Source organism: Streptomyces sp. NBC_01217, assembly GCF_035994185.1.
Taxonomy (GTDB): domain Bacteria; phylum Actinomycetota; class Actinomycetes; order Streptomycetales; family Streptomycetaceae; genus Streptomyces.
In genome coordinates this window covers 6752844-6809526 of sequence record NZ_CP108538.1, presented here as the reverse complement: position 1 = coordinate 6809526, position 56683 = coordinate 6752844, and the positions used below count along the sequence as shown (strand labels likewise).

At 69.9% G+C, this 56683-nt stretch carries 51 protein-coding genes, 3 pseudogenes and 1 riboswitch (2 of these 55 only partly in view); of the genes and pseudogenes, 15 read left to right on the top strand and 39 right to left on the bottom strand.

All coding sequences use genetic code 11. From position 1 onward, the window contains the following. The 4 genes from OG507_RS30445 to OG507_RS30430 form a co-directional block, all read right to left on the bottom strand. Positions 1–1163: the 5' portion of a class I SAM-dependent RNA methyltransferase gene (locus OG507_RS30445; RefSeq protein ID WP_327370322.1), read on the bottom strand. 166 nt of this gene lie to the left of the window's left edge; 1163 of the gene's 1329 nt are visible here — the first part of the coding sequence; the start codon lies at positions 1161–1163; the stop codon falls past the left edge of the window. 106 nt (positions 1164–1269) lie between these two features. Then, positions 1270–3318 (bottom strand): APC family permease, encoded by a 2049-nt coding sequence (locus tag OG507_RS30440; protein WP_327370321.1) that lies wholly within the window; start codon positions 3316–3318, stop codon positions 1270–1272. A 124-nt stretch (positions 3319–3442) separates the two neighbouring features. Continuing rightward, positions 3443–4504, bottom strand: coding sequence for a 1-aminocyclopropane-1-carboxylate deaminase (locus tag OG507_RS30435; protein ID WP_327370320.1), 1062 nt, complete (start codon positions 4502–4504; stop codon positions 3443–3445). A gap of 84 nt (positions 4505–4588) precedes the next feature. Further along, positions 4589–5323 carry a GntR family transcriptional regulator gene (locus tag OG507_RS30430; RefSeq protein WP_327370319.1) on the bottom strand — a complete coding sequence of 245 codons (735 nt, stop codon included), beginning with the start codon at positions 5321–5323 and terminating at the stop codon, positions 4589–4591. Between the two features lie 278 nt (positions 5324–5601). Here OG507_RS30430 and OG507_RS30425 point away from each other — a divergent pair, with 278 nt between their 5' ends. Both OG507_RS30425 and OG507_RS30420 read left to right on the top strand, forming a co-directional pair. After that, the gene (locus OG507_RS30425) at positions 5602–6270 is read left to right on the top strand and encodes a potassium channel family protein (protein WP_072485889.1); all 669 of its coding nucleotides are present in this window, start codon (positions 5602–5604) and stop codon (positions 6268–6270) included. Continuing rightward, entirely contained in the window at positions 6270–6947 is a 678-nt protein-coding gene (locus OG507_RS30420; protein ID WP_327370318.1) for a potassium channel family protein, read from the top strand. The genes OG507_RS30425 and OG507_RS30420 overlap by 1 nt, the downstream gene beginning before the upstream one ends. A gap of 132 nt (positions 6948–7079) precedes the next feature. Here the strand turns inward: OG507_RS30420 and OG507_RS30415 are convergent, their stop codons facing one another. From OG507_RS30415 to OG507_RS30355, 13 genes are all read right to left on the bottom strand, one after another. Then, positions 7080–7844, bottom strand: coding sequence for a DUF3159 domain-containing protein (locus tag OG507_RS30415; protein WP_327370317.1), 765 nt, complete (start codon positions 7842–7844; stop codon positions 7080–7082). A 3-nt stretch (positions 7845–7847) separates the two neighbouring features. After that, positions 7848–8264: an OB-fold nucleic acid binding domain-containing protein gene (locus tag OG507_RS30410; protein ID WP_327370316.1), complete on the bottom strand. Its 417-nt coding sequence runs from the start codon at positions 8262–8264 to the stop codon at positions 7848–7850. A gap of 165 nt (positions 8265–8429) precedes the next feature. After that, positions 8430–9122: a response regulator gene (locus OG507_RS30405; protein ID WP_327372157.1), complete on the bottom strand. Its 693-nt coding sequence runs from the start codon at positions 9120–9122 to the stop codon at positions 8430–8432. Positions 9123–9255: 133 nt separating this feature from the next. Next, positions 9256–11799: a sensor histidine kinase KdpD gene (locus tag OG507_RS30400; protein WP_327370315.1), complete on the bottom strand. Its 2544-nt coding sequence runs from the start codon at positions 11797–11799 to the stop codon at positions 9256–9258. A 173-nt stretch (positions 11800–11972) separates the two neighbouring features. Further along, positions 11973–12722, bottom strand: coding sequence for an ABC transporter ATP-binding protein (locus OG507_RS30395; RefSeq protein WP_327370314.1), 750 nt, complete (start codon positions 12720–12722; stop codon positions 11973–11975). A 169-nt stretch (positions 12723–12891) separates the two neighbouring features. Continuing rightward, entirely contained in the window at positions 12892–13560 is a 669-nt protein-coding gene (locus tag OG507_RS30390) for a potassium-transporting ATPase subunit C (protein WP_327370313.1), read from the bottom strand. A gap of 15 nt (positions 13561–13575) precedes the next feature. Beyond that, positions 13576–15708 (bottom strand): potassium-transporting ATPase subunit KdpB, encoded by a 2133-nt coding sequence (kdpB, locus tag OG507_RS30385; RefSeq protein WP_327370312.1) that lies wholly within the window; start codon positions 15706–15708, stop codon positions 13576–13578. Beyond that, positions 15705–17369, bottom strand: coding sequence for a potassium-transporting ATPase subunit KdpA (gene kdpA / locus OG507_RS30380; protein ID WP_327372156.1), 1665 nt, complete (start codon positions 17367–17369; stop codon positions 15705–15707). The genes kdpB and kdpA overlap by 4 nt, the downstream gene beginning before the upstream one ends. 7 nt (positions 17370–17376) lie before the next feature. Continuing rightward, positions 17377–17466, bottom strand: a complete 90-nt coding sequence (gene kdpF / locus OG507_RS30375; protein ID WP_037823947.1) for a K(+)-transporting ATPase subunit F — start codon at positions 17464–17466, stop codon at positions 17377–17379. Continuing rightward, complete coding sequence (locus OG507_RS30370; RefSeq protein ID WP_327370311.1) at positions 17463–17585, bottom strand: hypothetical protein; 123 nt, start codon at positions 17583–17585, stop codon at positions 17463–17465. Before OG507_RS30370 ends, kdpF begins: the two co-directional genes overlap by 4 nt. Positions 17586–17833: 248 nt before the next feature. Beyond that, entirely contained in the window at positions 17834–18607 is a 774-nt protein-coding gene (locus OG507_RS30365; RefSeq protein WP_327370310.1) for a DUF3710 domain-containing protein, read from the bottom strand. Position 18608: 1 nt separating this feature from the next. Beyond that, on the bottom strand, positions 18609–19142 hold the full coding sequence (dut, locus tag OG507_RS30360; protein ID WP_327370309.1) for a dUTP diphosphatase: 534 nt from the start codon (positions 19140–19142) through the stop codon (positions 18609–18611). Further along, positions 19142–19726, bottom strand: a complete 585-nt coding sequence (locus OG507_RS30355) for a PaaI family thioesterase (protein WP_327370308.1) — start codon at positions 19724–19726, stop codon at positions 19142–19144. Before OG507_RS30355 ends, dut begins: the two co-directional genes overlap by 1 nt. 58 nt (positions 19727–19784) lie before the next feature. Here OG507_RS30355 and OG507_RS30350 point away from each other — a divergent pair, with 58 nt between their 5' ends. Further along, complete coding sequence (locus OG507_RS30350; protein ID WP_327370307.1) at positions 19785–20240, top strand: DUF3093 domain-containing protein; 456 nt, start codon at positions 19785–19787, stop codon at positions 20238–20240. 66 nt (positions 20241–20306) lie between these two features. On the opposite strand, the gene OG507_RS30345 is transcribed toward OG507_RS30350, so the two are convergent. The 4 genes from OG507_RS30345 to OG507_RS30330 all read right to left on the bottom strand — a co-directional run bounded on the left by OG507_RS30345 (position 20307) and on the right by OG507_RS30330 (position 23885). Then, a complete protein-coding gene (locus OG507_RS30345) occupies positions 20307–21269 on the bottom strand; it encodes a hypothetical protein (RefSeq protein ID WP_327370306.1) in 963 nt (320 codons plus the stop codon). Positions 21270–21281: 12 nt separating this feature from the next. Then, positions 21282–21578: a DUF4193 domain-containing protein gene (locus tag OG507_RS30340; RefSeq protein ID WP_003965732.1), complete on the bottom strand. Its 297-nt coding sequence runs from the start codon at positions 21576–21578 to the stop codon at positions 21282–21284. Positions 21579–21995: 417 nt separating this feature from the next. Then, entirely contained in the window at positions 21996–23225 is a 1230-nt protein-coding gene (locus tag OG507_RS30335; RefSeq protein ID WP_327370305.1) for a sensor histidine kinase, read from the bottom strand. Positions 23226–23231: 6 nt separating this feature from the next. After that, entirely contained in the window at positions 23232–23885 is a 654-nt protein-coding gene (locus OG507_RS30330; protein ID WP_327370304.1) for a response regulator transcription factor, read from the bottom strand. A gap of 378 nt (positions 23886–24263) precedes the next feature. Here OG507_RS30330 and OG507_RS30325 point away from each other — a divergent pair, with 378 nt between their 5' ends. Beyond that, positions 24264–24437, top strand: coding sequence for a hypothetical protein (locus tag OG507_RS30325; RefSeq protein WP_327370303.1), 174 nt, complete (start codon positions 24264–24266; stop codon positions 24435–24437). A gap of 93 nt (positions 24438–24530) precedes the next feature. Here OG507_RS30325 and OG507_RS30320 read toward each other — a convergent pair whose 3' ends face one another. After that, complete coding sequence (locus OG507_RS30320; RefSeq protein WP_327370302.1) at positions 24531–25349, bottom strand: inositol monophosphatase family protein; 819 nt, start codon at positions 25347–25349, stop codon at positions 24531–24533. Positions 25350–25407: 58 nt separating this feature from the next. After that, positions 25408–26535: a ferrochelatase gene (locus OG507_RS30315; RefSeq protein ID WP_327370301.1), complete on the bottom strand. Its 1128-nt coding sequence runs from the start codon at positions 26533–26535 to the stop codon at positions 25408–25410. A gap of 153 nt (positions 26536–26688) precedes the next feature. Here OG507_RS30315 and OG507_RS30310 point away from each other — a divergent pair, with 153 nt between their 5' ends. Together OG507_RS30310 and OG507_RS30305 are read left to right on the top strand one after the other, a co-directional pair. Then, the gene (locus tag OG507_RS30310; protein WP_327370300.1) at positions 26689–27936 is read left to right on the top strand and encodes an MFS transporter; all 1248 of its coding nucleotides are present in this window, start codon (positions 26689–26691) and stop codon (positions 27934–27936) included. After that, entirely contained in the window at positions 27893–29215 is a 1323-nt protein-coding gene (locus OG507_RS30305) for a D-arabinono-1,4-lactone oxidase (RefSeq protein ID WP_327370299.1), read from the top strand. The genes OG507_RS30310 and OG507_RS30305 overlap by 44 nt, the downstream gene beginning before the upstream one ends. A gap of 13 nt (positions 29216–29228) precedes the next feature. Here the strand turns inward: OG507_RS30305 and OG507_RS30300 are convergent, their stop codons facing one another. Further along, positions 29229–30092 carry a hypothetical protein gene (locus OG507_RS30300; RefSeq protein ID WP_327370298.1) on the bottom strand — a complete coding sequence of 288 codons (864 nt, stop codon included), beginning with the start codon at positions 30090–30092 and terminating at the stop codon, positions 29229–29231. 497 nt (positions 30093–30589) lie between these two features. Here OG507_RS30300 and sepH point away from each other — a divergent pair, with 497 nt between their 5' ends. After that, entirely contained in the window at positions 30590–31651 is a 1062-nt protein-coding gene (gene sepH / locus OG507_RS30295; protein ID WP_327370297.1) for a septation protein SepH, read from the top strand. Between the two features lie 137 nt (positions 31652–31788). Here sepH and OG507_RS30290 read toward each other — a convergent pair whose 3' ends face one another. Next, the gene (locus OG507_RS30290; RefSeq protein WP_327370296.1) at positions 31789–32616 is read right to left on the bottom strand and encodes a sulfurtransferase; all 828 of its coding nucleotides are present in this window, start codon (positions 32614–32616) and stop codon (positions 31789–31791) included. 233 nt (positions 32617–32849) lie between these two features. Between OG507_RS30290 and OG507_RS30285 the strand changes: the two genes are divergently transcribed. After that, positions 32850–33629 (top strand): VOC family protein, encoded by a 780-nt coding sequence (locus OG507_RS30285; RefSeq protein ID WP_327370295.1) that lies wholly within the window; start codon positions 32850–32852, stop codon positions 33627–33629. 25 nt (positions 33630–33654) lie between these two features. Here the strand turns inward: OG507_RS30285 and OG507_RS30280 are convergent, their stop codons facing one another. Beyond that, entirely contained in the window at positions 33655–34563 is a 909-nt protein-coding gene (locus tag OG507_RS30280) for a PaaX family transcriptional regulator (RefSeq protein WP_327370294.1), read from the bottom strand. Positions 34564–34618: 55 nt separating this feature from the next. Between OG507_RS30280 and OG507_RS30275 the strand changes: the two are divergent. The 3 genes and pseudogenes from OG507_RS30275 to OG507_RS30265 form a co-directional block, all read left to right on the top strand. After that, positions 34619–34813, top strand: a pseudogene (locus OG507_RS30275) (acetyl-/propionyl-CoA carboxylase subunit alpha); the annotation flags it as partial. A 102-nt stretch (positions 34814–34915) separates the two neighbouring features. Beyond that, positions 34916–35797 (top strand): alpha/beta hydrolase, encoded by an 882-nt coding sequence (locus tag OG507_RS30270; protein ID WP_327372155.1) that lies wholly within the window; start codon positions 34916–34918, stop codon positions 35795–35797. Continuing rightward, positions 35794–37062, top strand: a complete 1269-nt coding sequence (locus OG507_RS30265; RefSeq protein ID WP_327370293.1) for an MFS transporter — start codon at positions 35794–35796, stop codon at positions 37060–37062. The genes OG507_RS30270 and OG507_RS30265 overlap by 4 nt, the downstream gene beginning before the upstream one ends. A 62-nt stretch (positions 37063–37124) precedes the next feature. On the opposite strand, the gene OG507_RS40505 is transcribed toward OG507_RS30265, so the two are convergent. The 3 genes and pseudogenes from OG507_RS40505 to OG507_RS30255 all read right to left on the bottom strand — a co-directional run bounded on the left by OG507_RS40505 (position 37125) and on the right by OG507_RS30255 (position 39867). After that, positions 37125–37265, bottom strand: a complete 141-nt coding sequence (locus OG507_RS40505; protein WP_442811042.1) for a hypothetical protein — start codon at positions 37263–37265, stop codon at positions 37125–37127. Beyond that, positions 37252–37389: pseudogene (locus OG507_RS40500) on the bottom strand (thymidine kinase); the annotation flags it as partial. The pseudogene OG507_RS40500 and the gene OG507_RS40505, both read right to left, overlap by 14 nt. Before the next feature lie 648 nt (positions 37390–38037). After that, positions 38038–39867 (bottom strand): PhoX family protein, encoded by a 1830-nt coding sequence (locus OG507_RS30255; protein ID WP_327370292.1) that lies wholly within the window; start codon positions 39865–39867, stop codon positions 38038–38040. 478 nt (positions 39868–40345) lie between these two features. On the opposite strand from OG507_RS30255, the pseudogene OG507_RS30250 reads away from it, so the two are divergent. Both OG507_RS30250 and OG507_RS30245 read left to right on the top strand, forming a co-directional pair. Then, positions 40346–40678 (top strand): annotated as a pseudogene (locus OG507_RS30250) (transposase); the annotation flags it as partial. A gap of 116 nt (positions 40679–40794) precedes the next feature. After that, entirely contained in the window at positions 40795–41154 is a 360-nt protein-coding gene (locus tag OG507_RS30245; protein WP_327370291.1) for a hypothetical protein, read from the top strand. A 434-nt stretch (positions 41155–41588) separates the two neighbouring features. Here OG507_RS30245 and OG507_RS30240 read toward each other — a convergent pair whose 3' ends face one another. The 4 genes from OG507_RS30240 to OG507_RS30225 all read right to left on the bottom strand — a co-directional run bounded on the left by OG507_RS30240 (position 41589) and on the right by OG507_RS30225 (position 47126). After that, entirely contained in the window at positions 41589–42239 is a 651-nt protein-coding gene (locus tag OG507_RS30240; RefSeq protein ID WP_327370290.1) for a thymidine kinase, read from the bottom strand. 66 nt (positions 42240–42305) lie between these two features. Further along, positions 42306–43493, bottom strand: coding sequence for an alkaline phosphatase family protein (locus OG507_RS30235; RefSeq protein ID WP_327370289.1), 1188 nt, complete (start codon positions 43491–43493; stop codon positions 42306–42308). Further along, entirely contained in the window at positions 43493–44089 is a 597-nt protein-coding gene (locus OG507_RS30230; RefSeq protein ID WP_327370288.1) for a DUF5998 family protein, read from the bottom strand. Before OG507_RS30230 ends, OG507_RS30235 begins: the two co-directional genes overlap by 1 nt. A 130-nt stretch (positions 44090–44219) precedes the next feature. Next, the gene (locus tag OG507_RS30225; protein WP_327370287.1) at positions 44220–47126 is read right to left on the bottom strand and encodes a bifunctional acetate--CoA ligase family protein/GNAT family N-acetyltransferase; all 2907 of its coding nucleotides are present in this window, start codon (positions 47124–47126) and stop codon (positions 44220–44222) included. A gap of 173 nt (positions 47127–47299) precedes the next feature. Here OG507_RS30225 and OG507_RS30220 point away from each other — a divergent pair, with 173 nt between their 5' ends. Further along, positions 47300–47581: an HPr family phosphocarrier protein gene (locus tag OG507_RS30220; RefSeq protein WP_327370286.1), complete on the top strand. Its 282-nt coding sequence runs from the start codon at positions 47300–47302 to the stop codon at positions 47579–47581. 143 nt (positions 47582–47724) lie between these two features. On the opposite strand, the gene OG507_RS30215 is transcribed toward OG507_RS30220, so the two are convergent. The 4 genes from OG507_RS30215 to OG507_RS30200 all read right to left on the bottom strand — a co-directional run bounded on the left by OG507_RS30215 (position 47725) and on the right by OG507_RS30200 (position 52776). Then, positions 47725–48438, bottom strand: coding sequence for a GntR family transcriptional regulator (locus tag OG507_RS30215; protein WP_327370285.1), 714 nt, complete (start codon positions 48436–48438; stop codon positions 47725–47727). A 227-nt stretch (positions 48439–48665) separates the two neighbouring features. Continuing rightward, on the bottom strand, positions 48666–49478 hold the full coding sequence (locus OG507_RS30210) for a M23 family metallopeptidase (protein WP_327370284.1): 813 nt from the start codon (positions 49476–49478) through the stop codon (positions 48666–48668). A 13-nt stretch (positions 49479–49491) separates the two neighbouring features. Next, a riboswitch (cyclic di-AMP (ydaO/yuaA leader) is annotated at positions 49492–49658 on the bottom strand. A 326-nt stretch (positions 49659–49984) separates the two neighbouring features. Beyond that, positions 49985–51367, bottom strand: a complete 1383-nt coding sequence (locus OG507_RS30205) for a M16 family metallopeptidase (protein WP_327372154.1) — start codon at positions 51365–51367, stop codon at positions 49985–49987. A 26-nt stretch (positions 51368–51393) separates the two neighbouring features. Then, positions 51394–52776 carry a M16 family metallopeptidase gene (locus OG507_RS30200; protein WP_327370283.1) on the bottom strand — a complete coding sequence of 461 codons (1383 nt, stop codon included), beginning with the start codon at positions 52774–52776 and terminating at the stop codon, positions 51394–51396. A gap of 270 nt (positions 52777–53046) precedes the next feature. Between OG507_RS30200 and OG507_RS30195 the strand changes: the two genes are divergently transcribed. Beyond that, on the top strand, positions 53047–55497 hold the full coding sequence (locus OG507_RS30195; protein WP_327370282.1) for a DNA gyrase/topoisomerase IV subunit A: 2451 nt from the start codon (positions 53047–53049) through the stop codon (positions 55495–55497). Positions 55498–55526: 29 nt separating this feature from the next. On the opposite strand, the gene OG507_RS30190 is transcribed toward OG507_RS30195, so the two are convergent. Both OG507_RS30190 and OG507_RS30185 read right to left on the bottom strand, forming a co-directional pair. Continuing rightward, positions 55527–56648, bottom strand: a complete 1122-nt coding sequence (locus OG507_RS30190) for a CobW family GTP-binding protein (RefSeq protein WP_327370281.1) — start codon at positions 56646–56648, stop codon at positions 55527–55529. Between the two features lie 21 nt (positions 56649–56669). Continuing rightward, a protein-coding gene (locus OG507_RS30185) for a citrate synthase/methylcitrate synthase (RefSeq protein WP_442811041.1) crosses the window boundary here: on the bottom strand, positions 56670–56683 show its final stretch. 1147 nt of this gene lie beyond the right edge of the window; only the last 14 of its 1161 coding nucleotides appear in the window; its start codon lies beyond the right edge, outside the window — the gene reads right to left on this strand; the stop codon is at positions 56670–56672.

Sequence of the window (56683 nt, the reverse complement as noted above, 5' to 3'; positions counted from 1 at the left end):
CGGGCGCCGAGGCCGGCGAGGTGCTTCACCGTCTGCTTTCCCGCGCCCGCGCGCGGCGGGTCGAGGACGATCAGGTCGGTCTCGGTGATGCCGGTGCGGGGCAGGATCTGGTCGACCTTGCCGTGTTCGATGCGGACCCGCTCCAGGTCCTTGAGGTTGTGCCGGGCATCCTCGACGGCGCGCTTGCCGGACTCGATGCCAAGGACGGCGCCCTTCTCGCCGATGCGCTGGCCGATGGCGCCCGCGAACAGGCCGACGCCGCAGTAGAGGTCGAGGGCGGTGTCGCCCTTGCGGGGCAGCAGGCCCTGCATGACGGCGCGGACGAGGGTGTTGGCGGCCTGCGGGTGGACCTGCCAGAAGCCGCCGGAGCCGACGCGGTAGGTGCGGTCGTCGGCGCGCTCGCGGACGAAGGCGCGGCCGTGCACCCGGTGGACGCCGCCGTCGCGCTCGTCGACGCGCATCACCGAGACGGGCTTGTCGAGCTCGACGAGGGGCAGCCGGCCGCCGGGCCTCGGGGTGAGGATGACCTGGCGGTCGTGGGAACCGGTGGCGGCGATGGCCTCCACCGAGGCCATGCCGGGCCATTCCCGCTTCTCGATGCCGAGCTCCGTGACGCCGGGGGCGGCGATCAGGCAGCGCTCGATGGGCTCCACGTCGTGCGAGCGGTGCTTGCGCAGTCCGACATGGCCGTCCTCGTCGATGGCGTACTGGACCCGGGTGCGCCAGGCCGGAACCTCGCCCGCCGGGAGCTTGTCGCCCTCGGCCGGCATCACGGTGCCGTCCCAGCCCGCCTCCTCGGGGGTGAGGCCCGCGAGGCGCTGGAGCTGTTCGGCGATCACTTCACCCTTGAGCCTGCGCTGGGCTCCGGGCTTGGCGTGCTGCCAGTCGCAACCGCCGCACTTGCCGGGGCCGGCGTACGGGCAGGGCGCCTCGACGCGGTCCTTGGACGCATCGATGATCCGTACCGCGTCGGCGCGCAGGAAGCGGGAGTCGCTCTCGCCCTCGGTGATCCGGGCGACGATCTTCTCGCCGGGAAGCGTGTGCCGTACGAAGAGGACCCGGCCCTCCGACGTACGGGCGATGCAGTGGCCGCCGTGTGCGACGGGCCCGACCTCGACCTCGTACTCCTCCCCGACCAGCGACGACGTGGGTTCGTTCTGCATGAGGGGGTGGCTCCAGAGATCAAGGGAAAAACGGCCGGACAACAACCCACGAGTCTACGTGGGTGTCGTCCGGCCGTTTACCACGAGCGCGCGGGCACGGGCACGGTCAGCCCTTGTTGGCGGGCTCCTTGGGCCTGCGCTCCACAGGTCCACGGCGCACCGAACCCGGCGCGTTCCACTCGGCGCGCTTCCTGGCGCGCTTCTTCGCGGCCTCGGAGGACTCCAGCTGGTACGGCACGGAGGTCACCATCACGCCCGGGGTGAACAGCAGCCGCCCCTTGAGGCGCAGGGCGCTCTGGTTGTGGAGGAGGTGCTCGTACCAGTGGCCGACCACGTACTCCGGGATGTACACGCTCACCACGTCGCGCGGGCTCTCCCGGCGCAGGCTCTTCACGTAGTCGATGACCGGGCGGGTCACCTCGCGGTACGGGGAGTCGAGGATCTTCAGCGGGATGTCGATGCCGCGCCGCTCCCAGTCCTCCTTGAGCGCCTTCGTCTCGGCCGGGTCGACGCTGATGGAGAGCGCCTCCAGACGGTCGGAGCGGATCAGCTTGGCGTAGGCCAGCGCCCTCAGCGTGGGCCGGTGGAGCTTGGAGACCAGGACGATCGAATGGACCCTGGAGGGCCGCATCCTCTCGTCGGCCGGGGTCTCCTCCGCGGCGATCTCCTCGGCGACCCGGTCGTAGTGCTTACGGATCGCGGTCATCGTCCCGTAGAAGATCACCATGCCGAGCAGCGCGACCCAGGCGCCGTGGGTGAACTTGGTCGCGAGCACCACGACGAGCACCAGGCCCGTGAAGAAGGCGCCGAAGGTGTTGATCGCGCGGGAGCGGATCATGTGACGGCGCTTGGCCGGGTCCTTCTCCGTCGCCAGGTGGCGGTTCCAGTGCCTGACCATGCCGGTCTGGCTGAGGGTGAAGGAGACGAAGACACCGACGATGTAGAGCTGGATGAGCCGGGTCGAGTCGGCTCCGTAGATCCAGGTCAGCAGGATCGCCGCGCCCGCCAGCAGCACGATGCCGTTCGAGAAGGCGAGCCGGTCACCGCGGGTGTGGAGCTGGCGGGGCAGGTAGCGGTCCTGGGCGAGGATCGAGCCGAGCAGCGGGAAGCCGTTGTACGCGGTGTTCGCGGCCAGGAAGAGGACGAGCGCGGTGGCCGCGGCGAGCACGATGAAGAAGAACGTACCGTCACCGAAGACGGCGGCCGCGACCTGCGAGATCACCGGGTCCTGGACGAAGCCGGAGCCGACCGGGGCACCCTCGCTGATCAGGTCCTTGGCCGGGTTCTCCGCCATCTTCACATCGGTGGCCATGGCCAGGCCGATGATGCCGCAGAACATGGTGACAGCCAGCAGGCCCATCATCGCAAGCGTCGTCGCGGCGTTCTTGCTCTTCGGCTTGCGGAAGGCCGGGACGCCGTTGCTGATCGCCTCGACGCCCGTCAGGGCCGCACATCCGGAGGAGAAGGCACGCAGCAGGAGGAAGACGAGGGCGAAGCCGGCCAGGCCCTGGTGCTCGGCCTTGATCTCGAAGTCCGCGGTCGGGGCGTGCATGGAGTCGTCGAGGACCAGCCCGCGGAACGCACCCCAGATGATCATGATGAAGACGCCGGCCACGAAGAGGTACGTGGGGATGGCGAAGAGCTTGCCGGACTCCTTGACGCCGCGCAGATTCATCAGCGTCAGAAGCACGATGGCCACGATCGCGCAGGTCGTCTTGTGCTCGACGACGAACGGGATCGCCGATCCGAGGTTCTCCACCCCTGAGGAGATGGACACGGCGACGGTCAGCACGTAGTCGACCAGCAGTGCGCTGGCCACGGTCAGCCCGGCCTTGGGCCCGAGGTTGGTGGTGGCGACCTCGTAGTCACCACCACCGCTCGGGTAGGCGTGCACGTTCTGCCGGTACGAAGCGACGACCGTGAACATCAGGACCACGACGGCGAGCGCGATCCAGGGGCTGAAGTGATAGGCCGACACGCCCGCGATGGAGAGCACCAGGAGGACTTCTCCAGGCGCGTATGCCACAGAGGACAGCGGGTCGGATGCGAAGACGGGAAGAGCGATGCGCTTGGGGAGGAGCGTTTCTCCCAGCTTGTCGCTGCGCAGCGCCCGTCCGATCAGAATCCGTTTGGGCAGGTCGGTCAGTTTGGACACGCAGAGGATCGTATGCGTTCCGTATGGAAGCCGCAGACGCACCACCCCTGTGGCCTCGCAATCTTCTGCGCTCGGCCGCGAACGCCACGAAATTCTTAACGAAATCCTTGCACTTTCCTTGCGCTCAGGCGTCCGCGAACAGGGCGCTGTAGCCGTTGAGCGCGGGCTGACCGCCGAGATGGGCGTACAGGACGGTGGAGTCGCGGGCGATCTCGCCGCGCGCCACGAGGTCGACCGTCCCGGCCATCGACTTCCCCTCGTACACGGGGTCGGTGATCATGCCCTCGGTACGGGCGGCGAGCCGCATCGCGTCGAGCGTCGTGCCGTCGGGAATGCCGTACGTACCCGCGTGGTAGCGCTCGTCCAGTTCGATGTCGTCCACGGCGAGCTCGCGGCGCACCCCGATGAGCCGTGCCGTGCCGGCCGCGATCCGGGCGATCTGCTCGCGGGTACGGGCGGGCTCGGCGGAGGCGTCGATGCCCAGCACGCGCCGCGGGCGGCTGCCTGCCTCTTCGAGCGCGGCGAAGCCCGCGACCATCCCGGCCTGGGTCGAGCCGGTCACCGAGCAGACCACCACGGTGTCGAAGAAGACACCGAGTGCGCGTTCCTGCTCGGCGACCTCGTACGCCCAGTTGGCGAAACCGAGCCCGCCGAGAGGATGGTCGGACGCACCGGCCGGGATGGCGTACGGACGGCCGCCGCCCTCCTCGACCTCGCGCAGCGCCTGCTCCCAGCTCTCCTTGACACCGATGCCGAACCCGGCGCGCACCAGGCGGACGTCGGCACCGGCCAGGCGGCTGATCAGGATGTTGCCGACCTTGTCGTAGACGGCGTCGGGCCACTCGACCCAGCTCTCCTGGATGAGTACGCACTTGAGGCCGGCGCGGGCGGCGACCGCCGCGACCTGGCGGGTGTGGTTGGACTGGACGCCGCCGATGGAGACGAGCGTGTCGCAGCCCTTCGCCAGGGCGTCGGCCACGAGGTATTCGAGTTTGCGGGTCTTGTTGCCGCCGTAGGCGATGCCGGAGTTGCAGTCCTCCCGCTTGGCCCAGATCGCGGCGCCGCCGAGGTGGTCGGTGAGCCGGTCGAGCCGGTGGACGGGAGAGGGGCCGAAGAGGAGGGGGTAGCGGGCGTAGGAGAAGAGGGAGGGGGTGGGGACCGGAGAGGACGGGGTTGCGGGTGTCACAGGGGCTCCCTTGGTCGGAGGGCGGTGCGGTGATCGTGGCCGGGTGCAGGGCGGCCGGTGCCGTCGACCCGGCCTGATACGGAGTCAGCCGGAATCGGGGTCGGACACGGCTTCGGTGTCGGAGTCGGATTCAGTGGCGGAGTCGGCTTCGGTGTCGGCTTCGGTGTCGAACGGTTCGTCGGCGAGTTCTTCCAGCGCCCGCCAGATCTCCGCCGTCACCCGCGCCGCCGCATCCGCATCGCGCCCCGCGCACGCCTCGATCAGCCGGTCGTGCAGCTCCGCCGAGCCGTGCGCCGTGCTCGCCGTGCCGAACTGCCGCCACTCCAGACGCCGGATCAAGGGGGTGTAGCGCTCGACGGTGGCCGTCACCGCACGGTTGCCGCAGGCGGTGACGAGGACGTCGTGGAGCCGGTCGTCGGCGCGCAGCGCGTCCGCCACGTCGCCGCGGCGGGTCGCCTCCCGGAAGCGGTCGTTCGCCTCGCGCATCGCGGTCACGTCCGCGTCCGTGAGGCGGGGTACGGCGGATCTGGCGGCCAGTTCCTGCATCGCCCGTACGACCGCCGCCGCGTCCCGGACGTCGCGCGGCACCAGCCGGGTCACGCGGGTGTAGCTCTGCGGCTTGGACTCGACGAGGCCCTCGCCGCAGAGCCGGGACAGTGCGTCGCGGACCGGGGCCCGGGACAGTCCGAGGCGTTCGGCGAGATCGGCGTCGCGGACGGGAGCACCGGGCGGGATGGCGCCGCGGACGATGGCGTCGCGGATCGCCTCGTACGCCATGTCCCGCAGCAGGGTCCGCCGGACGGGGCGAAGGGTTTCCATGAACTGACATGTTAGATGTCTGTTCTCCCCGCGATCAAGGGTCCGTCCCGCAATGGCTGCGGCCGGCCGGAAAAGGTCCGGATCCCGGGAGAGGCCCGCATCGCCGGACGCGGCGAAAGCGCACTCGGATGAGGCTTCGCACTCGTGGCCGCATAAGCTCATCCTGGGCAACGGGACAGACCGTTGCCCCGTTGTTTGCCCGGCAAGCTGAGGAAGAAGTGTGAGCAGGGTGTTTTCGCAGGTCAGCCGGACGACCAGGAGTGCGAGGTAGGCGCAAGGTGCACATCGTCATCATGGGCTGCGGGCGAGTAGGAGCCGCTCTCGCGCAGACCCTGGAGCAGCAGGGGCACACGGTCGCCGTCATCGATCAGGACCCCACGGCGTTCCGGCGCCTCGGGTCGGGATTCGGTGGGCGGCGCGTCACCGGTGTCGGCTTCGACCAGGACACCCTCCGTGAGGCGGGGATCGAGGAGGCCGGTGCGTTCGCCGCGGTGAGCAGCGGCGACAATTCGAACATCATCGCCGCCCGGGTCGCCCGCGAGATGTTCGGCATCGAGAATGTCGCGGCGCGGATCTACGACCCCCGGCGCGCCGAGGTCTACCAGCGTCTCGGCATCCCCACGGTCGCCACCGTGCGCTGGACCGCGGATCAGATGCTGCGGCGGCTGCTGCCCTCGGGCGCCGAGCCGCTGTGGCGGGATCCGAGCGGTGGTGTGCAGCTCGCGGAGGTGCACACCACACCGTCCTGGATCGGCCACAAGATCAGCACGCTGCAGGAGGAGACGGGCGTCCGCGTGGCGTTCCTCACCCGGCTGGGCGAAGCCATACTGCCCACCTCGCAGACGGTGCTGCAGGAGGGCGACCTGGTCCACGTGATGATGCGTACGGACGAGATCGCAAAGGTCGAGGCGGCCTTCGCCGAGGGTCCTGAGGAGGGCGGTCACTGATGCGTGTCGCGATTGCCGGGGCCGGTGCGGTGGGCCGTTCCATCGCGGGCGAGCTGCTGGAGAACGGGCATGAGGTGCTGCTCGTCGACAAGGCACCGACGGCGATCTCGGTGGAGCGGGTGCCGATGGCCGAATGGCTGCTGGCGGACGCCTGCGAGATCACCTCGCTCGACGAGGCGGCGCTCCAGCGCTGCAACGTCGTGATCGCCGCGACCGGCGACGACAAGGTGAACCTGGTCGTCTCACTGCTCGCCAAGACCGAGTACGGCGTGCCGAGGGTCGTCGCCCGGGTGAACAACCCGAAGAACGAGTGGCTGTTCAACGAGGCCTGGGGCGTCGATGTGGCGGTCTCCACGCCGCGTCTGATGTCGGCCCTGGTCGAGGAGGCGGTGAGCGTCGGCGATCTGGTCCGGCTGCTGCGTTTCAGCCATGGCGACGCCAACCTGGTCGAGCTGACGCTGCCCCCGGAGTCGGCGCTGGCCGGCACCCAGGTCGGCGAAGTGGCCTGGCCCGAGGACACCTCTCTGGTCACCATCATCCGTGGGCAGCGTGTTCTGACGCCGGGCACCGACGAGACGTTGGAGGCCGGTGACGAGCTGCTGTTCGTGGCCGCACAGGCCCGCGAGGAACAGCTGGAGGATCTGCTGTCCGAGCGCCGGGGCGTCTCGGAGGACTGACAACACTGCCCGACGCGGCGCAGACAGTCGCAGAGGCGCGGACAGTCGCAGGACAGGACAGCCGGAAGGGGCCCGGAACCGTTTCTCACACGGTTCCGGGCCCCTTCCATCTGTGCCATCTGCTCCGGCTGTTCAGTACTCCTGGTGCCGTGTCGCCGCGGCGGCCGCTTCCGCCTTGCGGGCCTTCTCGGCCTGTTCCTCGGCCTCCATCTCGGCGAAGACATCGATGGGCGGCGGCGCCTTGGCGAGGAAGACCCAGGTCAGATAGACCGCGAGGAGGAACGGGGGGATCTTCAGGGCGACCAGGACCCAGCCGAACTGGGTGGTGTCGGCCCACCAGTACAGCGGGAAGAGGATCGCGCACTTGGCGAGCAGGATCAGCCCCCAGGCGTAACTCGCCTTGGCGTAAGCCTTCTTGCGGCCGGGGTTCCTGGTGCGCCAGGAGAGGTTCTCCTTGAACACCGGCCCCAGGATCAGACCGATCAGCGGCACCCCCGCGAGGGTGGTGATCAGGTAGGCGAGCGCCAGGCCGAGCGTGTAGAGCATGCCCGGCAGATAGAAGTCCTTGGCATTGCCCGTCATCATCGCGAAGACCACGCCGAAGGCCACACCGAAGACACCGCTGAAGGCGTGCTTGACGGTGTCCCTGCGGATCAGCCGTACGGCGACGAGAACCAGGGAGACCACCAGCGCCGCGATGGCCGAGCTGTGCAGATTCTTGTTGATCGTGAAGATCGTGACGAAGAGCAGCCCGGGAAGGACTGTCTCCACCATCCCCCGCACACCGCCGAACGCCTCGAAGAGCGCGGCCTCGGTGACCGCCTTCGCGTCGGCCTCCTGCTGGTCGGTGCGGGTGGTGCGGTCCTTGTCGGACGTCGGCTTGTCGAGAGACGTCACCGGCTACTCCTTGCCGAGCGGTCGGAGTTCGTATTTGGGGTTGAACAGCACCCGGCGCCCGTGACTCATGGCGATCCGGCCCGAGGCGATGAGCTTGCGGCCCGGTTCTATGCCCACGATGGAGCGCCGGCCCAGCCAGACCACGTCCAGCGGCGCGGTGCCGTCGAAGAGCTCCGCCTCCAGGGCGGGGACTCCGGCGCGCGGCCGCAGGGTGACGGTCCGCAACGTACCAGTCACCTTGACGATCTGCCGGTCGGTGCATTCGGAGATCCGCGTGCACCCCGAGGCCTGCGAATCCTCCTGCAGTTCCTCGGACTCCAGGTCCTCCTGGGAGCTGGACAGCCGGTCGAGCATCCGCCGGAAGCGCCCGGACGGCTTCGCCGCCCCGCCGGGCTTCTCGAATCGAGGAACAGCACTCATACCCGAAGGGTACCGGTCTCCTGTACTGCGAGCGGGTGTCCCGGGTCTCACTCGAACGGGTTCCTCATCGGGGTGCCAGGGCTATGTGCCGGAGCCCTGCGACGCACGGGTTGCGTGACAGGGCCGAACGGCGGACGGATGAGGCAGCAGGGTCCGGCGCCCCGCTCAGCCGCGCTCGAAGCGGTAGCCCATCCCCGGCTCGGTGACGAAGTGCCGGGGGTGCGAGGGGTCGGCCTCCAGCTTGCGCCTGAGCTGCGCCATGTAGACCCGCAGATAGTTGGTCTCGGTGCCGTACGAGGGCCCCCAGACCTCCTGGAGCAGCTGCTTCTGGCTGACCAGCCGGCCACTGTTGCGGACCAGCACCTCCAGCAGATGCCACTCGGTGGGGGTGAGCCGTACGTCGCGTCCCTCGCGGTGGACCTTCTTCGCCGCCAGGTCGACGGTGAACCCCTCGGTCTCGACGATCACGACGTCGTCGGATCCGCTCTGGCCGACGGGTTCGGCGCGGCGGACGGAGGCGCGCAGCCGGGCCAGCAGCTCGTCCATGCCGAACGGCTTGGTGACGTAGTCGTCGGCACCGGCGTCCAGTGCCTCGACCTTCTCGTCGGAGGTGTGCCGGGCGGAGAGCACCAGGATCGGCACCCGGGTCCAGCCGCGTAGCCCCCTGATCACCTCGACGCCGTCCATGTCGGGCAGTCCGAGGTCGAGGACGACGACATCGGGGTGGCGGGCGGCGGCGAGCTGAAGGGCGGTCGCGCCGTCGGGCGCGGCGTCCACCTCGTACTTGCGCGCCTTCAGGTTGATCACGAGGGCACGTACGATCTGCGGCTCGTCGTCGACCACAAGCACCCGGGTCATGGGGGCCCTGCCTTTCTGCTGTGCGGTGATCTCCTGGGACTGAGTGGAGATCATGAGGTGACCTGCGCGGTCGTGAGGTTCATAGGTTCCGTGAGGTTCACGAGGTTCACGAGGTTCACGAGGTTCATGACATTCATGAGGTGACCCGTGCGGGAAGGTCGGGGCTGACGGGAACGTATCCCGACGACGCCTTGAGGGTCAGCACCATGGTGAGACCGCCGCCGGGAGTGTCCTCGGCGCCCAGCGTGCCGCCCATGGACTCCACGAAGCCGCGGGCGACGGCGAGCCCCAGTCCGACACCCGCGCCGCGCGGGGCGTCGCCGTAGCGCTGGAAGGGCTCGAAGATCCGTTCCTTGGCGTCCTCGGGGACGCCGGGGCCGCGGTCGGCCACCCGTAGCTCGACACGTTCTCCGAGCGCGCTGGCGGCCACGGTGACGCGTTCTTCGTAGGGGCTGTACTTGACGGCGTTCTCGACGATGTTGGCGACGGCCCGCTCCAGCAGCCCGGGGTCGACGGCGACCATCGGCAGGGACTCGGGGATGTCCAGGTCCACGCTGCCCTCCGGGACGCCTCCGAGGGCCATGGGGACCACCTCGTCGAGGTCGATCTCGCGGATCAGCGGGGTGACGGTGCCGGTCTGCAGCCTGGACATGTCCAGGAGGTTGCCCACGAGGTGGTCGAGGCGGTCGGCGCCGTTCTCGATGCCCTCCAGGAGCTCCGCCTCGTCCTCGTCGGACCAGGCGACGTCGTCGGAGCGCAGGGAGCTGACGGCGGCCTTGATGGCGGCGAGCGGGGTACGCAGATCGTGGCTGACGGCGGCGAGGAGCGCCGTCCTGATCCGGTTGCCCTCGGCGAGCCGCCGGGCCTCCTCCGCCTCGTCGACCAGCCGCTGGCGGTCCAGTACGACGGCGGCCTGGGCGGCGAACGCACCGAGCACCCTGCGGTCCTCGGCGGGCAGCACCCGGCCGGAGAGCGCGAGCGCCATGTGGTCGCCGACGGGCATGTCCACATCCGCGTCCTCCGGCCGGGCCACCGGCGCCGGCCCGACGCTCCCCGCGCAGGTCCACGGGTCGACGTCGCTCTGCCGCTCCAGCAGGGCGACGGACTCCATGCCGAAGGTCTCGCGGACCCGTTCCAGGAGCGCGTCCAGGGTCGTCTCGCCGCGCAGCACACTGCCGGCCAGGAAGGAGAGGATCTCCGACTCGGCGCGCAGCCTGGCCGCCTGATGGGTACGGCGGGCCGCCAGATCGACGACGGAGGCGACCGAGACCGCCACCGCGAAGAAGATCACGATGGCTACGAAGTTCTCCGGGTCCTGAACGGTCAGGGTGTGGGTGGGCGGGGTGAACCAGTAGTTCAGCAGCAGCGAGCCGACCGCGGCCGACGCGAGGGCGGGCAGCAGCCCGCCGAGCAGTGCGGCGGCGACGGTCAGGAAGAGGAAGAGCAGGACGTCGTTGGCGAGCCCGGGGCCGTTGTCCAGCCGGGTCAGGAGCAGCGTGAGAAGGGCCGGGCCGCCCACGCCGACCAGCCAGCCCCAGATGATCCGGACCCGGCCCAGCCGGGCGCCGCGGGCGATGGGCAGCCCGCGGCCCTTGGCGACCTCTTCGTGGGTGACGATGTGGACGTCGAGGTCGGGGCCGGACTCGCGTGCGACGGTGGCGCCCACGCCGGGTCCGTAGATGTACTGCCAGGCCTTGCGGCGGCTGGAGCCGAGGACGATCTGCGTGGCGTTCACCCCACGGGCGAATTCGAGGAGCGCCGACGGTATGTCGTCGCCGATGACATGGTGGAACGTGCCGCCGAGGTCCTCCACGAGAGTGCGCTGGACGGCGAGTTCCTTGGGTGATGCGGAGGTCAGTCCGTCGCTGCGGGCGATGTAGACGGCGAGGATCTCGCTGCCGGAGCCCTTGGCCGCCATCCGGGACGCGCGGCGGATGAGCGTACGGCCCTCGGGGCCGCCGGTGAGTCCGACGACTATGCGTTCGCGGGCCTGCCAGGTGGTGCGGATGTTGTGCTCGCCGCGGTACTGCTGAAGGTATTCGTCGACCCGGTCGGCGACCCAGAGGAGGGCCAGTTCGCGCAGGGCGGTCAGGTTGCCGGGGCGGAAGTAGTTGGACAGGGACGCGTCGATGCGGTCCGGCTTGTATATGTTGCCGTGGGCCATCCGGCGGCGCAGTGCCTGGGGCGACATGTCGACGAGTTCGAGCTGGTCGGCCCTGCGGACGACCTCGTCGGGGACGGTCTCGCGCTGCCGAACGCCGGTTATCGCCTCGACGACGTCGCCGAGCGATTCCAGGTGCTGGATGTTGACGGTGGAGACCACGTCTATGCCGGCCTGGAGGAGCTCTTCGACGTCCTGCCAGCGCTTGGCGTTGCGGGAGCCCGGCACATTGGTGTGCGCCAGTTCGTCCACCAGGGCGACGGCAGGGGCGCGCTCCAGGACCGCGTCGACGTCCATCTCGGTGAAAACGGCCGAGCGGTAATCGATCTCACGACGCCGGATCTGCTCCAGGCCGTGCAGCATGACCTCGGTGCGTGGGCGGTCGTGGTGCTCCACGAAGGCGACGACGCAGTCGGCCCCCCGTTCCACACGACGGTGGGCCTCGGAGAGCATCGCGTACGTCTTGCCGACGCCGGGTGCTGCACCCAGGTAGATCCGAAGCTTGCCGCGTGCCATGGCCCCATTGTCTTCTCTGAAACCGGCTGCGTCCGATGCGGCAGCCGGTTCGAAGTTACCCCGAAGATTGTCGACAAATGGGACGAGGGGTGGGACGAGGGACCGAATTGACAGGATTCTGACGCCTCAGCCGGACGGCCGAGCCCGTGCTACTCAAGCCCGTCCTGTCCGTGCTACCCGTGCTCGACGATGTGCCCGTCGCTCAGCTCCAGCACCCGGTCCGCCAGCCCCAGCAGCTGCGCGTCGTGCGTCGCCACCAGCGCGGTGACCCGTTCGCTCCGTACCACCGCGCGCAGCAGCTCCATCACCGCGAGCCCGGTCTCCGCGTCGAGCTGGCCCGTCGGCTCGTCCGCGATCAGCAGCGCGGGCCGGTTGGCGAGCGCGCGGGCGATGGCCACGCGCTGCTGCTGGCCGCCCGAGAGCTCCCCGGGCCGCTGCGCGGCATGGTCGCCGAGGCCTACCAGGGAGAGCAGCAGCGCCACCCGCTCCTCGCGCTCGCGCGGGTCCGCCTTGCGCAGCCGCATGGGTACGCCGACGTTCTCCGCGGCAGTCAGGATCGGGATCAGGCCGAACGACTGGAAGATGAAGCCGATCCGGTCCCTGCGCAGCTCCAGGAGCCCGTCCTCGCCGAGTGCGGCGAGGTCCGTGCCGTCGACGGTGATCCGGCCGCCGTCGGGGCTGTCGAGGCCGCCGACCAGGTTGAGGAGCGTCGTCTTGCCGGAGCCCGAGCGTCCCTTGAGCGCGACGAGCTCGCCGCGCGGCACCTCAAAGGACACCCCGCGCAGGGCGTGCACGGCCGCGGCGCCGGTGCCGTACGAACGGTGCAGGTCCTCGACCCGGACCATGGGCGCGCGGGCCGGGTCCTCGGCGACGGCAGCGCCGCTCTGCCCGCCGGTGCTCGTGCGGCTGATGCTGTCGGTCATGTTTCTCCCCCATGGGTGATCGGTCCCGTCGGCCGCCAGTATGTGCATCCGGCACGTGGCTGGGCAATGGCCGGAGGGCGGCGGCGGAGGACCGGCGCGGCACCGAGGCCCTGGACGCCACTGAGGCCGGCCATTGCGGCCGGCCTCAGTGGCGTCAGGACCCCGGACCTCAGCTCCCGCTCACCAGCTGCTTGAGCGCGATGTTGAGTTCGAGGACGTTGACCGTCGGCTGGCCGATGAAGCCGAGGGTGCGGCCGTCGGTGTGCTCGTCGACCAGCTTCTGCACCTGGGCGACGGACAGGTTGTTCTTCTCGGCGATGCGGTGCACCTGGATGTCGGCGTACTCGGGAGAGATGGCCGGGTCCAGGCCGGAGCCGGAGGAGGTCACCGCGTCGGCGGGGACGTCGGACGGCCTGACCGTGTAGCCGTTCACCGAGTTGTCCTTGATGACGGCCTTCTTCGCCGCGGTCACCCAGTCGATCAGGTCCTTGTTGTCGCCGGAGCGGTTGGTCGCGCCGGACAGGATCAGCTTGTACTGGGTGTTGACGCTGTTGGCGCCGAGCCCGTTGGAGGGGCGCGGCTGGAACCACTTGAGGTCCGGGGCCGCGGTCTCCTCGCCCTTCTTCAGCGGCAGGTCGTAGCGCTGGCCGATGAGGGTGGAGCCGACGACCTTGCCGTTCGCGGTGATCTCGGAGCCGTTGGCCTTGTCGGGGAAGATGCCCTGGGCGACGCCGGTGACGGCGAGCGGGTAGAGCACCCCGCAGACCACGGTCAGGACGAGCAGGGCGCGCAGACCGGCCCAGAGCAGCCGGGCGGTGTTTCCTGCGGAGTTGTTCATGGAGGTCATGGCAGGTCAGCCGATTCCGGGGATGAGGGAGATGATCAGGTCGATGATCTTGATGCCGATGAACGGGGCGATCAGCCCGCCGAGACCGTAGATCCCGAGGTTGCGCCGGAGCATCGAGTCGGCGCTGCTGGGCCGGTAGCGCACGCCCTTCAGGGCGAGCGGGACCAGCGCGATGATGATCAGCGCGTTGAAGATGACCGCGGACAGGATCGCGGACTCGGGTGAGGACAGCTGCATGATGTTCAGCTTGTCCAGGCCCGGGTAGACCACCGCGAACATCGCGGGGATGATCGCGAAGTACTTCGCGACGTCGTTGGCGATCGAGAACGTCGTCAACGCACCGCGCGTGATCAGGAGCTGCTTGCCGATCTCGACGATCTCGATCAGCTTGGTCGGGTTGGAGTCCAGGTCCACCATGTTCCCGGCCTCCTTGGCGGCCGAGGTACCGGTGTTCATCGCCACACCGACATCCGCCTGCGCCAGCGCGGGTGCGTCGTTGGTGCCGTCGCCGGTCATCGCGACGAGCTTGCCGCCCGCCTGCTCACGCTTGATGAGGGCCATCTTGTCCTCGGGCGTCGCCTCGGCCAGGAAGTCGTCGACCCCGGCCTCCTGCGCGATCGCCTTGGCCGTCAACGGGTTGTCACCCGTGATCATGACGGTCTTGATGCCCATGCGGCGCAGCTCGTCGAACCGCTCCCGCATGCCCTCCTTGACGACGTCCTTGAGGTGAATGACACCCAGGACCCGGGCGCCCTTCGCGTCCTCGACGGCGACGAGCAGCGGGGTTCCCCCGGCTTCGGAGATCCGGTTGGCAAGGGTATCGGCGTCCTCGGACACCTCTCCGCCCTGCTCCTGGACCCAGGCGATGACCGAACCGGCAGCACCCTTGCGGATCTTGCGCCCGTCGACGTCCACACCGGACATACGGGTCTGGGCGGTGAAGGAGATCCACTCTGCGCCGGACAGCTCGCCCTGGTGGCGTTCGCGCAGCCCGTACCTCTCCTTGGCCAGCACGACGATGGAGCGGCCCTCGGGCGTCTCGTCGGCCAACGAGGACAGTTGAGCGGCGTCGGCCACCTCGGCCTCGGTGGTGCCGGTGACCGGCACGAACTCGGAGGCCTGGCGGTTGCCGAGGGTGATGGTTCCGGTCTTGTCGAGGAGCAGGGTCGACACATCGCCTGCGGCCTCGACGGCACGCCCCGACATGGCGAGGACGTTGCGCTGGACGAGGCGGTCCATGCCCGCGATGCCGATCGCGGAGAGCAGCGCACCGATCGTCGTCGGAATCAGACAGACCAGCAGTGCGGTCAGCACGATCATCGACTGCCGCTGGCCCGCGTAGATCGCGAACGGCTGCAGAGTGACCACGGCGAGGAGGAAGACGATGGTGAGGGACGCGAGAAGGATGTTCAGCGCGATCTCGTTGGGCGTCTTCTGCCGGGCCGCGCCCTCGACCAGGGCGATCATCCGGTCGATGAAGGTCTCACCCGGCTTCGTCGTGATCTTGATGACGACCCGGTCGGAGAGCACCTTCGTACCTCCGGTGACCGCACTGCGGTCACCGCCCGACTCCCGGATGACCGGCGCCGACTCACCCGTGATGGCCGACTCGTCGACGGAGGCGACACCCTCGACGACGTCACCGTCTCCGGGGATGATGTCGCCCGCCTCACAGACGACCAGGTCACCGATGCGCAGCTCGGTGCCGGGCACCTGTTCCTCGGTCCTGCCGTCCTTGGACAGCCGGCGCGCGACCGTGTGGGTCTTGGCCTTGCGCAGTGTGTCGGCCTGCGCCTTGCCGCGGCCTTCGGCGACCGCCTCCGCCAGGTTCGCGAAGATCGTGGTCAGCCACAGCCAGAGCGCGATCGCCCAGCCGAACCAGTCGCCCGGGTTCAGACACGCCAGTACGGTCGTGAAGACCGAACCGATCAGCACCACGAACATCACGGGCGACTTGACCATCATCCGCGGATCGAGCTTGCGGACTGCGTCGGGGAAGGACTTGATCAGCTGCTTGGGGTCGAACAGGCCCCCGCCGACACGTCCTTCGCTCTGGTGACCCGTGGGCGCGTCCTGGTGCGGTGCCCGGGTGGGGGTGACAGTGGACATCGAGTCCTCTTGCTTCGTACGAGTGGTCATGACGCCAGCCCTTCGGCCAGCGGCCCCAGCGCCAGGGCCGGGAAGTAGGTCAGACCGGTGATGATCAGGATCGTGCCGACCAGCAGCCCGCTGAACAGCGGCTTGTGCGTGCCCAGGGTCCCCGCGGTCGCCGGGACGGGCTTCTGCCCGGCCAGCGAGCCGGCCAGCGCCAGGACGAACACGATCGGCAGGAACCGGCCCAGCAGCATCGCAAGACCGATCGTCGTGTTGAACCACTGCGTGTCCGCGTTCAGCCCCGCGAACGCCGAACCGTTGTTGTTCGCACCCGACGTATACGCATACAGAATCTCGGAGAAACCATGCGCACCGGAGTTGGTCATCGAGTTGGCCGGGGTGGGCAGGGCCATCGCCGCAGCGGTGAAGCACAGCACCAGCGCCGGGGTGACCAGGATGTAACAGGCCGCGAGCTTGATCTCCCGCGTGCCGATCTTCTTCCCCAGATACTCCGGCGTACGCCCGACCATCAGACCCGCCAGGAACACCGCGATCACCGCCATGATCAGCATGCCGTACAGACCCGAACCGACACCACCGGGCGCGATCTCGCCCAGCTGCATGCCCAGCATCGTGATCCCGCCGCCAAGACCCGTGAACGAGGAATGGAACGAGTTCACCGCACCGGTCGACGTCAGCGTCGTCGCCACCGCGAAGATCGACGAACCACCGACCCCGAACCGCGTCTCCTTCCCCTCCATCGCCCCGCCCGCGATATCGAACGCCGGACCGTGATGCGCGAACTCCGTCCACATCATCAACGCCGTGAAACCCAGCCAGATGACACCCATCGCCGCCAGGATCGCGTAACCCTGCTTCAGCGAACCGACCATCCGGCCGAAAGTCCGCGTCAACGCGAACGGAATGACCAGAATCAGGAAAATCTCCAGAAGATTGGAGAGCCCCCCGGGATTCTCGAACGGATGAGCCGAGTTGGCGTTGAAGTAACCGCCACCGTTCGTGCCCAGCTCCTTGATCGCCTCCTGCGAGGCGACCGCCCCGCCGTTCCACTCCTGCGAACCACCCAAGAACTGCCCGACACCATGAATACCGGAGAAGTTCTGGATCGCACCGCACGCGACCAGGACCACCGCCGCGACCACCGAGACCGGCAACAGGATCCGCACGGTGCCACGCACCAGATCGGACCAGAAATTGCCCAGCTCACCCGTACGGGAACGGGCGAAACCACGCACCAGCGCCACCGCGACCGCGATACCGACCGACGCCGAGACGAAGTTCTGCACCGCCAGACCACCGGTCTGCACGACATGGCCCATCGCCTGCTCGCCGTAATACGACTGCCAGTTCGTGTTGGCCACGAACGACGCCGCCGTGTTGAACGCCTGATCCGGATCGATCGACGCAAAACCCAGCGACCCGGGCAGACCGCCCTGCAGACGCTGCAGCAGATAAAGGAAAAGGACACTCACCGCGGAGAACGCGAGCACCCCACGCAGATACGCGGGCCAGCGCATCTCCGTATTCGGATCGGCACCGATGGCCTTGTATATCCACTTCTCGACCCGCAGATGCTTCTTCGAGGAGTAGACGGCGGCCATGTAGTCACCAAGCGGACGGTATGCCAGACCCAACGCCACAACGAGCGCGAGCAACTGGAGCACACCAGCGAGGACAGGGCTCATATCGGGCTCAGAACCTCTCCGGATACAGAAGGGCGAGGACGAGATAGCCCAGCAGGGCAACGGCCACGATCAGACCGACAACGTTCTCGGCAGTCACAGCTTCGCCACCCCCTTGGCAACGACAGCCACCAACGCGAACACCGCGATCGTGATGACGACGAAGGCCACATCGGCCATCGTGAGCTCCTGAATGAGGTACGGATTCTCGGACCTCATGAGCAAACCCCGCACCACAGCAGTCCTGGCCTGCGTTGATGACTTCCTTACGGGGATGGGCGAGCCCTTGACGGCGCACATACGTGCCCCATACGCGCCCCATACGCGCTCCCGCCGTACGCCCGGGGCCTGCCCGTCGCACGCCCATGACCTGCTCCGGGACGCGGAAAGGCCGGTGGGCCGTACCCCGTTTCCGGGTGGTACGGCCCACCGGCCTTCAGCTGTGCCGGGCGGCTGCCCGTATCCGCTCAGCGCACCTCGGTGATCTCGGGTCCGCGCTGGAGCTGGCCCATGCCACCGGAGAACTTCGAGCCCTCCTGGTTCTCCTGCTGGACGCCCTCGGGCACCATCTGGGCGTCGTTGGGGAGCTTGAGGACGAGCGGGTCACGCGGGGCCATCGGGCCCTCGCCGCGGACGACCACGGTGTCCCGGAAGATCGTCTCCAGCAGCCCGGCGGCCTCCGGCTGCACGGCACCCTGGCCGGAGATCACTCCGCGCAGGAACCAGCGCGGTCCGTCGACGCCGACGAAGCGCACCAGCTGCACGCCGTTCGTCCCGTCCGGGAGCTGTACGGGGACCTGGGCACGCAGCTCCCAGCCCAGCGGGCCCTCGACCTCGTCGATGATCCCACCCTGCTGGGTGATGCCGGCGGCGATCTCCTCGCGGACCTCCCCCCAGATGCCCTCCTTCTTGGGGGCGGCGAAGGCCTGCAGCTGGATGGCGCTGTCGCGCAGCACGACGGTCGCGGCGACGATCGCGTCACCGGCCACCTCGACGCGCAGTTCCATGCCCTCGACGCCGGGCACGAAGACGCCACCCAGGTCGACCCGGCCCTCGCCGGGCTTGGAGACCTCGGAGATGTCCCACGGTCCGTCCGGCCGCGGCGCCGGCGGGAGATTCACCCGACGCGAGCCGCTGCCGGCCCCATCGGCGTCATCGAGCTCGTCGACGACCTGCTCGGCCTCGCGCGCTTCGTCCGCCACGTCCTCGGCGGAACCACTCTTCTTGCGACGTCCGAACACGTCACTGTCCTTCCCGGTCGGGTACGACCGAAGCGTAGCTGTTCCCGCCCTGGGTGATCCCGCCCCTGACGTCATCAACATCACCGGAGGCATGACCTCCGGTGGATCCGAATCCTCCCTCGCCGCGGGCCGAGCCGGGCAGCTCCGCCACCTCGTGGAAGCGCACCTTCTCGACCTGCTGGACGACCAGTTGGGCAATCCGGTCGAACCGCTCGAACCGCACGGGCTCTCGCGGGTCGAGATTGATGACGATCACCTTGATCTCTCCACGGTACCCGGCATCAACCGTCCCCGGGGCATTCACCAGGGCGACTCCGCAGCGCGCGGCGAGGCCGGACCGCGGGTGCACGAACGCGGCGTATCCGTCGGGCAGCGCGATCGACACCCCGGTGGGCAGCACGGCGCGCTCGCCCGGGGCCAGCTCCACGGCCTCGGTGGTCATCAGATCGGCTCCGGCGTCGCCCGGGTGCCCGTAGGCCGGAATCGGCACGTCCGGGTCGACACGGCGGATCAGTACGTCCACGGGGTGGCGCATCAGGGGTTCACCTCGAAGGCACGGACGCGCTTGGTCTGGTCCGGGTCGGCCATCGCCGCCTCGATCTCGGCCGGGCGGCCGTTCTCGATGAAGTGGTCGACCTTGACCTCGATGAAGAGGGCCTCGGCGCGGACCGCCACGGGCCCGTCCGAGCCGCCGATCCGGCCGGTGGCCCGGGAGTAGATCTTCCGGCCGTGCACCGCGGTGACCTCGGCGTCGAGGTGGAGCACGGTGTCCACGGCCACCGGACGCACGAAGTCGGTCTCCAGCCGCCCGGTCACCGCGATCACCCGCAGCAGCCAGTTCAGCGAGCCGAGCGTCTCGTCCAGCGCGGTGGCCAGAATGCCGCCGTGGGCCAGGCCCGGGGCGCCCTGGTGGGCGGTCTTCACGGTGAACTCGGCGGTGACCCTGGCACCCTCGCCTGCCCGCGCCTGGAGGTGCAGCCCGTGCGGCTGTCCTTCGCCGCACCCGAAACAGTGTTCGTAGTGCGCGCCCAGGAGTTCGCCGGGGGCCGGGGCTTCGGGGTGCCGGATCGGTTTCACCGCGTCGGCCGGGGGCTTCAGAGCCGCAGATGTTCCACTCACAGGCGCAGACCTTACCCGCGCGGCCACCCGCAGGTCGCGCCGTGCCAAGCTTGGCTTCATGCAGCCTTCCACCCCGCCTTTCGACGAACGACTGACCGCCCCCCGTTCGTGGTGGCTGATCGCCTTCCTGATCGGCATCGCCTGCGCCCTGATGCTGCTGCCGCTCGGCACGCTGCCCCTGCTGGCCGGTCTGGCCGGCGGCACGGCCCTGTCGGCGGTGGCGGTGAGTTCGTACGGCTCGGCCAGGATCCGGGTGGTCGCGGGCGCCCTGGTGGCGGGCGACGCGCGGATTCCGGTGACGGCGCTCGGCGAGGCCGAGGTGCTGGACGCCGAGGAGGCGCGCGCCTGGCGCTCGTACAAGGCGGACACCCGTGCGTTCATGCTGCTGCGCAGCTACATTCCGACGGCGGTCCGGGTCGAGGTCACCGACCCGCAGGACCCGACGCCGTATGTCTATCTGTCGACCCGCGAGCCGCAGGCCCTGGTAGCGGCGCTCAGCGCGGTGCGGGCCTAGCTCCGGGTCTCTTCGGCGAGGCGCGGTGCCGGGGCACGCGAGCCCGGCAGGATCCAAACGAAAGGCCTAGCTCTCCAGTTCGCCCGGGAGACCCTTGCGCAGGCGCCTGGGCCGTTCCAGCGGAGGCAGCTGGGGCAGCTGGTCCCAGGGGATCTGGCGCTTGCGCAGATCCTTTCTGACCCGCTCGGCGAGCTTTCGGGTGTCGCGCCGGTTCATCGTCGCGCCGACGGCGGCGCCGACCATGAACGGAATGAGATTCGGCAGATTGCGCGCCATGCGCTTCATGATCTGCTGGCGCAGCTCACGTTTCATCTGGCCGCCCAGCGCCGCATTGACCGTCGTGGGGTGGCTGACGTCGATACCGCGCTCCTCCGTCCAGGACGTGAGGTAGGCGGTGGAGCGCTGGGTGAGCCCGCCCGGCGGGCGCAGCCCGTAGACCTCGTGCAGCTCGGCGACGAGCTTCATCTCGATCGTGGCCACACCGGTGATCTCCGCCGCCAGCTCGGCGAGCATGGCGGGCGGTACGGGCATCATGGCCGCCGCGCCGATACCGGCGCCGACGGTGGCGGTGGCCTTGCTCGCGCCTGCGATGAGCTTGTCGGCGAGTTCCTCGGGCCCGAGGCCGGGGAACTGCTTGCGCAGGGTCGCGAGATCGCGCACAGGGATGCGGGGAGCGTTCTCGATGATCAGGTCGGCGATATGACCGATCGCAGCCTTGGCACTCTCCCCGCCCTTGCGTACTCCCCGTTTCACTGAACTCAGACGGCCTGCCCCGGTCACGGGCTCCGTCCTGTCGACCTGTCCGGCCCCATAGGCCGTGTCGACTCCTTCGGCTCCTCCGACTGCCGTGACTGCTCCGAGCGAGGCCGCCCGGCCCCGCTCGTCGTCCCGCTCACCCGGGGAGGGTGGCAGGGCGGACCGCTCGGCAGGCGCTGCTACGCCTTCTGCCGGGCCTGTGCCGCCCTGATTCGCCTCCGACGAACTCTTGCGCCGCAAGCGTCGCTTCCGGAACGGTGTGTCGCCTGCCACGGTCGGCCCGACCTAGTCGCAGTCGCGGCAGATCGGCTGGCCGTTCTTCTCGCGCGCCAACTGGCTCCTGTGGTGCACGAGGAAGCAGCTCATGCACGTGAACTCGTCGGCTTGCTTGGGCAGGACCCTTACGGCCAGCTCTTCATTGGACAGGTCTGCGCCGGGCAGCTCCAGTCCTTCGGCCGCGTCGAACTCGTCGACGTCGACGGCGGACGCCGTCTTGTCGCTCCGGCGAGCCTTGAGCTCTTCAAGGCTGTCCTGGTCCACGTCGTCATCGGTCTTGCGTGGGGTGTCGTAATCCGTTGCCATGTCGCTCTCCCCCTCTGGGTGTCTGCGGTGTCTCAGCGCACGTAACGCGTGAGAGGCCGGACTTGTGCCCGACCTGAGGCGGAGATTTTGCCTCACATCAAGGTCTGTTACTCAATCGACACCCAAAAGGGCCGCTCGGGAGTGGCCGGCTTGGGTGGCGATGGGGACCGTACACGGTCCCGATACTGCGCTTCACGGGCGCCACCCCGTGTACTTCCCGTGATATCGGACCCCGAAAACCCCGACTTTGACGGGTTTTCCGGCGATGGCCCTGATCACGGAGCGTGGACATAAAGAAATTCGCTCCTGTGATCGATCACACACGGTCGCTCCGGGTGCAGGTCCCGAAAATTCCGCTCAAAGCGAACAAAATAATTCGTGCCCGGATCGCTCCGCCCGGACCTTCGGACCGGCTCCTCAGACCGGCAGTGAGACGCGCATCACAAGACCACCGCCCTCGCGGGGTTCCGCGACGATACGGCCGCCGTGAGCGCGCGCCACAGAGCGTGCGATCGACAGGCCGAGCCCCACCCCCTTGTCGCTGCCCGTTCGCTCCGTACGCAGCCGCCTGAAGGGCTCGAAGAGGTTGTCGATCTCGTACGCGGGCACCACGGGCCCCGTGTTCGAGACCAGGAGCACGGCCTGGCCGGGCTGCAGCCCGGTGGTGACCTCCACCCAGCCCTGCTCCGGGACGTTGTAGCGCACGGCGTTCTGTACGAGGTTCAGCGCGATCCGCTCCAGCAGGACACCATTGCCCTGGACGACGGCCGGGGCACGTTCGCCGCGGATCTCCACGCCCCGCTCCTCGGCCTCGGCGCGCGTCTGGTCGATCGCGCGCGAGGCCACCTCGGCGAGGTCGACCGGTTTGCGCTCGACGATCTGGTTGTCGCTGCGGGCGAGCAGCAGCAGGCCCTCGACCAGCTGCTCACTGCGCTCGTTGGTGGCCAGCAGGGTCTTGCCGAGCTGTTTCAGCTCCGGTGGTGCCTGCGGGTCGGAGAGATGGACCTCCAGCAGCGTGCGGTTGATCGCGAGCGGGGTGCGCAGCTCGTGCGACGCGTTCCCGACGAACCGCTGCTGGGCGGTGAAGGCCCGTTCCAGGCGGTCGAGCATCTCGTCGAAGGTGTCGGCGAGCTCCTTCAGCTCGTCGTCCGGGCCGTCCAGCTCGATCCGGCGGGACAGGTCGGTTCCGGCCACCCGGCGTGCGGTGCGGGTGATCCGGCCCAGCGGGGAGAGCACCCGGCCCGCCATGGCGTAGCCGAAGGCGAAGGCGATGACGCTGAGGCCGACGAGTGCCAGCAGCGACCGGTTCAGCAGCGTGTCCAGGGCCCGCTGGCGCTGATGGTTGACGCAGGTGTTCATGGCCGAGTTGAAGGCGTCCGGCGTGGACTTCTCGTTGAAATTGCACACGTCACTGGTGACCTGGCCGCTCACGACCTTGAACGGCAGCTCACTGCCCACGTGCAGGGCCTGGGCGGCCAGCATGTAGATGATCGAGAGCAGCAGAATGCCCGCGATCAGGAACATGCCGCCGTACAGCAGCGTGAGCCGTATCCGGATGGTCGGGCGCAGCCAGTAGGGCGGCTCCTGCTGTTTGGGCTCCCAGGTGGGCTTCGGGGGCGCTGTCGGCGGCGCCGGGACGGTGGGCATCGGCGGTCAGATCCGGTAGCCGGAGCCGGGCACGGTGACGATCACCGGCGGCTCGCCGAGTTTGCGGCGCAGCGTCATGACGGTGACCCGGACGACATTGGTGAACGGGTCGGTGTTCTCGTCCCAGGCCTTCTCCAGCAGCTGCTCGGCCGAGACGACCGCGCCCTCGCTGCGCATCAGGACCTCCAGCACGGCGAACTCCTTCGGCGCGAGCTGGATCTCGGCATCGCCCCGGAAGACCTCGCGGCGGTTGGGGTCGAGCTTGATCCCGGCGCGCTCCAGGACGGGCGGCAGGGCCACGGTCGTACGCCGCCCCAGCGCCCGGACCCGTGCGGTGAGCTCGGTGAAGGCGAAGGGCTTGGGCAGGTAGTCGTCCGCGCCCAGCTCCAGGCCCTCGACCCGGTCGCTGACGTCCCCGGACGCGGTGAGCATGAGGACCCGGGTGGGCATCCCCAGCTCGACGATCCGCCGGCAGACGTCGTCGCCGTGCACCAGAGGCAGGTCCCGGTCCAGCACCACGACGTCGTAGTCGTTGACCTCGATGCGCTCCACGGCCGCAGCACCGTCGTACACGACATCGACGGCCATGGCCTCGCGGCGCAATCCGGTGGCCACCGCATCGGCGAGCAGCTGCTCGTCCTCCACGACGAGTACGCGCACGGCGCTGTCCTTCCTTAGAAACTTCAGTACGTCGGAAAACTCCAGAACGTCCCGATGGGCCCACGGCCGGTGACCCGGGCCGCTCATCAGTACTGGTCTGTGCGGCTCCATCCTGCCCGCAACGCGTATAAACCGGCGGTAAGACGACGCTGGCCGGCCGGGCCCTCCGGGGAATTCACCGGATTTCCGGGCCAGTTGAGGTTTCTCTGAGCTTTGGGGTGGGGAGGACGCATTCACACCCGCGATCACGCCTTGAATGTGGCGTGCCACAGGCCACTCCGTCCCCGGAGAGCGCGTGATCACCCGCCCTACCGTCTCCGTGCGGAGGGAAACCCGGGCACACCCCCGTGCCACCGACCCACGATGAGGGGGCGCATTATGGACGCTTTCACCGCAGGTCTGCTGCAACGAATCAAGACCACCGAGTCCGACCTCACGAAAGCTCTGGAGACGGGCGACGACTTCCTCGCGGATGTCGAGCAGGGCGAGCTGGACGACCTGCACCGCCTCGCAGCCGAGCACGGCGTCGAAATCGGCGCCACCAGCGTCTGAGCCGCGCGAGAGGGGCCCCCGATGCCGTCACCGGCGCCAGGGGCCCTTCTCGTATGCCGGAAGCACCCGGTCTCTGCCTGCTACCGGGCCCGCTCAGTCGTGCCAGGCGCCGAGCTCGTCCAGGATGCCCTGCAGCGGCTCGAAGACGCCGGGAGACGCGGCGACCGTCAGGTCACCGTCTGCGGGCAGCCCGGGACGGCCTCCGGTGCACGCCCCCGCCTCACGGGCGATGAGATCACCGGCCGCCAGGTCCCACGGGTGCAGGCCGCGCTCGTAGTAGCCGTCGAGACGGCCGGAGGCCACATCGCACAGGTCCACTGCGGCGGAGCCGCCGCGCCGGATGTCGCGCAGCCCCGGGATCAGCTTCTGGGCCACGTCCGCCTGGTGCGTACGGACGTGGGCGACGTAGTTGAAACCGGTCGAGACGAGCGCCTGGTCGAGCGGCGGCGCGGGCCGGCAGCGCAGCGCGGCGCCCTCGCCGTACGCCCCGCCCTTCGCATATGCACCGCCTCCGAGCACCGCCCGGTACGTCTCGCCGCGCATCGGGGCCTCCACCACGCCCACGACCCGCTCGCCGTCCCGTTCGGCGGCGATGGACACGGCCCAGGTCGGCAGCCCGTACAGGTAGTTCACGGTGCCGTCGAGCGGGTCGATGACCCATCGGATGCCGCTGCTGCCCTCCGCGCTGGCCCCTTCCTCACCCAGGAAGCCGTCCTGGGGACGGCGCTCGGTGAGGAAACCGGTGATCAGCTTCTCGGCGGCGATGTCCATCTCGGTGACGACGTCGATCGGGCTGGACTTGGTCGCGGCCACCCCTAGGTCGGCCGGGCGGCCGTCGCGCAGCAGCGCACCGGCGCGGCGGGCGGCCTCCAGAGCGAGGTCGAGCAGTTCGGACAGGTTCGGGTCGGTCACGGCGCTCCAGAGGTCGCAGAACGTAGGACAGGGGCTCTTACGCGTACGGGCTGTCGGTCTACGCGTACGGGCTGTCGGCGCCCGCCGCGGCGGGCTTGAGGGCCCGGGCCGGGCAGCAGCCGACCGGGCAGAGGTCATGGCTCGGGCCGAGCGCGCCCAGCGCGCACCGCTGCGCACCACGCCCCTGCTCGGTGGCCGCGCGCTCCAGCACCAGTTCGCGCACGGCCGCGGCGAACCGCGGGTCGGCGCCCACGGTCGCGGACCTGCGCACCGGAAGCCCGAGTTCGGCGGCCTTCGCGGTGGCCTCCGTGTCGAGGTCGTACAGCACCTCCATGTGGTCCGAGACGAAACCGATGGGGACCATCACCACGGCCGGGACTCCCTCCCCGTGCAGCGCCTCCAGGTGGTCGCAGATGTCGGGTTCCAGCCACGGGATGTGCGGGGCGCCGCTGCGCGACTGGTAGACGAGCTGCCAGGGGTGCTCGACGCCGGTCTCCTCGCGCACCGCGTCGACGATCAGCCGGGCGACGTCGAGGTGCTCGGCGACATAGGCGCCGCCGTCGCCGTGCGCCTCCGCGGGGCCGGAGGTGTCGGCGGCGAAGGTGGGGATGGAGTGCGTGGTGAAGGCGAGGTGCGCCCCGGCCCGTACGTCCTCGGGGAGGTCGGCCAGGGAGGCGAGGACGCCGTCGACCATGGGCCGTACGAACCCGGGGTGGTTGAAGTAGTGCCTGAGCTTGTCGACACGGGGCACCGGCAGTCCTTCGGCCTCCAGGGCGGCCAGCGACTCGGCGAGGTTCTCGCGGTACTGCCGGCAGCCGGAGTACGAGGCGTAGGCGCTGGTGGCGAGGACGGCGATGCGACGGCGTCCGTCCATGACCATCTCGCGCAGGGTGTCGGTGAGGTACGGCGCCCAGTTGCGGTTGCCCCAGTACACCGGAAGATCGAGACCGTGCTCCGCGAAATCCTTGCGCAGGGCGTCCAGCAGGGCCCTGTTATGGGCGTTGATCGGGCTGACGCCGCCGAACAGGAAGTAGTGCTTGCCGACTTCCTTCAGCCGCTCCTCGGGGATGCCGCGGCCACGGGTCACGTTCGCCAGGAACGGGACGACGTCGCCCGGGCCTTCGGGGCCGCCGAAGGAGAGCAGCAGCAGGGCGTCATAGGGAGCGGGATCGCGCAGATCGGACATGGCATCGATCCTGCCACTCGCCTCGGACGGTGCTCCCACCGACATCGTCTCCCCGGCCCACCCCGGTGTCGGGCCGGCCATCGCGACCGTAAGCTGTGTCAGCCAACTTCACGCATTACAGGCGCGTGTGATCACGCTGTTCCGGAGCCCTCCTTGCCCAGTCCCTACCGCGCGATCTTCGCCGCCCCCGGCACCAAGGGGTTCTCGGCGGCCGGATTCATCGGCCGGATGCCGCTGTCCATGATGGGCATCGGCGTGGTGACCATGGTTTCCCAGCTCACCGGCCGTTACGGGCTCGCCGGGGCGCTCACCGCGACGCTGGCGATGTCGGCGGCGGCGATCGGGCCGCAGATATCCCGGCTCGTCGACCGGCACGGACAGCGGCGCGTCCTGCGCCCCGCCACGCTCGTCGCGCTGGCGGCGGTGACCGGGCTCCTGATCTGCGCCCAGCAGCGGCTGCCGGACTGGACGCTCTTCGTCTTCGCGGCGGGCGCGGGCTGCGTGCCCAGCGTGGGGGCGATGACCCGGGCCCGCTGGGCGGAGATCTACCACGGTTCGCCGCAGCGGCTGCACACCGCGTACTCGTGGGAGTCGATCGTCGACGAGGTGTGCTTCATCTTCGGGCCGATCGTCTCGATCGGCCTGTCCACCGCCTGGTTCCCCGAGGCCGGACCGCTGCTGGCCGCCGGGTTCCTGCTGGTCGGTGTCTTCTGGCTGACCGCGCAGCGCGCCACCGAGCCGGTGCCGCATCCGCGCGAGAAGCACACCGGCGGCACCGCGCTGCGCTCCGGTGGCCTCCAGGTCCTCGTCGTCACGTTCGTGGCGACCGGTGCGATCTTCGGGGCGGTCGACGTGGTGACGGTGGCCTTCGCCGAGGAGCAGGGGCACAAGGCGGCGGCGAGCCTCGTACTGGCCGTGTACGCGCTGGGGTCCTGCCTGGCCGGGGCGGTCTTCGGCCTGCTGCGCCTCAAGCGGAAGCCGTCCACCCGGTGGGTGATGGGCGTGTGTGCGATGGCCGTGAGTATGATCCCCCTCCAACTGGCCGGGAACCTCACGTTTCTGGCCGTGGCGCTCTTTGTCGCGGGCCTCGCCATCGCACCGACGATGGTCACCACGATGGCCCTCATCGAACAGCACGTACCGCGCACCGAACTGACCGAGGGCATGACCTGGACCGGCACCGGTCTCGCCGTCGGTGTGGCGCTCGGCTCCTCGGCCGCCGGCTGGGTGGTCGACGCGTCGGGCGCCGAGGCGGGGTACGCGGTGCCCGCCGTGGCGGGAGCGCTCGCGGCCGCGGTGGCGTTCCTGGGGTATCGCCGGCTCAGCGGGCCGGCGCCTACGGAGGGGCGCGGGGAAGATGACCGAAACCGACGCACGGACGACGACGAGCGCGTGGCGTAACTGGGCGGGGAACGTCAGCGCCCGTCCGGTACGGTCCGTCTCCCCCGCCTCCGTGGCGGAGCTCGCCGAGGTGCTGCGCCGGGCGTCCGAGGACGGTCTGCGGGTGAAGCCGGTCGGCACCGGACACTCCTTCACCGCGACGGCGGCCACCGACGGCGTACTGATCCGCCCCGATCTGCTCACCGGCATACGGGAGATCGACCGCACGGCGATGACGGTGACCGTCGAGGCCGGCACCCCGCTGAAGCGGCTGAACACCGCCCTGGCGCGGGAGGGCCTGTCGCTCACCAACATGGGCGACATCATGGAGCAGACGGTCGCGGGCGCCACCTCGACCGGCACCCATGGCACCGGCCGCGACTCGGCGTCCATATCCGCGCAGATCCGCGCCCTCGAACTGGTCACGGCCGACGGCACGGTGCTGACCTGTTCGGAGAAGGAGAACGCCGATGTCTTCGCCGTCGCCCGGATCGGGCTCGGCGCCCTGGGTGTCGTCACGGCGATCACCTTCGCCGTGGAGCCGGTCTTCCTGCTGACGGCCCGCGAGGAGCCGATGAGCTTCGACGAGGTCACGAACGGCTTCGGCGAACTGGTCGCCGAGAACGAGCACTTCGAGTTCTACTGGTTCCCGCACACCGGCAACTGCAACACCAAGCGCAACAACCGCAGCGCGGGCCCCGCCGCCCCGCCCGGAAGGGTCAGTGGCTGGGTCGAGGACGAGCTCCTCTCCAACGGGATCTTCCAGGTGGCCTGTTCGCTCGGCCGGGCGGTCCCCGCCGCCATTCCGTCGATCGCCAAGGTCTCCAGCCGCGCCCTGTCGGCCCGTACGTACACCGACATCCCCTACAAGGTCTTCACCAGCCCGCGCCGGGTCCGCTTCGTGGAGATGGAGTACGCCCTTCCGCGCGAGGCCGCCGTGGAAGCGCTGCGTGAGGTGAAGGCGATGGTCGAGCGGTCGCCGCTGCGGGTCAGCTTCCCGGTCGAGGTCCGTACCGCCCCCGCGGACGACATCGCGCTCTCCACGGCCTCGGGCCGGGAGAGCGCGTACATCGCCGTCCATCTGTACAAGGGCACGCCCTACCAGGCGTACTTCACCGCGGTCGAGCGGATCATGACCGCCCACGCGGGCCGCCCGCACTGGGGCAAGGTCAACACTCGCGACGCCGAGTACCTCGCCGGGGTGTATCCGCGGTTCGGCGAGTTCACCGCCGTACGTCACCGGCTGGACCCGGACCGCCTCTTCGGCAACGACTATCTGCGCCGGGTGCTGGGCGACTGATCGTCGTGGCCGGTCACTGGTCGGTGTCCGCGGTGGCGGGGTCGCCCTGCGCCGGGGCGTCGCCGGTGTCCATGGGATTCGGGTCGGTGGTGCTGCCGTCGCCGGGCACCGCCGGGGAGGGCGTGACCGCCGGGGACGGGTCCGTCCGGCCAGGGGTGCTGCCGGACGGCGTAGGGCTCGGCGTCGCACCGGACGGGGAACCGTCGCCCTGACCGGAGTCCGGGTTCGGGCTCTGTCCGCCCTGCGGGTCCGTACTCGGCGTCGCTCCGCCCTCCTGACCCGGCGTCTGTCCCTGAGTGCCGGTCTCCGGAGCCGGGTCGTTCGATCCGGAGCCCCGCTCCCCGCCGCGTACGACGGAGCCGACGGTCGTTCCCCCGCCGCCGCTCAGGTCGTTGCCCGAGACCAGCTCGAAGGTGGTGATCCCGCCCATCGTCACGGCGAAGACCACGGCCGCCCCGAGTGCCGGCCGCTTCCAGCCGCGGACGCGGGTGCCGTGCGTGGTGGCTTCGGAGAACTCCGCGCCCTGATCCGGGCGCGCCGCGGTGAGCAGCCGGGTCTCGTCGAGCGGCGTCAGCAGCCGCGTATCACCCGTCTCATGCGTATCCGACGCGCTCGCCTCGTGGCCCGGGTTCTTCGCCTGGACCGTGACCTCGCAGATCTGCTCCCCGGTGCGGCGGAAGAAGTGCTGGAAGACCGAGCCGCCGCACGTGGCGACGACGCTCATCACTCCGGCGCCGAGGATCGTTCCGTACACACCCAGTTGGGAGGCCGCCACCGCCGCCGCGACCGCTGCCACGGCGCTGCCCGCCACCTGCGGCAGGCTCAGATCTATACGCCTTTCCTTGGGTTCCGTGTCATTTTCCGGCTTCTGTACCATTTCCAGCCCTTGATTGACATCTCACCCACCATGCAACAGGAAGGGACATTTGAGCGAAGTGAATGGTTCCGATTCAGGATGTTCTGTGAAGCAGGACACTCCTGAAGGTCATTCAGCACCGGACTGGGTAGCTCAACTCCCGCACCTCACGAGAACTTCGGCGGCGCGGCGGTCCACCCACATGGCCCGAATGGAGTACTGTGGCGAGCCCTGGGGCCGGACTCCCGCGCGGGTGTCCGGGATCTTCGGGAGGGGGCCGAAGGAGGCACTCGATCCGGCGGCGCCACGGCATCGCACGGGGACTGATTACAGAAAGCGACCACCAGTCACTTTCTGTTGCAGAATAGGTCACCGTGTCATACCGGCGATCAAGGGCTCACACCCGACACGCCGGGCAACACGGCAATGTTGTGGCAGGCTGCACCCGGGCAGGCCACACTCGACTAGCGGAAGCAGCGACGCACGTGACGTCGGCAGGCACCACCCGGGAGGTCCCCATGCCCGAACTGCGTGTCGTGGCCGTCTCCAACGACGGCACACGACTGGTGCTCAAGGCTGCCGACAATACGGAGTACACGCTTCCGATCGACGAGCGGCTGCGAGCCGCCGTGCGCAACGACCGCGCGCGGCTCGGCCAGATCGAGATCGAGGTGGAGAGCCACCTCCGCCCCCGCGACATCCAGGCCCGGATACGAGCCGGCGCCTCCGCGGAGGAGGTCGCCCAGTTCGCCGGGATTCCGGTGGACCGTGTCCGCCGCTTCGAGGGCCCCGTCCTCGCCGAGCGCGCCTTCATGGCCGAGCGGGCCCGGAAGACTCCCGTGCGCCGTCCCGGCGAGAACACCGGCCCCCAGCTCGGTGACGCGGTGCAGGAGCGGCTGCTGCTGCGCGGCGCCGACAAGGAGACCGTCCAGTGGGACTCCTGGCGTCGAGACGACGGCACCTGGGAGGTCCTGCTGGTCTACCGGGTCGCGGGCGAACCGCACTCGGCCAGCTGGACGTACGACCCGCCGCGCCGGCTGGTCCAGGCCGTGGACGACGAGGCGCGTTCGCTGATCGGCGAGACCGATGACGTCGCGGCGCCCGAGCCGAGCTTCCCGTTCGTGCCCCGGATCGCCCGGCTGCCCCGCGACCGGCCGCTGGACCGTGCCCTGGACCGTCAGATGGAGCGCCCGACGGCCCCCGTGCCGGAGCCGGAGGAGCACATCGGCGGCATCTCGGCGAGCGAACGCGATTCGCTGACCAGCCTGCTGGAGGCGGTGCCGAGCTTCCGCGGCGACATGGTGGTGCCGGAGCGCCCCGTGCAACCCGAGCCTCCGGCGATCGAGCCCGCCATGCAGGAGCCCGGGGCCGATGAGCCGCCGGCCGCGGCGGCCTCCGCCGGTGCCGGTTCCGCCTATGCGGATGTGCTGATGCCGCGGGCGGTGGCCGGACACCGCGACCGGCTGACCGGGACGACGGACCGCCAGGCCGAGGCGGACGGCGTCCGGCCGGGCCGCCGTGCCGCCGTGCCGAGCTGGGACGAGATCGTCTTCGGTACGCGCCGCAAGAAGCAGGACTGAGGCAGGGTGACCGCAGCATGACGAGGGCCCGTACGCAGTGGCGTACGGGCCCTCGTGCGGCATACGGGCCCGGCAGTGCCGCGTGTGCGCGGAGCGCGGTACGGCCATGGCGTGGCGACGGACCGGTGCGCGCCCCGTTACTGGGGGTCGGGGCCCTTGGCCACCGGGCGGGACTCGTCGCCGGACCACTCGGACCAGGAGCCCGCATACAGCGCCGCGGGGATCCCGGCGACGGCCAGGGCCAGCACCTCGTGGGCGCCGGAGACACCGGAGCCGCAGTAGACGCCCACCTGCGGCGCCCGGTCAGCGCCGAGCCCCTCGAAGCGGGAGGCCAGCGAGTGCGCGGGCAGGAATCGGCCGTCGTCCACCACGTTCTCGGAGGTCGGGGCCGAGACAGCGCCCGGGATATGGCCGCCCACCCGGTCGATCGGCTCCACATCGCCCCGGTAGCGCTCGGCGGCCCGCGCGTCCAGCAGCAGACCCGAGCGGGCCAGCGCCGCGGCCCCGTCCGCGTCCAGCAGCGGCAGGGCGCCGGGGACGGGCCGGAAATCGCCCTCTGCCGGGGTCGGGATCTCCGTCTGCAGCTCCCCCGTCCAGGCCGCGAGACCGCCGTCCAGGACCCGGACATCCTCGTGCCCCGTCCAGCGCAGCAACCACCAGGCGCGCGCCGCGGCCCAGCCCTGGCCGCCGTCGTACACGACCACCGGAGTGTCCCGGGAGACACCGGCCCGGCGCATCACCGCGCCGAATTCCTCCGGGTCGGGCAACGGATGACGGCCGCCGCTGCCTGGCGGACCGGCGAGTTCCGCGTCCAGGTCGACAAAGACCGCACCGGGAATGTGCCCGGCCTCGTAGTCGGGCCGGCCGTGCGGGCCGCCCAGCTGCCAACGTACGTCCAGGAGCACCGGCGGATGTGGCCCCGCCGACTCGCTCATGCATTCGGATGCGGTGATGATGGGCTTCATGGGTGCCATCCTCGCGCAGGAGCCGCCCCACCAGTAACACCTTCGAAACGGACGTATCGCATAAAAACGGTCTCTCTCTGTCGAGATCCCGGAAAGTGCGGCGCGGCCGGGGCACATCGTGCGCCGGGTGGTGCAAACATCTGCACGGGGCGCACACATCCTGTACCGCATGGCGGCGCACCGGCCCCGTTCCCCCCGTACGGCCACCACGATGGTCCGAGGAGAGAGTGACGATGACCGAGGCTGCCGCCCGACGCACGCCCGGAGCGCCTTGCTGGGTGAGTCTGATCGTGCACGGCCTGAGCACGACCGAGGATTTCTACGCCGATCTGTTCGGCTGGGAGTTCGTGCCGGGCCCGGACCAGCTCGGTCCGTACGTCCGCGCGCTGATCGACGGGAAGGTGGTCGCGGGCATCGGACAGCTGCCGCCCGACCGCCATCTGCCGGTCGCCTGGACCACCTATCTGGCCACCGACGACGCCGATGTCACGGCGGAGGTGATCCGCTCCTGCGGCGGCACGGTCGCCGTCGGGCCGCTCGATGCGGGCGAGGCGGGCCGGATGGCCATCGCCTCCGACCCCAGTGGCGCGGTCTTCGGGATCTGGCAGGCCGCCGCGCACGTCGGCACGGCACTCGCCGGAGCCCACGGCACCCCGGTCTGGAACGAGCTGGTGACCCGCGAGACCTCGACGGTCTGCAAGTTCTACCAGACGGTCTTCGGCTATGAGGCGGAGGCGGTCGTCTCGGCGGACTTCGACTATCAGACCCTGCATCTGAACGGCCGTCCGGTGGCCTCGCTGCACGGCGTCGGTCACGCCCTGCCCCGCGACCGCGGCCCGCACTGGATGACGTACTTCGAGGTCGACGACACCGACGCTGCCGCGCAGCGCGTGGTGGAGCTCGGCGGATACATCCTGCAGCCGCCCCGGGAGGGGTCGAGCGGCCGGGTGGCGACCGTGGCGGATCCGGAGGGCGCGGTGTTCACGATCGTACGGTCGGCCGCCCGCTACTGAGCAGCCCGGGCGCGGGGCGGGCCGGTCAGCCGGCCCTGACCCGATCGACATGCCGGCGGGCGGGGCCGGCCAGCCGGGCGTGCAGCTCGTCGAAGAGTTCGGACGCCTCGGTTCCGCTCCACTCGGCGGGCAGCAGTTCACGCGCCACACCCGGGTCGAGATAGACGAGCCTGCGCCAGTCGGTGAGGACCCTGATGTACGTCGCGAACGCCTCGCGGTCCGTCACCGGGCCGCCGCTCGCGATCCGCTCGGCCACCGGGCGGTGCACGGCGAGGAACTCGACGTACAGCTGCTGCAGCCGCACGGTGTCCCACCAGGAGCGCACCTTCGCGGGAAGGTCCCCGCTCCCGTCGTCCTTCTTGTCCTTGTCCCCCGCCTTGTCCTTGTCCCCCGCCACCGAGAGGTAGTCGGCCCGGAAGAGGTCGGCGTACGAGCGCAGCCCGTGCCTGGCCAGCATGTCCTCCGCCTCCTCGTGCACATGGCCCGGTGCGATCCACACCCCGGCGGACACGGAACCGAAGCCGAGCCGGGTGAGCTGGGTGCGCAGGGTGTGCCGCTTGGCGCGCTCGGACTCGGGCACGGAGAAGACGACCAGCACCCAGCCCTCGTCCACGGTGGCCCTCCGGGCCGCGAAGATGCGCGGGTCGCCGTCGCGCAGGATCCGCTCGGTCTCGGATGAGATCCGGTATCCGGCCGCTCCGGAGACCGATTCGGCTTCGAGAAGTCCGGCGCGCTTCAGCCGGGAGACCGAGGACCGTACGGTCGGCCCCTCGACGCCGAGGTCAGCGAGCAGCTGGATCAGCGAGGCCACGGACATCCAGCCGTCGGTGTCGCGCGCGTACAGCCCGTAGACCGTCACGATCAGCTGCCTCGGCTGCACCTTGCCCAGCGGGCCCGGTTCGGACTCGGCCTCTGTTCCGCTCACCGTGTTCACGGCGTCATCCTAAGCATCCGCACCGGACGCCCGAGGGCTCGGTCGACCACCGCCCGGCCTTCGCCCGGAGGGCTCCCTGCCCTCGTCGGCGGGCATGAGCCCGGCCCGCACCCGACTCGCGGCCGACGCCGGGCCCGAACACCGCGCGACGAAGAAGACCGGTCCAAACGCCTCCGGTTACACGCTCACGTCGCCGATGCAAGGCACGATCGTCAGGGTCGCCGTCGAGGGCGGCGAGGAGGTCAAGGAGTGACGCATGGCAGACATCTCGGCGGCCACCACGCCACCGGCCACCGCTCGAAGGGCGGTGCGGCGCCACGTGGCGCTGCGTCCGGCCCCGGTCTCTCCGGGCGTGCACCGCATCACGCTGAAGGCAGCCGCCGTGAGACTCTCGGGTCTGCTGAGTGAACCACCGCAGGGTTCTCCGCGAGCCGTCGTCATCGCTCTGCACGGCGGTGGCATGAGCGCGGGCTACTTCGACGGGCAGGCCCACCCGGATGTGTCCTTGCTGACCCTCGGAGCGTCCCTCGGTTACACCGTGCTTGCCCTGGACCGCCCCGGCTACGGCACATCCGCGGCCAGACTGCCCGACGGGCAGACACTCGTCGAACAGGCGGCCGAACTGTCCGCCGCCATCGAGCGCTTCACCTCACGCGGTGCGACGGGCGGCGGCGTGCTGGTGCTGGGCCACTCCTTCGGCGGCAAACTCGCGCTCACGCTCGCCGCCGACAAGGCTCCGGAAGGGCTGCTGGGGCTGGACATCTCCGGGTGCGGCCACCGGCTCGCCGTGGCACCCACAGAGGTGCACCAAAGCCTCGGCTCCGCGAACCGGAGGCTCAACTGGGGACCGCTGAGCCTCTATCCGCCCGACACCTTCAGTGCCATCCAGCCGGTCGTGGCCCCGGTGCCGCCGCGCGAGGTGGACGCGGTCGGCGGCTGGGCACGGCTGTCCGCCGAGATCCTGCCGCGGATCCGGGTGCCCGTCCGGCTGACCTTCGCCGAGCACGAGGCATGGTGGCGGCACGCGGACGAGGACCTCGCCGATCTCACCGCCCGGCTGTCCGCGGCGCCCCGCGCGGTCATGGACCGGATGTCCGGCGCCGGGCACAACATCAGCCTCGGCAGGGCCGCCCGTCCCTACCATCTGAGGGCCTTCGCGTTCCTGGAGGAGTGCTTGGCGGCACCGGGCCGAGCGGCGGACGCCGAAGACCGGAATGTGGATGTCCGCCGGTGACGGCTCTGCTCCCGGAGACCTTCCGTGCCCTGCGCGTGCGCAACTTCCGGCTCTTCGCGGGCGGACAGATCGTGTCGGTGGCGGGCACCTGGATGATGGTCGTCGCCCAGGACTGGCTGGTCCTCGGACTGACCGGTGACTCCGGTACGGCCCTGGGCACCGTGACGGCCCTGCAGTTCACGCCTCTGCTGCTGTTCACGCTCTACGGCGGGCGGCTCGCCGACCGCTACGACAAGCGCATGCTCCTGACGATCACGAATCTGGCCTCGGGAGCGCTCGCGCTGCTGTTGTCGCTGCTGGTGTTCGCCGGCGCGGCCGGACTGTGGCACATCTACGCGTTCGCGCTCGGCCTCGGTCTGGTGAACTCCGTCGAGGTCCCCACCAGGATGGCCTTCGTCAGCGAGCTGGTCGGGGCGGAGCTGCTGCCGAACGCGTCGGCGCTCAGCGCCGCGTACTTCAACGCCGCCCGAGTCGTCGGACCGGCCGTGTCCGGGCTGCTCATCACGGCCGTCGGCACCGGCTGGGTGATGCTCGTCAACGCCGCCAGCTACGGCGCCACCGTGGTGGGGCTGCGTCTGATGCGCTCGGCCGAACTGCACCGGGTGGCGGGCGGGCGCACGCGCTCGCGTGTCGTAGACGGGCTGCGCTACACGGTGAGCCGCGCCGATCTGAGAGTGCCGATGGTTCTCGTCGCGGCGATCGGCCTGTTCGGGCTGAACTTCCAGCTGACGCTGCCGTTGCTGGCGAAGTCGGTGTTCCACTCCGACGCGTCCTCCTTCGGCCTGCTGACGGCCGCGTTCGCCGCGGGATCGCTCATGGCGGCGTTCGCCACGACCGCGCGCCGCGGTCGGCCGCCCGCCCGCCTGGTGACCGGGTCCGCGGTCGTCTTCGGCGTCCTGGAGACGAGTGTCGGCTTGGCACCCTCGTACGCGGCCGCGGTGGTGCTGCTCTTCCTCACGGGGTTCGCGGCGATCTACTTCGCGCAGGCCGCCAACCACCGCATCCAGCTCGGCAGCGACCCGCGCTACCGCGGCCGTGTCCTGGCCCTGTACACCCTGATCCTCCAGGGCTCCACCCCGCTCGGCGCCCTGCTCGTCGGCTGGCTCACCGAACGCTGGGGAGCACGGTCCGGATTCGTGGTCGGCGGGCTGGCCTCGCTCACCGCCGCGATGGTGACCGTGGCCGCGGGCCGTCGCCATCCCCGGCACACGGTGCGGACCGGGGTACCCCACGGCACCGTACAGAAGACACGGGAGCCGATATGACGGCGCTTCGGTCCTGCGGCGCAGCCGTGCTCCCGCTCGTGGGGTGAGACCGGGCCGCGAGATCAGGCGGGGGTGACCGGCAGGGCGTCCGGAGAAAAGGCGCCGGCGTGGGCCACGGTGCTGGTCACGCGCCGACGGTGGTGACGACGGCACAGCACCTCGTAGCCGACCTCCGCCGCCGAACGGTTGATCCATGTCCTCATCGGCCTCGACGGCCTCGGTGACCAGCCCGAGGCGCGAGGAGAGCTTCCCCTCCCCCGCCCGGTCGTCACGGGTGAAGATCACGCCTTGCAGGCCGCGCGCCGAACGGTTGTGGCCGATCTGCAGCGCCGGCGTCCTTGTACTTGACTATCCACCATCTCCCATTGCGCACCTGCCATGACGCCAAGCGCTCTGCGCCCCTCGGTCGACACAGAGAGAGTGCTCACGTACACGTGCCCGTCGTCGCAGGTGCCGTCACAGACGATGCAGATCAGCTTCGGCGCACTTCAAAGCCCACCTTCGAGACGCTCAGTCAGCCGCCCCATCGTCGATGGTCTCGCTGATCCGGGCGGTGTGCCGTCCACAGATGTCAGATCAAGGCAGCGGCGCGGGCCGCGTAAATCTCGGCGGGATTCCGGTCCTCTTCGGAACCTTGGACGGCCAGGAGGAGATAGTCCCAGTTCTCACCCCAACTGCCCCACGGCTCGCCCCGCAAGAAGCGCACCACGATTTCACACGGACAGGGGCGCCCCATACGTGAGCCGGACCTTCGCCGACACCAGCCGACAGCATGGCATCCGCCCTAGCATGGGACGCGTCGGATCGAGCTACGGCATTGCCTGCACCCTCATTCGCTACCGCCGACCAGCCAATTGAGATGACCTGTAATGCCCGGCCCGGCATCGATGTGGTGATCCGGCAGACCTGAACGCCGACGCCGGTACCGCAACCGCTGCGGACCGGCGCCGGCGTCGAGGTCTGCGTGGAGTGCGCTCAGCGGGCGCCGACCACACCACCGTCTTCCCTGGTGATGACGATCGTGGCCGACCGGGGACGACCGGTGGGGCTGAAGTCCGGCCAGTTCGAACTCGACCTGGGGTTCTCGGGCGTACCGGAGTCACCGGGGTGCTGGATGTTCACGAACAGCGACCGGCCGTCCGGCGTGGACGTGATGCCGGTGATCTCGCAGCGCGGCGGACCGACCAGGAACCGCCGGATGTCGCCGGTGTCGGGGTCGGCCGCCAGCATCTGGTTGTTCTGCGCGACGCCGTTGACCGTCGGCTGGGTTCCGTCGGTCTGGATCCACAGCCGGCCCTGCGCATCGAACCAGAGGCCGTCGGGCGAGCCGAAGGCCTGGTCCGGGGGAACGGTGGCGCCGCTGGCCTCGTCCCCGGCGAGCAGGAAGATGTCCCACTCGAACTTCGCCGAGCCGGGGTTGCGGTTCTCGTCGATCTTCATGATGTGCCCGAAACGGTTGTTGAGCCGCGGGTTGGGCGCGTTCACCGACTCGGTTCGGGCCGTGTTGTTGGTACAGGTGAAGAACACCGCGCCGGTGCCGGGCTGCACCGAGCACCACTCCGGGCGGTCCATAGGGGTGGCTCCCACGGCATCCGCGGCAAGACGCGCATGGATCAGCACCTCGGCCTGGTCGGCGAACCCGTCGGCCTTGGTCAGGCCCGGCTTGCCGTGCACCAGCGGCAGCCACCTGCCGGAGCCGTCCTCCTCGAACCGGGCGACGTACAGGGTGCCCTTGTCGAGAGGGCTGCGCCGATGCTTGAGCGCGTCCTTGATCGGCTCGGCGCCCACGAACTTGTAGAAGTAGTCGAACTGCGTGTCATCGCCCATGTAGACGACGGCCTCACCGCGCTTGCCGCGCACGACGACGGCGTTCTCGTGCTCCATGCGACCCAGGGCGGTCCGCTTCTTCGGCTTCGACGAAGGGTCGAAGGGGTCGATCTCGACCACCCAGCCGAACCGGTTGTACTCGTTGGGCTCCACCCGCATGTCAAACCGCGGTTCCGTGGTGTACCACGGGTACGGGCTCTCCGATCCGATGCCGTAGCGCTCCTCGACCGAGCCGGCCGGCGGCGGTTCCTCGTCGTAGAAGAAGTACTTGTTGATCGTCTCTTCGCACGTCAGGTAGGTGTCCCAAGGGGTCGGCCCGCTGGCGCAGTTGTTCAGGGTGCCCAGCACCCGGACGCCGTAGGGGTCCGCGCTGGTGCGCAGCAGCGGGTGTCCCGCCGCCGGACCCGTGATCTCGGCAGGCGTGGTCATGGTCACCCGGCGGGCGTACTTGGATTCGTTGAGGTGCCACTGGCCGTTGCGGCGCCGTTCGATCTCGATGATCGACACACCGTGCGCGGCCATCGACTTGGCGGTCTTCTCCGACGTCCAGTCGGCACGGCCGTCGGTGTGCAGCAACTGCTCGGCCGTGGACTCGTGGTTCACGCAGAGCAGACCGGAGCGATCGCCCTTGAGTGGGAAGAACCACATGCCGTCGTGCTGGTCACCTGCCTGCTTGGCCTGCTCGGCAGCGGTGTTGCCGGCGTCCTCGGCGAAGGCGGGCCCGGACGGCACGATCGGGTGACCCCAGGGGTAGAGCACCTGGTATCTGTAGCCCGGCGGCAGCACGACCTTGTCGGCGGTACTCGGTGAGACCGCAGGGAACCCGAGCAGCGGCTTGCGACCACCATGAGTCGCAACACCCGCCTGTTCGGTAGCGGCTGCCGCGGGCGGGGCCGCGAAGAACGACGCGGCGGCGGTGACGAGCCCTCCGGCCACCACCGTCCTGCGGGACAGGCGACGCTGGGCCAGTTCGGACATCGAAGGTGAAGCAGGTGTGTCGGGGCGCACGTACGGCCTCCAGCCGAGATCAACAACGGGGTGCCCCTGTCAGGGGTTCGCCACACTAGGAAGCCGAGGTGGCCCGCTCTCCACTCGAAGGTAAATGGAAGGTCAAGAGGGGAGGCGTCGAGATGGAACTCCCGGGGCCACTGGGGCGATTGGAATCATGGCGCGGTCGTCGGCCGTGTCCGGCACACCGTCGATGCGCGCCGTGTGGCCCCGGCCCGTCCGCGCCCTGTTCACGGGTGGCAGGATGCGGGACCTGAGGAGAGAGGCCGGATGCGATGGGGCGGCGCGAACGGGAGGCGGTTGTCCGCGGCGGGTGGCCGCCGGTAATCATGTTCTTGTGATGGGCGTCAACTCCCTTGTGGGGACGGCGCTTTACGGGCTGTCGTCGAGGACGTGGCGGACAGTGGTGGCGCGGTGGTGGTCACGGGCCCGCACCCGGGATGATGCGGTGCCGTGTCCGGTGCTCACCGCGTAGAAGGCCGCGCATCCCTCGGTCAGCGGCCATCAGGGTCGGTGCGCGATGCGGGAGATCGTCAACGCGCTGCTCCACCAAGGGCGAACGGGCTGTCAGTGGGAACTGCTCCCACATGACCTTCCCCCGCCGGGTGCGGTGAAGTACTACTTCTACCTCTGGCGCGACGAAGGCATCGACCAGACCATTCACGACCTGCTGCGCTGGCAGGTGAGAGAGATGGGCCGCCGGAAGGCTGACCCGAGCCTGGCGGTGCTCGACACCCAGAGCGTGCACGCGGCGGCCGAGGTGCCTGCGGAGTCGACGGGGTGCGAACTGGTCGGCAAGTGCAGCCGGGCTGACAGTGGTTCACGCATGCCGCTGGCCTCCCTGCCATGTCATCCCAAGGGCGCAGTGCCGGAACCGTCTTTTGTATCGTCTTGGCGATGTTCAGCATGATCACGGCGGTGATCTTGTCGGCGGTCGCACTCAGTGCGACCTCTCAGGTGTCCGATGAGCCGCTGGACAAATACGGCAGCAAGATAGATCTCTTCCAGGACGCCGAGTGCGAGGCCAAGGCAGATACCCCTCCCGATCAGCTCTTCTCGAAGTGCTTCTTTGAGCACCAGTCGACCATGCAGAAGGATGCGGCGTTCTGGGAGAGGGAGGTTGCGGTGCGGCAGGCGGACATCCAAGCGAAAGGAAACTTGGCAATCATCTTCGGCCTGCTCGGAGTGACCTTCGCGGTCTGCGCCGTGGCGTCCAACAGGAGTAGCCGGACCGAGCCACAAACCACCGACGCCTGAGTAGCCCGTCCCGGCCCAGTCCGGGCACCCACGCTTACCCAACGATCCTCGCAGCCATAGGCCCGGCCGCCAAGGCAACTGGCGGCCGTCGACCCCATCCGCAGCCATGGGCCGCGGCGACGACACTTCAGCAACGCGACATCACCCGGCTGGAAGTACTCACCCGGAGCGGGAACCACGCATATTACGCCGAAATCGCCCACTTCACGGCCGGACGTCCGCTCCACGACCAGCCATCAGCACGGGCGCGGTGTCTCGATGGAGCACCAACCACCCGCGACCGGTTGCCCACCGCGCTGCGCTCACTGGGCAACCGCCGTCGGGCATCCAGGCGGCGGGTCCGCCAGTGCACGGGACAGGCTATCGGGTAGAGAAGAGGCCAAGAGGCTCTGCGGACCACCGCAGTGTGAACCACGGCCGTGTCGCCGACACCCTCAGTCGGAGGCCACCGGCAGGACGTCCGGTGACAGCACGCCAGCACGGGCAGAACCGCTCGTCATGCGGCGCCGATGGTGACGCCTGCACAACACCTCGTAGCCGACCTCAGCAGCCGGGCTGCTCACATCACCGACAACGACCTGCTCACCTTCCACCACCATCTCGCCGCCCACCGTGCGGGCATTGTGCGTGGCACGCGCCCCGCACCAGCACATCGCCTGCACCTGAAGCGTCTCGACCCGGTCCGCCAGCTCGATCAGCCGCCGCGAACCGGGGAAGAGCTTCGTACGGAAGTCGGTAGTGATCCCGAAGGAAAAGACGTCCAGGCGCAAGTCATCCACGACTCGCGCCAGTTGGTCGATCTGCACCGGCTCCAGGAACTGCGCCTCGTCCACGATCACGTAGTCGACCCTGCCGCCCTGCGACACCCGGTCGACGACATAGCCGTACAAATCCATGCCCTGTACCGCCTCGACAGCCTCGGTCACCAGCCCGAGCCGTGAAGAGAGCTTCCCCTCCCCCGCGCGGTCGTCCCGAGTGAAGTTGAGACCCTGCAGCCCTCTGGCCGACCGGTTGTGCGCAATTTGAAGCGCCAGAGTGCTCTTTCCGCAGTCCATCGTTCCGGAGAAGAACACGAGCTCGGGCATGAGGGGCTGGGCACCTTTCGGGCGGGGTGAAGCGCGGCGGCGGGGAACGTCGGCAGGAAAACGCGGTTACGAGCGTACTTCGAGCAGGGGGACGAGCTGCTCGACGGGGGTCATCGAGCCGTGCATGCCGACCATCGCGGACTCGTGCGGCTCATGGACCGAGGCGGTGATCACCACGTCGTCGCGGGCAGCCGCGACGACGTCGCCGATCCTGCCGTGGACCCGTTCGTCGACCTTCGGGCCGAACCAGCCGGCCGATATGGCCTCGTCCCGGCTCGCCACCCAGAACTGCTCGCCGAGCACTTCCCGCCAGACGGTCAGCACGTCGTTCGCCGCCCCCGGGACGGCGTACACATGACGGGCCCGGCCCTCGCCGCCGAGCAGGGCGACGCCCGCGCGCAGCTCCCAGTCCTCGTCGAAGTCGATCCGGGACTGCTCGTCGAAGGGGATGTCGATCATGCCGTGGTCGGCGGTGATGTACAGAGCCGAGCGGGGCGGGAGCTGTTCCGCCAGGCGCCGGGCCAGGCCGTCGACGTACATGAGCTGTCCGCGCCAGGCGTCGGAGTCGACGCCGAAGCGGTGGCCCTTGCCGTCGACCTCGCTGTAGTACGTGTAGACGAGCGACCGGTCACCCGCGGCGAGCCGCTCGGCGGCGACGTCCATCCGCTCCTCGCCGGACAGCCGGCCGAGGAACGAGCCGCCGCTGAGTGCGACCTTGGTGAGCGGGGTCTGCTCGAAGGCGGGGGCGGAGACCTGGGCGGTGCGCACACCCGCGGCGTCGGCGAGCTTGAAGACGGTGGGGTACGGCTGCCAGACCTTCGGCGGGGTCCAGGGCTGCCAGCGGAGCTGGTTCATCAGCTCGCCGGTCTCCGGATTGCGCGCGGTGTAGCCGGGCAGGCCGTGCTCCCCCGGCGGAAGTCCGGTGCCGACCGAGGCCAGTGAGGTCGCGGTGGTGGACGGGAAGCCCGCCGTGATCGGGCGGCCCGTGCCGCCGCGCGAGGTGGGCAGCAGGGAGTGCAGAAACGGTGCCTCGTCCGGGTGGGCCTTGATCTGCTCCCAGCCGAGGCCGTCTATCAGGAACACGCAGTTCCGGTCGGCGGGGGTGAGCTCGGGGATCGCCGCGGCGAAGCCGGGTACGCCCTGTCCCGCGACGAGCGTGGGCAGCAGATCCGCGAGGGAGCCGCTGCCGTACTCCGGAACGGGGGCGGTGTCGATGGGGAGCAGAACGGGGTCCTGCCAGGCCGGCTGGGCCATCAGCGGCCGGTCGCCGCGGTCGCGGCCGTGGCCTCGGAGAGCGCCTGGGCGAAGGCAAGGGTCTGGCGCACGGTGTCCGGGCCGTCACCGGCCTCGCTGACCCGCAGGCTCAGATCGTCGGCGGTGGAGCTGCCGGTGTAGCCGTGGTCGGCCTCGCAGTTGGGGTCGCCGCAGGCGGCGGGCTCCAGGTCGATCCGGGAGACCGCGCCCCAGCCGATGGTGAGGACGACCTCGCGGGGCAGTGTGCCCGGTACGTACTTCTCGGGGTTGGCCACGACCCGGCTGACCACGACCGACGAGATCCGGTCGAGCTTGACCGACTCGGTGGAGGTGGTGGCGTACGGCGTCGGGGAGCTGGTGTCCGCGTTCTGCTCGTCGGTGTGGCTGACGACGAAGCGGGTGTCCGTCAGGACCAGAACCGTGACGTGGCGGCGCACCTCGTTGGAGTCGAAGGTGGTCTCCTGGTGCACCAGGTACGAAGCGACCGGCTCACCGCCCACGGCGGCCTCCACCGCCTCGGCCACGAGGGCCGGGTAGTAGCCGCTGCGCTCGATCGCCGCGCGCAGCCCCTGGGTCGTCGTACCGGTCTTTGCCATGAGGACCATCCTACGGGGGCCGGATGACTGCCGGGGACGTTGTGAGGCAGGGCGGACCGGGCCTCGCGCGGTGATGGGGGCCCGCTTTCGCGCCTGCCCGGCGGCCTGGGACGGAACCGTGCCGCTGCGGTCAGTAGTTGGGGAGGCGGCGGGGGCCGAGGTCGGTGCGGGCCGGGGGCGGTGAGAGCCGGAGGCTCGCGCCGAGGACGGTCAGGCCGTGAGTGGCGACCACGACCGGTTCCAGGGCGATGGAGACCACCTCGGGATGGTCGTCGACCAGCCGGGACACCCGTAGCAGCAGCTCTTCGAGCGCCGCGGTGTCCACGGGCGCGGCCCCGCGCCAGCCGAACAGCACCGGGGCCGCGCGGATGGACCGGATCAGCTCGGCGGCGTCGCGGTCGGTGGCCGGAACCAGGCGGTGGGCGGTGTCACCGAGGAGTTCGGAGGGCGCGCCCGCGAGCCCGAAGGAGAGGACGGCGCCCGCCGCCGGGTCGATCGTGGCGCGTACGACGGTGTCGACGCCGCGCGGCGCCATGGCCTGAACGACGGGCTGGAGCTCGGCGGGCTTGCCGAGCAGGTCGGTCAGTTCGCCGTACGCCCGGCGCAGCGCGCTCTCGTTGGCCAGGTCCAGCCGGACACCGCCGAGATCGGCGCGATGGCGCAGATGGGGTGCGGTGGTCTTGAGCGCCACGGGATAGCCGAGCCGTGCCGCCGCGGCGACAGCGGCTTCCGGGTCGGGGGCGGGAAGTGTGGGTCGTACGGTGACGCCGTAGCGGCCCAGGAGTTCGCGCGCCTCGTCGTGGGTGAGCGCTCTGCCCCGCGGGTCGGGGTCGGGGCCGAGGAGGGCGTCGATCAGTCCGGCGGCCCCCGGCTCGTCGATGGTGTCGTCGAGGAACTCGGGCACCTTGCCGGGCACGGCGGCCTGCCTTCGCCACTGCGCGTACCGCACCGCTTCGGCCAGGGCGCGCACGGCCCGCTCGGCGGCGGGATAGGCGGGGATCCGGCCGGAACGGGTGCCGGTGGCTGTGGCTGTGGTGGGTGGGGCGTCGTCGCCGGTGGCTGCGGTGGGTGTGCTGTTCCCGGGTGTCGGGGCGGTGTGCGCGGGGCCGGGGCCGGTCGTGGGGGCGTCCGCGGAGGGCCGCGCCGGGGGGCGCGGCACGGCGACCGTGCTGGTGGCCACTGCGAGGGCCTCCGCCAGGCCGCCGATCTCCACATGGACGACGGCCACCGGCTTGGCGGGACCGGCGGCCGCGGCAGCGTGCAGCGCGGTCGCCAGCACCTCTCCGTCGCCCGATTCCGCCTCGCCGTTCTCGCCCACCCACGGAATCGCCGTCACGACCACCGCGTCGCAGCCCTCGTCGGCGAGCGCCTCGGTCAGGGCGTCCCGGAAGTCCTGCGGGGTGGCGGCGGTGGTGAGGTCGCGGGGCGGGCGCGGGCGCAGCCCCTCGGTCAGGCAGGCGTCGTACGTGAGCAGGCCGAGCGATTCGGAGTTGCCGAGGATCGCGACCCGCGGGCCCGCCGGGAGGGGCTGATCGGCGAGGAGGAGGCCCGCGTCGACCATCTCCGTCACGGTGTCGACACGGATCACGCCCGCCTGCCGCATGAGCGCGGAGACCGTCGCGTCCGGGATCCGGCTGACCGGCACCGCGTGGCCGGGCGGGGTGGAGCCGCTGTGCCGGGCGCCCTTCACCACGACCACCGGCTTCACGGCCGCGGTGCGCCGCGCGAGGCGGGTGAACTTACGAGGGTTGCCGAGCGATTCGAGGTACAGCAGGGCGACGTCGGTGTCCGGGTCCTCGTACCAGTACTGCAGGAAGTCGTTGCCCGAGATGTCGGCGCGGTTGCCGGCGGAGATGAAGGTGGACAGGCCCGCGCCGCGCCGGTAGAGCCCGGAGAGCAGTGCGATGCCGATCGCTCCGGACTGGGTGAACAGGCCGATGCGTCCGCGGGCCGGCGGTTCGGGGGCGAGGGAGGCGTTCAGCCGGACGGCCTCGGCGTTGTTGATGAGGCCGAAGGCGTTGGGACCGATGATCCGCATCCCGTACGAGCGGGCCTGACGGACCAGTTCACGCTGCCGTTCCCTGCCTTCGGCGCCCCATTCGGCGTATCCGGCGGAGAGGACGACCAGCCCCTGGACGCCGTGCTCGCCGCAGTCGGCGACGGCTTCCGGAACCCGTTCGGCGGGGACGGCGACGACGGCGAGGTCGACCGGTTCGCCGATCTCACCGACGCAGCGGTGGGCGGGAACACCGTCGATGGTGCCCTGGTCGGCGGCGAAGGCGCTGTTCACGGCGTACGCACGGCCGGTGAAGCCTGCGCCGAGGAGGTTGCGCAGGACCGTGCGGCCGACCCCGCCGGGGGTGCGGCCCGTGCCGATGACGGCGACGGACCGGGGGGCGAGCAGGCGTTGCACGGAGCGCGCCTCTGCCCGCTGCTCACGGGCGCGCTGGACGGCGAGGGACTCCGCGGTCGGTTCGAGGTCCAGGGTGAGATGGACCGAACCTTCCTCGAAGCTGCGCTGCTGGGTGTACCCGGCATCCCGGAACACCTTGATCATCTTGGTGTTGGCGGGCAGCACCTCGGCCGCGAAGCGGCGGATGCCGCGCTCACGGGCGACGGCGGCGATGTGCTCGAGGAGCGTCGAGGCCACACCCCGGCCCTGATGCGCGTCCTGGACGAGGAAGGCGACCTCGGCCTCGTCGGCGGGCGTGGAAGCGGGCATTCCCCGGTCGTCGATCCGGTCGTAACGGACGGTTGCGATGAACTCGCCACCGACCGTGGCCGCGAGCCCCACCCGGTCGACGTAGTCGTGATGGGTGAAGCGGTGCACGTCCCGGTCGGACAGACGGGGGTACGGGGCGAAGAAGCGGTAGTACTTCGACTCGTCGGAGACCTGCTCGTAGAAGCTGACCAGCCGTTCGGCGTCGTCCGTGGTGATGGGCCTGATCCGGGCGGTTCCTCCGTCACGGAGGACCACGTCAGCTTCCCAGTGGTCGGGGTACGCGTGATGCGGACTCTGCTCCGGCGAGGGCTGCATGGGCAAAGAGTACGGCTCCGTCAGCGGTCGCGTGGGCCTTGGGGCCGGGGCAGTCTGAGGGTGCCGATCGGGCGGCGCGGCACGGGTTGTGGGCGTGCCGAGGGTCGGCCGGAGCATCGCGCACCACATGAGAGACTGGTCTAGACAACCATTGATCCGTGAAGGGCAGAACCATGGCTGAGCGCCGCGTCAATGTCGGTTGGGCCGAGGGCCTGCACGCCCGCCCCGCTTCCATCTTCGTCCGTGCCGCCACGGCCTCCGGCGTCCCCGTGACGATCTCCAAGGCCGAGGGCAACCCGGTGAACGCCGCCTCCATGCTCGCGGTGCTCGGTCTGGGCGCGCACGGCGGCGAGGAGATCGTGCTCGCGTCCGAGGCCGATGACGCCGAAGCCGCTCTGGACCGTCTGGCGAAGCTCGTCGCCGAAGGGCTCGACGAGCTTCCGGAGACCGTCTGAACCAGTTTCTGCGAGAGAGCCGCAGCACCCTTAATTCGGAGCTGCGGCTTTTTCGCATTTTCGGCCTGCGATCAGCGGAGCGAATTCGGGCAGCCCGAAGAAAGCCCTCCCCGAATTACGACTCTTTGTATACGGCGTAATTGTTAATGCCGGACGCCCGTGGTGTTTACGGAATGTTGCGAAGTTCTCACCCGGTCGGCGGCGGGGGCGGCGGGCCGGTGGCCCGGCCGGTCGGTGCGGCGCAGCCGGTGCGCGGACGCGGCCCGTTCGGCGTGCTGAGTGGCCAGCGCCCTGGCCCGTTCCGCGTCGCCCCGCGCCACCGCGTCCACGATGGCTCCGTGCTCCGCCCAGGAATCCACCGGGCGGGCCGGCTGATCGACCGTGTACATCCAGGCGATCTTGTGCCTGAGCTGAGTGAGCAGCGCGATCAGGCTGGGGCTGCCGGAGGCCTGCGCCAAGGTCTCGTGGAACCAGCCGCCCAACGAGCGCAGATCCTCCCCCTCACCCCGCCGGGCCCGCTCCTGGCCGAGCCTGACCAGACCTCGCAGCACCTTGAGGTGCGCCTCGGTGCGGCGCTGCGCGGCGCGGGCGGCGCCCAGCGGCTCCAGCAGCATCCGGACCTCCAGGAGGTCGGCGGCCTCCTGCTCGGTGGGCTCGGCGACGCAGGCGCCCGCGTGTCTGCGGGTGACCACGAAACCCTCGGACTCCAGGGTGCGCAGCGCTTCCCGTACCGGGACACGGGAGACCCCGTAGCGGCGCGCCAGCAACTCCTCGGTGAGCCGGCTGCCGCGTTCGAAGACACCGGAGACGATGTCGTCACGGATAGCCGTGCATACCGAATGCGCCGGAATGCGCATGTCCGAACCTCCGCCTTAATCCCCGCGAAACGCGGCCGACCGACGCCTGTTCTGCGACTCTATTGCAATGCGGCCGCATTTCCGATGCCGGGTCGAAATCCATGAATATCTTTTGGCCACGGGACGGTTCGGCGAGCAGGTGCTGCGGCGGGCGCGGAGGCCGGGCACGGCGAAGGCCCCGGCATGCCGCCGGGGCCTTCGAAGGGGTGCTGCGGGCGGAGCGTCGGTCAGACGTTGACGCCGTGGGCGCGCAGGTACGCGACGGGGTCCATGTCGGAGCCGTACGAGGGAGTGGTCCGGGCCTCGAAGTGGAGGTGCGGTCCGGTGGAGTTGCCGGTCGAGCCGGAGAGGCCTATCTGCCGGCCCGCGTCGACGCTCTGGCCGACGGAGACGCCGATCGAGGAGAGGTGGCCGTACTGCGTGTACGTGCCGTCCGTCATCCGGAGCACGATGTTGTTGCCGTACGCGCCGCCCCAGCCGGCCTCGACGACGGTACCGGCGCCGACAGCGACGACGGAGCTGCCGGACGCGGCGTGGAAGTCGATGCCCGAGTGGCTGCCGGAGGACCAGAGCGAGCCGCTGGACTTGTAGCCGGTGGTGACGTACGAACCGGCGACCGGGAGCTGGAACAGGCCCAGGCGGGTGCGCTCGGCGGACCGGGCGGCACGGGTCTTCTCGGCGCGCGCCTCGGCTGCGCGCTTCGCGTCGGCCTTGGCCTTCGCCGCCGCCTTCTTCTTGACTTCGGCCTTCTTCGCGGCCTCGACCTTCAGCTGGGCCTGCGCCTTCGCCTTCGCGGCGACATCGGCCTGGCGCTGCTGCACGGCGGCCTGGGCGTCGATCCGGTCCGCGAGGGCGCCCTCGATGGCGATGATCTCGTTCAGACCGGTCTCGCTGACGGAGGTGTCCGCGGCGAGGGCCGGAGAGGCCACACCGCCGATGACGCCGGTGGTGGCCAGGGCCGCGACGCCGACGATCTTCGCGCTCCTGCGCGTCAGTCGGTTCGGGGCACGATGCTTCCCGGTGGCACGGGTGAACGCCATGAGGGGGCTGATCCTTTCCTTCCTTCTCGCCTACCGGGTTAGCTGACGGGTTCGGAGCAGGAAGGTCTCCTACGGACGCCCCGGCCTCGGTGAGGCTCAGGCATCCGATTCACCCCAGGGACTGCGTGGGTCCCCGGCTCCCCAGGCTCGCGCCTGACGGGGACTCGGCGATGGCTGCCCGGTACGTCGCGGATGCGGCATACGAGTGACAGGCAGCCCAGCCGACGCTAGGCGGGGTCACTTTCATTCACCAAACGGACAGGCCGCTTTGTAGCGCATCCCACAGGGCAAGCGGGCAATATTCCCCACATAAAGGACAAAGAGGAAGGCCCTGGTGAGATCCAGCTCACAAGGGTCTTCCTCTTGTCCCGATATGCAGGCATATGGTGGGCCGAGGGATCAGCCGGCACGGGCCTGTACGGCCTGCGCCGCCCGGCACCCGGCACCCGGCACCCGGCACCCGGCACCCGGCACCCGGCACCCGGCACCCGCGACGGGTACGTCCGTCAGCCGGTGACCACCGACACCTCTCCGATGCCCAGGGCCCGGACGGGCTCCTCGATCCGCGCCGCGTCACCGACGAGGACCGTGACCAGCCGGTCGCCCGGGAAGGCGTTGACCACCGCAGCGGTCGCCTCGACCGTGCCGGTCTCCGCGAGCCGGGCGTACAGCTGAGCCTGGTAGTCGTCCGGGAGGTGCTGCTCGACCTGGTCGGCGAGGGTGCCGGCCACCGAGGCCGCCGTCTCGAACTTCAGCGGCGCGACACCCACGAGGTTCTGTACGGCCGTCTCGCGTTCCTCATCGGTCAGCCCCTCGGCCGCCAGGGTCCGCAGGACCGTCCACAGGTCCTCCAGCGCCGGTCCGGTGGACTCCGTGTCCACCGATCCGCTGATGGCGAGCATCGCGGCACCGGTCGCCCCCGAGGCGGAATCCGGGGCCGAGGACCGCAGCACCTGGGCGAAGGCCCGTACGCCGTAGGTGTAGCCCTTCTCCTCGCGCAGCACACGGTCCAGCCGGGAGGTGAGCGTGCCGCCCAGGCAGTACGTGCCCAGCACCTGGGCCGGCCACACGCTGTCGTGCCGGTCGGCGCCGATCCGGCCGATCAGCAGCTGCGTCTGCACCGCGCCGGGGCGGTCGACGATCACCACTCGGCCGGTGTCGTCGGCGGTGATCGGCGGGGCGGGGCGGGGCTCGGCGGTGTCTCCCGACCAGTCCCCGAGGGTGTCCGCGAGCAGGGCGTCCAGGTCGATGCCGGTGAGGTCTCCGACGACCACGGCGGTCGCCGTGGACGGCCGGACATAGGCGTCGAAGAAGGCGCGCACGGCTGCCGAGTCGATCCGCTCCACCGTCTCCTCGCTGCCCTGGCGCGGGCGCGACATCCGCGCCGTGGCCGGGAAGAGCTCCTTGGAGAGCTGCTTGGCGGCGCGCCGGGCCGGGTTGGCCTGCTCGTGGGGGATCTCGTCGAGCCGGTTGCGTACCAGCCGTTCTACCTCGCTGTCGGCGAAGGCGGGCGCCCGCAGCGCCTCGGCGACCAGCGCGAGCGCCTTCGCCAGCCGGGAGGCCGGGACCTCCAGGGAGACCCGGACGCCGGGGTGGTCGGCGTGCGCGTCGAGCGTGGCGCCGCAGCGCTCCAGCTCGGCGGCGAACTCCTCGGCGGTGTGCTTGTCGGTGCCCTCGGACAGCGCCCGCGACATGATCGTGGCCACGCCGTCCAGGCCCTCGGGCTCGGCGTCCAGCGGGGCGTCGAGGAAGATCTCGACCGCCACGACCTGCTGGCCGGGGCGATGGCAGCGCAGCACCGTGAGGCCGTTGGGCAGGGCGCCTCGCTCCGGCGCGGGGAAGGCCCAGGGGCGGGCCACGCCGGGGGCCGGCTGCGGGTGGTACTGCATCGAAACTCCAGTCGCGGAGGCGTCGGTCACTTGTCCGCTCCTTCGTGCGCGTCGGTGTCGTCGGCGTCGGTCTCATCGGCGGCCGCTGTGTCCGCGGGCTCGGCCGATTCGACCGGCTCGTAGACCAGCACAGCCCGGTTGTCGGGGCGCAGCTGGGCCTTGGCTACCGCCTGGACCTCTTCCGCCGTGACGTCGAGCACCCGCTGTACGGCGGTCAGGGCGAGCTGAGGGTCGCCGAACAGCACGGTGAACCGGCACAGTTCGTCGGCGCGGCCCGCGACCGTACCGAGCCGGTCCAGCCACTCGCGCTCCAACTGGGCCTGCGCACGCTCCATTTCCTCGGCCGTGGGGCCCTCGGCGGCGAACCGGGCGAGCTCCTCGTCGACCGCGGCCTCGATCTGCGGCACCTCGACACCGCCGGACGTCTTGACGTCCAGCCAGCCGAGCGAGGGCGCACCGGCCAGCCGCAGCAGCCCGAACCCGGCCGCCACGGCCGTACGGTCACGACGGACCAGGCGGTTGTGCAGCCGCGACGACTCGCCGCCGCCCAGCACGGTCAGCGCAAGATCTGCCGCGTCACACTCACGGGTGCCGTCGTGCGGCAGCCGGTAGGCGGCCATCAGCGCCCGCGCCGGGACCTCCTCGTGGACCTCCTCGCGCAGCTGCTCCCCGATGGTCTCGGGGAGCGTGCCGTCGCGCGGCGGGCGCTTGCCGTCGTGGGACGGAATGGAGCCGAAGTACTTCTCGATCCAGGCGAGCGTCTGCTCCGGGTCGATGTCGCCGACGACCGAGAGCACCGCGTTGTTCGGCGCGTAGTACGTACGGAAGAAGGTGCGCGCGTCCTCAAGGGTCGCGGCGTCCAGGTCCGCCATCGAGCCGATCGGCGTGTGGTGGTACGGGTGGCCCTCGGGGTAGGCCAGTGCCGTCAGCTTCTCGAACGCCGTGCCGTAGGGGACGTTGTCGTAGCGCTGGCGGCGCTCGTTCTTGACGACGTCGCGCTGGTTCTCCATGGACTCGTCGTCGAGCGCGGCGAGCAGCGAACCCATCCGGTCGGCCTCCAGCCAGAGGGCCAGCTCCAGCTGGTGCGTGGGCATGGTCTCGAAGTAGTTGGTGCGCTCGAAGCTGGTGGTCCCGTTGAGTGAACCGCCCGCTCCCTGCACCAGTTCGAAATGTCCGTTCCCCTTGACCTGGCCGGAGCCCTGGAACATCAGGTGCTCGAAGAGGTGAGCCAGGCCGGTGCGCCCCTCGACCTCGTGGCGCGAACCGACGTCGTACCAGAGGCAGACCGCGGCGACCGGGGTCAGATGGTCCTCGGAGAGCACCACGCGCAGGCCGTTGGCCAGACGGTGCTCGGTCGCTGTCAAGCCGCCGGAGCCGGCCTGGGCTGTGGCCGTGTGACCCATGGGCATGTACGTCCCTTCGATCGCGATACTGGATTTCCTGCGAGACCTGCCACTGTAAGCAAGCGCGTGGACACCTGGCGAAGTTCCCATACCGCGGAAGTTCGCGTGAAAGAGGGGCGCATCCCCCGCGGAACGGGTCGTGAAACCATCTCGGCAGGGGGCCAGAACGGCTCTTGGGACGGGTCGAGGTCGGCGATGTCAGTGCGGCGGTCCACAATGGTCCGCGTCAGAACCTGAGGTTGCCCGAACAGAATCCGTGAAGGAGTCGCAGCAGCGATGGCCCGCCGCAGCACGAAGACCCCGCCGCCGGACGACTTCGAGGAGAAGATCCTCGACATCGACGTCGTCGACGAAATGCAGGGCTCCTTCCTCGAGTACGCGTACTCGGTGATCTACTCACGGGCCCTGCCGGACGCCCGTGACGGCATGAAGCCGGTGCACCGCCGCATCGTGTACCAGATGAACGAGATGGGCCTGCGCCCCGACCGCGGCTTTGTGAAGTGCGCCCGCGTCGTCGGCGAGGTCATGGGCAAGTTGCACCCGCACGGCGACGCGTCGATCTACGACGCGCTGGTCCGTCTGGCGCAGCCGTTCTCCATGCGGCTTCCCCTGGTCGACGGCCACGGCAACTTCGGCTCGCTCGGAAACGACGACCCGCCGGCCGCCATGCGGTACACCGAGTGCCGGATGGCCGACGCGACGTCACTGATGACGGAGTCGATCGACGAGGACACCGTCGAATTCCAGTCGAATTACGACGGCCAGGAGCAGGAGCCCTCCGTCCTCCCGGCCGCGTACCCGAACCTCCTGGTCAACGGGTCGTCCGGGATCGCGGTCGGCATGGCGACCAATATGCCGCCGCACAACCTGGGCGAGGTCATCGCCGCCGCCCGCCATCTGATCAGGCATCCGGGCGCGGACCTGGAGACCCTGATGCGGTTCGTCCCGGGTCCCGACCTGCCCACCGGTGGCCGGATCGTGGGCCTGGGCGGCATCAAGGACGCGTACACCGGCGGCCGCGGCACGTTCAAGATCCGTGCGACCGTGTCCGTGGAGGACGTGACGGCGCGCCGCAAGGGTCTGGTCGTCACGGAACTGCCCTTCGCCGTCGGACCGGAGAAGGTGATCTCCAAGATCAAGGACCTGGTCTCGGCGAAGAAGCTCCAGGGCATCGCCGACGTCAAGGACCTGACCGACCGCGAGCACGGCCTGCGCCTGGTCATCGAGGTGAAGAACGGCTTCGTGCCGGAGGCCGTGCTGGAGCAGCTCTACAAGCTGACGCCGATGGAGGAGTCCTTCGGCATCAACAATGTGGCGCTGGTCGACGGACAGCCGCTCACCCTGGGCCTCAAGGAGCTCCTGGAGGTCTATCTCGACCACCGCTTCGACGTGGTGCGCCGGCGCAGCGAATTCCGCCGCCGCAAGCGCCGCGACCGGCTGCACCTGGTCGAGGGCCTGCTCGTCGCGCTGGTCGACATCGACGAGGTCATCCGGCTCATCCGGTCCAGCGACAACTCCGCCCAGGCGAAGGAGCGGCTCATCGAGCGCTTCTCGCTGAGCGAGATCCAGACGCAGTACATCCTGGACACCCCGCTGCGCCGGCTTACCCGCTTCGACCGGATCGAGCTGGAGAGCGAGCGGGACCGGCTCAACACCGAGATCGATGCGCTGACCGCCATCCTCGAATCGGACACCGAGCTTCGCAAGCTCGTCTCCTCCGAACTGGCCGCGGTCGCCAAGAAGTTCGGCACCGACCGGCGTACGGTTCTGCTGGAGTCGGCCGGATCGCAGGTCGCCTCGGTGCCCCTGGAGGTCGCGGACGACCCCTGCCGGGTGCTGCTGTCCTCGACCGGCCTGCTGGCCCGTACCGCCAATGACGATCCGATCGTCTTCGCCGAGGACGCCAAGCGCACCAAGCACGATGTGATCGTGTCGGCCGTTCCGGCGACGGCCCGTGGCGATGTGGGCGTGGTGACGTCCGCGGGGCGGCTGCTGCGGATCGCGGTGATCGATCTGCCCCAGCTGCCGGACACCCACGCCGCACCCAGTCTCTCGGGCGGGGCGATGGTTTCGGAGTTCCTCACGCTGGCGGGCGACGAGGAGGTCATCTGCCTGACCACGCTCGACGAGGCCTCTCCCGGCCTGGCGATCGGCACCCTGCAGGGGGTCGTCAAGCGGGTGGTGCCGGACTACCCCGCCAACAAGGACGAGTTGGAGGTCATCACCCTCAAGGAGGGTGACCGGATCGTCGGCGCGGCCGAACTGCGTACGGGCGAGGAGGACCTGGTCTTCATCACGTCCGACGCCCAGCTGCTGCGCTACCCGGCGGCGCAGGTGCGGCCGCAGGGGCGGCCCGCGGGAGGCATGGCGGGGATCAAGCTGACGGCGGACGCCGTGGTGATCGCGTTCACCGCGGTGGATCCGGCGGCGGACGCGGTCGTGTTCACGGTGGCGGGTTCGCACGGCACGCTGGACGACTCGGAGCTGACGTGCAAGCTCACCCCGTTCGACCAGTATCCGCGCAAGGGCCGGGCCACCGGTGGGGTGCGCTGCCAGCGGTTCCTCAAGGGCGAGGACGTTCTGGTGTTCGGCTGGGCGGGTGCGACGCCCGCCCGGGCCGCGCAGAAGAACGGCACGCCGACCGAGCTGCCGGAGCCGGACCCGCGGCGTGACGGTTCGGGGACGCCGCTGGTCAAGCCGGTCGCGGTGGTCGCGGGACCGGTGTAGTCGGACGGGCGGCGCCGGGCGGCCTGCCGCTACTCGCCGTCGGGCCGTTGTACGTACCGCAGGACGCCCCACATGCTTCGCTCATGTGCGGCGTCCTGCGTCATGTCCGGCGTCGGCGCGGCGTTCTCGCGGCAGTCGGCCAGCCCCTTGTGCAGGACCTCCTGGTCGATGCCCGCGCCGATCAGCACCAGCTGGGTGAGGCGCGGTTCGCCACGCGCCCAGGGCCGCGGGTCGAACCGCAGGAACCTGCCGACCGCGTGCAGGACGTATTTGTTGCCGCGGTCGCCCACGCCGAAGTCGACGAACCCCTTGATCCGGTAGAGCCCCTGCGGCCTGGAGTCGAGAAACTCCATCAATCGGCGGGGGTTCATGGGCACGTCCGCGGTGAAGGAGACGCTCTCGTACGCGGCGTGCAGATGGTGATCGTGCCCGGCGTCGGCCTCTTCCCCGTGCTCCGCATGAAGCAGGTCCTCGAAGGTGAGCTGGCGCGCCTTCTCCTCACCGTCCGGCCGCAGAGCCGGGTCGAAGAGCAGCTCGGGGGCGATGCGTCCGTACGTGGCGCTGACGATGGCGGCCGCGCTGCCGCCGTCGCCGTCGGCCGGGGCACCCGCCGCGGCGATGATGTCCCGGATACGGGCCTGCTCCTCGCTCCCGACCCGGTCGGTCTTGTTCAGTACGACGAGATCGGCGACGGCGAGATGGCGGTCGATCTCCGGATGGCGTCGGCGGGTCGCGTCGAACTCGGCGGCATCGACGACCTCCACCAGTCCCCCGTACACGATGTGCGGATTGTCGCTGGCCAGGAGCATGCGCACCAGCTCCTGCGGCTCCGCGAGTCCGCTGGCCTCGATGACGATCACGTCGAGGCGGGCGGCGGGCCGGGTCAGCGTCTCCAGGAAGGTGTCGAGCTCGCTCGCGTCGACCGCGCAGCACAGACATCCGTTGCCCAGCGAGACCGTCGAGCCGACCTGCCCGGAGACCGTCATGGCGTCGATCTCGATGGAGCCGAAGTCGTTGACGATCACACCGATGCGGTTTCCGGCACGGTTACGGAGAAGGTGGTTGAGGAGTGTCGTCTTGCCGGATCCCAGGAACCCCGCAAGGACGATGACCGGGATCTGCTGCTTGCGGGGCGGGGACGACGGGTTCAACGGGGACCTTCCTCGGGGACGTCAGGGCGCCGGGA

Bases quoted from the DNA above. Each gene is read 5' to 3' on its own strand.
- OG507_RS30395 (WP_327370314.1), bottom strand. From the start codon at position 12,722: ATGACCGACAGCATCAGCCGCACGAGCACCGGCGGGCAGAGCGGCGCT.
- OG507_RS30255 (WP_327370292.1), bottom strand. From the start codon at position 39,867: ATGTCCGAACTGGCCCAGCGTCGCCTGTCCCGCAGGACGGTGGTGGCC.
- OG507_RS30300 (WP_327370298.1), bottom strand. From the start codon at position 30,092: ATGGTACAGAAGCCGGAAAATGACACGGAACCCAAGGAAAGGCGTATA.
- OG507_RS30215 (WP_327370285.1), bottom strand. From the start codon at position 48,438: ATGCGCATTCCGGCGCATTCGGTATGCACGGCTATCCGTGACGACATC.
- OG507_RS30400 (WP_327370315.1), bottom strand. From the start codon at position 11,799: ATGGCACGCGGCAAGCTTCGGATCTACCTGGGTGCAGCACCCGGCGTC.
- kdpB (WP_327370312.1), bottom strand. From the start codon at position 15,708: ATGACCACTCGTACGAAGCAAGAGGACTCGATGTCCACTGTCACCCCC.
- OG507_RS30210 (WP_327370284.1), bottom strand. From the start codon at position 49,478: ATGGCGTTCACCCGTGCCACCGGGAAGCATCGTGCCCCGAACCGACTG.
- OG507_RS40505 (WP_442811042.1), bottom strand. From the start codon at position 37,265: ATGAGGACATGGATCAACCGTTCGGCGGCGGAGGTCGGCTACGAGGTG.
- OG507_RS30340 (WP_003965732.1), bottom strand. From the start codon at position 21,578: ATGGCAACGGATTACGACACCCCACGCAAGACCGATGACGACGTGGAC.
- OG507_RS30240 (WP_327370290.1), bottom strand. From the start codon at position 42,239: ATGCCCGAGCTCGTGTTCTTCTCCGGAACGATGGACTGCGGAAAGAGC.
- OG507_RS30335 (WP_327370305.1), bottom strand. From the start codon at position 23,225: ATGCCCACCGTCCCGGCGCCGCCGACAGCGCCCCCGAAGCCCACCTGG.
- OG507_RS30370 (WP_327370311.1), bottom strand. From the start codon at position 17,585: ATGAGGTCCGAGAATCCGTACCTCATTCAGGAGCTCACGATGGCCGAT.
- OG507_RS30230 (WP_327370288.1), bottom strand. From the start codon at position 44,089: ATGGCAAAGACCGGTACGACGACCCAGGGGCTGCGCGCGGCGATCGAG.
- OG507_RS30285 (WP_327370295.1), top strand. From the start codon at position 32,850: ATGACCGAGGCTGCCGCCCGACGCACGCCCGGAGCGCCTTGCTGGGTG.
- OG507_RS30225 (WP_327370287.1), bottom strand. From the start codon at position 47,126: ATGCAGCCCTCGCCGGAGCAGAGTCCGCATCACGCGTACCCCGACCAC.
- OG507_RS30410 (WP_327370316.1), bottom strand. From the start codon at position 8,264: ATGAGTGCTGTTCCTCGATTCGAGAAGCCCGGCGGGGCGGCGAAGCCG.
- OG507_RS30245 (WP_327370291.1), top strand. From the start codon at position 40,795: ATGTTCAGCATGATCACGGCGGTGATCTTGTCGGCGGTCGCACTCAGT.
- kdpA (WP_327372156.1), bottom strand. From the start codon at position 17,369: ATGAGCCCTGTCCTCGCTGGTGTGCTCCAGTTGCTCGCGCTCGTTGTG.
- OG507_RS30315 (WP_327370301.1), bottom strand. From the start codon at position 26,535: ATGTCCGATCTGCGCGATCCCGCTCCCTATGACGCCCTGCTGCTGCTC.
- OG507_RS30420 (WP_327370318.1), top strand. From the start codon at position 6,270: ATGCGTGTCGCGATTGCCGGGGCCGGTGCGGTGGGCCGTTCCATCGCG.
- OG507_RS30350 (WP_327370307.1), top strand. From the start codon at position 19,785: ATGCAGCCTTCCACCCCGCCTTTCGACGAACGACTGACCGCCCCCCGT.
- OG507_RS30305 (WP_327370299.1), top strand. From the start codon at position 27,893: ATGACCGAAACCGACGCACGGACGACGACGAGCGCGTGGCGTAACTGG.
- OG507_RS30195 (WP_327370282.1), top strand. From the start codon at position 53,047: ATGGCCCGCCGCAGCACGAAGACCCCGCCGCCGGACGACTTCGAGGAG.
- sepH (WP_327370297.1), top strand. From the start codon at position 30,590: ATGCCCGAACTGCGTGTCGTGGCCGTCTCCAACGACGGCACACGACTG.
- OG507_RS30390 (WP_327370313.1), bottom strand. From the start codon at position 13,560: ATGAACAACTCCGCAGGAAACACCGCCCGGCTGCTCTGGGCCGGTCTG.
- OG507_RS30290 (WP_327370296.1), bottom strand. From the start codon at position 32,616: ATGAAGCCCATCATCACCGCATCCGAATGCATGAGCGAGTCGGCGGGG.
- OG507_RS30205 (WP_327372154.1), bottom strand. From the start codon at position 51,367: ATGCAGTACCACCCGCAGCCGGCCCCCGGCGTGGCCCGCCCCTGGGCC.
- OG507_RS30430 (WP_327370319.1), bottom strand. From the start codon at position 5,323: ATGGAAACCCTTCGCCCCGTCCGGCGGACCCTGCTGCGGGACATGGCG.
- OG507_RS30220 (WP_327370286.1), top strand. From the start codon at position 47,300: ATGGCTGAGCGCCGCGTCAATGTCGGTTGGGCCGAGGGCCTGCACGCC.
- OG507_RS30235 (WP_327370289.1), bottom strand. From the start codon at position 43,493: ATGGCCCAGCCGGCCTGGCAGGACCCCGTTCTGCTCCCCATCGACACC.
- OG507_RS30325 (WP_327370303.1), top strand. From the start codon at position 24,264: ATGGACGCTTTCACCGCAGGTCTGCTGCAACGAATCAAGACCACCGAG.
- OG507_RS30405 (WP_327372157.1), bottom strand. From the start codon at position 9,122: ATGACCCGGGTGCTTGTGGTCGACGACGAGCCGCAGATCGTACGTGCC.
- dut (WP_327370309.1), bottom strand. From the start codon at position 19,142: ATGCGCCACCCCGTGGACGTACTGATCCGCCGTGTCGACCCGGACGTG.
- OG507_RS30200 (WP_327370283.1), bottom strand. From the start codon at position 52,776: ATGCCCATGGGTCACACGGCCACAGCCCAGGCCGGCTCCGGCGGCTTG.